Source organism: Streptomyces sp. PR69 (genome assembly GCF_026420845.1).
Classification (GTDB): domain Bacteria; phylum Actinomycetota; class Actinomycetes; order Streptomycetales; family Streptomycetaceae; genus Streptomyces.
This window is the reverse complement of the sequence record NZ_JAOWCB010000003.1, coordinates 171,464-229,134: the sequence shown is the minus strand read 5'-3', so window position 1 is coordinate 229,134 and position 57,671 is coordinate 171,464. Positions and strand designations below refer to the sequence as shown.

35 protein-coding genes (2 of these 35 running past the window's edge) are annotated in these 57,671 nt (G+C 72.9%); 18 read left to right on the top strand and 17 right to left on the bottom strand.

From position 1 onward, the window contains the following. The 6 genes in view from OF819_RS04305 to OF819_RS04280 are tightly spaced (at most 14 nt apart) and all read left to right on the top strand, a layout consistent with a single transcriptional unit that may run on beyond the window. Positions 1-1,872, top strand: partial view of a type I polyketide synthase gene (locus tag OF819_RS04305; RefSeq protein WP_267241969.1) — the 3' portion only. It extends 1,245 nt beyond the left edge of the window; 1,872 of the gene's 3,117 nt are visible here — the last part of the coding sequence; the start codon falls outside the window, past its left edge; its stop codon occupies positions 1,870-1,872. Then, on the top strand, positions 1,869-2,891 hold the full coding sequence (locus OF819_RS04300) for a 3-oxoacyl-ACP synthase III family protein (RefSeq protein ID WP_267241968.1): 1,023 nt from the start codon (positions 1,869-1,871) through the stop codon (positions 2,889-2,891). Before OF819_RS04305 ends, OF819_RS04300 begins: the two co-directional genes overlap by 4 nt. A 14-nt stretch (positions 2,892-2,905) precedes the next feature. Beyond that, the gene (locus tag OF819_RS04295; RefSeq protein ID WP_267241967.1) at positions 2,906-4,909 is read left to right on the top strand and encodes an HAD-IIIC family phosphatase; all 2,004 of its coding nucleotides are present in this window, start codon (positions 2,906-2,908) and stop codon (positions 4,907-4,909) included. Next, positions 4,906-5,160, top strand: a complete 255-nt coding sequence (locus OF819_RS04290; protein ID WP_267241966.1) for an acyl carrier protein — start codon at positions 4,906-4,908, stop codon at positions 5,158-5,160. Before OF819_RS04295 ends, OF819_RS04290 begins: the two co-directional genes overlap by 4 nt. Then, complete coding sequence (locus OF819_RS04285) at positions 5,157-5,339, top strand: hypothetical protein (protein WP_267241965.1); 183 nt, start codon at positions 5,157-5,159, stop codon at positions 5,337-5,339. Before OF819_RS04290 ends, OF819_RS04285 begins: the two co-directional genes overlap by 4 nt. Then, complete coding sequence (locus OF819_RS04280; protein WP_267241964.1) at positions 5,336-6,223, top strand: thioesterase II family protein; 888 nt, start codon at positions 5,336-5,338, stop codon at positions 6,221-6,223. The genes OF819_RS04285 and OF819_RS04280 overlap by 4 nt, the downstream gene beginning before the upstream one ends. On the opposite strand, the gene OF819_RS04275 is transcribed toward OF819_RS04280, so the two are convergent. The 4 genes from OF819_RS04275 to OF819_RS04260 form a co-directional block, all read right to left on the bottom strand. Beyond that, complete coding sequence (locus tag OF819_RS04275) at positions 6,183-7,043, bottom strand: MBL fold metallo-hydrolase (protein WP_267241963.1); 861 nt, start codon at positions 7,041-7,043, stop codon at positions 6,183-6,185. The genes OF819_RS04280 and OF819_RS04275 overlap by 41 nt on opposite strands. Before the next feature lie 107 nt (positions 7,044-7,150). Continuing rightward, on the bottom strand, positions 7,151-9,151 hold the full coding sequence (locus tag OF819_RS04270) for an AMP-binding protein (protein WP_267241962.1): 2,001 nt from the start codon (positions 9,149-9,151) through the stop codon (positions 7,151-7,153). Continuing rightward, positions 9,148-10,323, bottom strand: a complete 1,176-nt coding sequence (locus tag OF819_RS04265; RefSeq protein WP_267241961.1) for a thiolase family protein — start codon at positions 10,321-10,323, stop codon at positions 9,148-9,150. The genes OF819_RS04270 and OF819_RS04265 overlap by 4 nt, the downstream gene beginning before the upstream one ends. A 6-nt stretch (positions 10,324-10,329) precedes the next feature. Continuing rightward, positions 10,330-11,748 carry an MFS transporter gene (locus tag OF819_RS04260; protein WP_267241960.1) on the bottom strand — a complete coding sequence of 473 codons (1,419 nt, stop codon included), beginning with the start codon at positions 11,746-11,748 and terminating at the stop codon, positions 10,330-10,332. Between the two features lie 133 nt (positions 11,749-11,881). Here OF819_RS04260 and OF819_RS04255 point away from each other — a divergent pair, with 133 nt between their 5' ends. Further along, the gene (locus OF819_RS04255) at positions 11,882-12,499 is read left to right on the top strand and encodes a TetR/AcrR family transcriptional regulator (protein ID WP_267241959.1); all 618 of its coding nucleotides are present in this window, start codon (positions 11,882-11,884) and stop codon (positions 12,497-12,499) included. 48 nt (positions 12,500-12,547) lie between these two features. On the opposite strand, the gene OF819_RS04250 is transcribed toward OF819_RS04255, so the two are convergent. From OF819_RS04250 to OF819_RS04240, 3 genes are all read right to left on the bottom strand, one after another. After that, positions 12,548-14,584: a phosphocholine-specific phospholipase C gene (locus OF819_RS04250; protein ID WP_267241958.1), complete on the bottom strand. Its 2,037-nt coding sequence runs from the start codon at positions 14,582-14,584 to the stop codon at positions 12,548-12,550. Positions 14,585-14,701: 117 nt separating this feature from the next. Continuing rightward, positions 14,702-17,896 (bottom strand): helix-turn-helix transcriptional regulator, encoded by a 3,195-nt coding sequence (locus OF819_RS04245; RefSeq protein ID WP_267241957.1) that lies wholly within the window; start codon positions 17,894-17,896, stop codon positions 14,702-14,704. Between the two features lie 184 nt (positions 17,897-18,080). Next, entirely contained in the window at positions 18,081-19,895 is a 1,815-nt protein-coding gene (locus tag OF819_RS04240) for a S8 family peptidase (protein WP_267241956.1), read from the bottom strand. 487 nt (positions 19,896-20,382) lie between these two features. Here OF819_RS04240 and OF819_RS04235 point away from each other — a divergent pair, with 487 nt between their 5' ends. Beyond that, positions 20,383-21,171, top strand: a complete 789-nt coding sequence (locus OF819_RS04235) for a VOC family protein (RefSeq protein ID WP_267241955.1) — start codon at positions 20,383-20,385, stop codon at positions 21,169-21,171. 67 nt (positions 21,172-21,238) lie between these two features. On the opposite strand, the gene OF819_RS04230 is transcribed toward OF819_RS04235, so the two are convergent. From OF819_RS04230 to OF819_RS04195, 8 genes are all read right to left on the bottom strand, one after another. Next, positions 21,239-23,278: an ABC transporter ATP-binding protein gene (locus OF819_RS04230; protein WP_267241954.1), complete on the bottom strand. Its 2,040-nt coding sequence runs from the start codon at positions 23,276-23,278 to the stop codon at positions 21,239-21,241. Positions 23,279-23,950: 672 nt separating this feature from the next. Further along, positions 23,951-24,868 carry a hypothetical protein gene (locus OF819_RS04225; protein ID WP_267241953.1) on the bottom strand — a complete coding sequence of 306 codons (918 nt, stop codon included), beginning with the start codon at positions 24,866-24,868 and terminating at the stop codon, positions 23,951-23,953. 19 nt (positions 24,869-24,887) lie between these two features. Beyond that, positions 24,888-25,766 carry a carbohydrate ABC transporter permease gene (locus OF819_RS04220; protein ID WP_267241952.1) on the bottom strand — a complete coding sequence of 293 codons (879 nt, stop codon included), beginning with the start codon at positions 25,764-25,766 and terminating at the stop codon, positions 24,888-24,890. Continuing rightward, the gene (locus tag OF819_RS04215) at positions 25,763-26,719 is read right to left on the bottom strand and encodes a carbohydrate ABC transporter permease (RefSeq protein ID WP_267241951.1); all 957 of its coding nucleotides are present in this window, start codon (positions 26,717-26,719) and stop codon (positions 25,763-25,765) included. The genes OF819_RS04220 and OF819_RS04215 overlap by 4 nt, the downstream gene beginning before the upstream one ends. Positions 26,720-26,747: 28 nt before the next feature. Continuing rightward, entirely contained in the window at positions 26,748-28,127 is a 1,380-nt protein-coding gene (locus tag OF819_RS04210; protein WP_267241950.1) for an ABC transporter substrate-binding protein, read from the bottom strand. After that, positions 28,124-29,047: a sugar-binding domain-containing protein gene (locus OF819_RS04205; RefSeq protein ID WP_267242074.1), complete on the bottom strand. Its 924-nt coding sequence runs from the start codon at positions 29,045-29,047 to the stop codon at positions 28,124-28,126. Before OF819_RS04205 ends, OF819_RS04210 begins: the two co-directional genes overlap by 4 nt. An 88-nt stretch (positions 29,048-29,135) precedes the next feature. Then, positions 29,136-29,615: an ATP-binding protein gene (locus tag OF819_RS04200; protein WP_267241949.1), complete on the bottom strand. Its 480-nt coding sequence runs from the start codon at positions 29,613-29,615 to the stop codon at positions 29,136-29,138. A gap of 314 nt (positions 29,616-29,929) precedes the next feature. After that, positions 29,930-30,877, bottom strand: a complete 948-nt coding sequence (locus tag OF819_RS04195; protein WP_267241948.1) for a methionyl-tRNA formyltransferase — start codon at positions 30,875-30,877, stop codon at positions 29,930-29,932. 246 nt (positions 30,878-31,123) lie between these two features. On the opposite strand from OF819_RS04195, the gene OF819_RS04190 reads away from it, so the two are divergent. The 7 genes from OF819_RS04190 to OF819_RS29105 all read left to right on the top strand — a co-directional run bounded on the left by OF819_RS04190 (position 31,124) and on the right by OF819_RS29105 (position 50,608). Continuing rightward, positions 31,124-32,476, top strand: a complete 1,353-nt coding sequence (locus tag OF819_RS04190) for a lysine N(6)-hydroxylase/L-ornithine N(5)-oxygenase family protein (protein ID WP_267241947.1) — start codon at positions 31,124-31,126, stop codon at positions 32,474-32,476. A gap of 111 nt (positions 32,477-32,587) precedes the next feature. Further along, positions 32,588-33,640: an iron-siderophore ABC transporter substrate-binding protein gene (locus OF819_RS04185; RefSeq protein ID WP_267241946.1), complete on the top strand. Its 1,053-nt coding sequence runs from the start codon at positions 32,588-32,590 to the stop codon at positions 33,638-33,640. A 146-nt stretch (positions 33,641-33,786) separates the two neighbouring features. Beyond that, positions 33,787-48,249 carry a non-ribosomal peptide synthetase gene (locus OF819_RS04180; RefSeq protein WP_267241945.1) on the top strand — a complete coding sequence of 4,821 codons (14,463 nt, stop codon included), beginning with the start codon at positions 33,787-33,789 and terminating at the stop codon, positions 48,247-48,249. After that, entirely contained in the window at positions 48,246-48,458 is a 213-nt protein-coding gene (locus OF819_RS04175; protein WP_267241944.1) for an MbtH family protein, read from the top strand. Before OF819_RS04180 ends, OF819_RS04175 begins: the two co-directional genes overlap by 4 nt. A 568-nt stretch (positions 48,459-49,026) precedes the next feature. After that, on the top strand, positions 49,027-49,569 hold the full coding sequence (locus OF819_RS04170) for an MOSC domain-containing protein (protein ID WP_267241943.1): 543 nt from the start codon (positions 49,027-49,029) through the stop codon (positions 49,567-49,569). Positions 49,570-49,622: 53 nt separating this feature from the next. Continuing rightward, the gene (locus tag OF819_RS04165) at positions 49,623-50,369 is read left to right on the top strand and encodes a transposase family protein (RefSeq protein ID WP_323748893.1); all 747 of its coding nucleotides are present in this window, start codon (positions 49,623-49,625) and stop codon (positions 50,367-50,369) included. A 23-nt stretch (positions 50,370-50,392) separates the two neighbouring features. Beyond that, the gene (locus tag OF819_RS29105; protein ID WP_323748892.1) at positions 50,393-50,608 is read left to right on the top strand and encodes a hypothetical protein; all 216 of its coding nucleotides are present in this window, start codon (positions 50,393-50,395) and stop codon (positions 50,606-50,608) included. A 358-nt stretch (positions 50,609-50,966) separates the two neighbouring features. Here OF819_RS29105 and OF819_RS04160 read toward each other — a convergent pair whose 3' ends face one another. Together OF819_RS04160 and OF819_RS04155 are read right to left on the bottom strand one after the other, a co-directional pair. Beyond that, positions 50,967-52,751: an ABC transporter ATP-binding protein gene (locus tag OF819_RS04160; RefSeq protein ID WP_323748891.1), complete on the bottom strand. Its 1,785-nt coding sequence runs from the start codon at positions 52,749-52,751 to the stop codon at positions 50,967-50,969. A 35-nt stretch (positions 52,752-52,786) separates the two neighbouring features. Beyond that, entirely contained in the window at positions 52,787-54,529 is a 1,743-nt protein-coding gene (locus tag OF819_RS04155; protein ID WP_267241941.1) for an ABC transporter ATP-binding protein, read from the bottom strand. A 248-nt stretch (positions 54,530-54,777) separates the two neighbouring features. Here OF819_RS04155 and OF819_RS04150 point away from each other — a divergent pair, with 248 nt between their 5' ends. The 3 genes from OF819_RS04150 to OF819_RS04140 all read left to right on the top strand — a co-directional run. After that, positions 54,778-55,839, top strand: coding sequence for a FecCD family ABC transporter permease (locus OF819_RS04150; protein WP_416370467.1), 1,062 nt, complete (start codon positions 54,778-54,780; stop codon positions 55,837-55,839). An 86-nt stretch (positions 55,840-55,925) separates the two neighbouring features. Further along, the gene (locus tag OF819_RS04145; RefSeq protein WP_267241939.1) at positions 55,926-57,014 is read left to right on the top strand and encodes a FecCD family ABC transporter permease; all 1,089 of its coding nucleotides are present in this window, start codon (positions 55,926-55,928) and stop codon (positions 57,012-57,014) included. Then, positions 57,011-57,671, top strand: partial view of an ABC transporter ATP-binding protein gene (locus OF819_RS04140; protein WP_267241938.1) — the 5' portion only. The gene runs 278 nt beyond the window's last position; 661 of the gene's 939 nt are visible here — the first part of the coding sequence; the start codon lies at positions 57,011-57,013; its stop codon lies off the right edge, out of view. Before OF819_RS04145 ends, OF819_RS04140 begins: the two co-directional genes overlap by 4 nt.

Sequence of the window (57,671 nt, the reverse complement as noted above, 5' to 3'; positions counted from 1 at the left end):
GGCATGGGCGGCACCAACGCCCACGCCGTCCTGTCCTCTCCGCCCCGCGCCCCGCACCGGTCGTCCGGCCGCGCCCCCGGAGTCTTCACCCTCTCCGCCCGCACCCCCGAGCGGCTGCGGCCCAATCTGCTGGCGCAGGCCGATGCCCTGGCCCGCCAGCCCGCCGACCGGCTCGCACAGCTGTGCTGGACCAGCAACCGGGTCAAGTCCCGCTTCCCGCACCGCGTCGCCGTCGCCGCCCACGACCTGCCCGGACTCGTCAGAGAGCTGCGTGCCGAAGCGGAACGCCACCGCCGGACGGAGACGGAGAGCGGGCACCCGAACCGGGGCACGGCAGCCGCGCCCGCCGTCGCCTTCGCCTTCACCGGGCAGGGCGCCCAGCACGCCGCCATGGCCGCCTGCTGGTACACCGCCTCACCCGTGTACGCACGGCTGCTCGACGAGATCGACGCACTGCTCCAGCCCCATGTCGGGCGCTCGCTGCGGGACGCGATCCTCGAAGGCGACGAGGACTTCCGCCGCACCGGACTGGCCCAGCCGGCCCTCTTCGCCGTCGAGTACGCCATGGCGGGCGCCCTGGCCGACGCCGGGATCACCCCCTCCTGCGTGATCGGGCACAGCATCGGCGAGTTCGCGGCCGCCTGTACGGCTGGAGCGCTGGACGCGGCCGACGCCGCACGGCTCGTCGCCCGCCGCGGAGCGCTCATGGACGCCCTGCCCGACGGCGGCGGCATGCTCGCCCTGCCCCTGGACGCCGCCGAGGCCGGCCGGCTGCTCCACGGACGGCCCCGCCTCGGACTGGCCGCCGTCAACGGCCCCGACCGCACCGTCGTCGCCGGAGACCTCACCGAACTCGCCGCACTGCGCGCCGCACTGGCCGAGCGGGGCGTCACCGCCCGCCCCCTGGACGTCTCGCACGCCTTCCACTCCCCGCTGATGCTGCCCGTCGTCGACGCCTTCCGGCGCGAGAGCGCGCACGTCGCCCCCCGTACGCCGGGACTGCCCTTCTACTCGACCGTCCACGGCAGGCTCAGCGCCGCGGACGAGCCGCTCGACGCGGACTACTGGGCGCAGCAGATCACCTCACCGGTGCGGTTCGCCGATGCGGCGGCCGAACTGCTGGCCGCGGGCCCCACCCACATCGTGGAGATCGGGCCGCGCGCGGTCCTCACCCCGCTGCTGGCCCGGCTGCGCCACGACGCCGACGAGGCCGACGAGGCCGACAGCGCCCCGGTGAGCTGCCACGCCGCCCACCCGGGTGAGCACGCCGCCCGCTGCCGGCCGCACCAGCTTCTGGGCGAGCTGTGGAGCGCCGGGCTCAGCCCCCGCTGGGACACGCTGTACGCGGCGGAGGACCGGGTGCCCCGCCGGCTCCCCCCGTACCTCTTCGACGACACCTTCCGTGCCTGGCGCTCCGCCGCGCAGCCGCGCACCGCCCCCGAACCGACCGCGTCCGCGCCCGTCATCCCGCAGGACGCGGCAGCCGCGGCCCCGCCCGGCCGGGACCACGGAGAGTCGTGCCCGCCGGCGACGGCCGACGACCTCCCCCGGACAGCCGGCGAACTGACGCACCGGCTGGTGTGCCGCGTCGGCGGGCACGAACCGGCCGCCGTGCACCTCGGCTCCCGGCTGCACGAGGACCTCGGGTTTGACTCCATCCAGGTCATGGAGCTCAAGGCGCGCATCGAGAAGGAGCTGCCGCAGCTCGGCAGCCTGCCCGTCGAGGAACTGCTCGCCAGCCTCAGCACGCTCGGCGACCTCGTCGACTACCTCAGCGAACGCCTCCTCATGGACCCCGACGCCTCAGACGACGCCCCGGACCGCCCCGCGGAACGGCTCAGGGGCTCCCTCCCGGAAGGAACCCCCTTATGACCGCACCCGCCGTGCACCTCGCCTCGGTCGGCACCTGCCTGCCGGGGGACCCGGTCGACAACGCGACCCTCGCCAAGCTGGTCGGCATCGACGAGCAGTGGGCCGAGATGTTCATCGGGAACACCGCCCGCCACTTCGCCGTCGATCTGGCCACCGGCCAAGTCCGCGAGACCCTCGCCGACATCGCCGCCGCGGCCGCCGACCGGGCCCTGGCGCAGGCCGGACTCGAGGCCGCCGACATCGACTGCGTCGTCATGGGCACCGCCACCCCCGACCAGCTCATGCCCGCCACCGTGAACCTGGTCGCCGACCGGCTCGCCATCGACAACGTGCCCACCTACCAGCTCCAGTCCGGCTGCGCCGGCGCTTTCCAGGCCCTTGACGTCGCCCGCACCCTGCTCCTCGCGGGACGCTGCGCCACCGCGCTCGTCATCGGCGGCGACGTCTGCGCCAAACACCTTGAGACCGACTACGACCCCGCCTCCCGCAGCTCCGCGGAACTGGTCAACTATGTGCTGTTCGGCGACGGCGCCGGGGCCGCGGTGCTCAGCACCGAGCCGCTCGGCGAGTCCCTCGCCGTCCGCCAGGTCCTCAACCGGCTGGTGGGACTGGGCAGAGAGCCCGGGCAGGTCATCGACTGGTTCGGCCTCGGCGACCGGCACAGCGACCGCACCGCCGTCTTTGAGGACTACAAGGCGATCGAGACCGCCGTGCCCCTGCTGGCCCGGCAGATGTTCTGGGAGCTCCTCGACGACGTCGGCTGGCGCGCCGAACAGCTGGACTATCTGCTGCCCCCGCAGCTGTCCGCCCGGATGAGCGAGCGGATCTCCGCCGCCATGCCCGCCCCCGACGCCGTACGCGTCAATGTCGTCGGCACGGTCGGCAACAACGGCAACGCCCTGCCGTTCCTCCAGCTCGCCGAACTCCTCCAGCAGTGGCGGGGGCCCGGCCGCGTCGCCGCCGTCGCCGTGGAGTCCAGCAAATGGATCAAGTCAGGTCTTGCCCTGGAGCGCATATGACCCCTGGAGCGCATATGACGACGACCGAGCACAGCCATCCGCCGCCCGCGTCCGCTGCCGAACCCACCGCCGCCGGGCCCCCGCGTCCCACCGCAGACGGCGACAGCGAGAGCGGCAGGGGGCACGGGGACGCCCTCGCCGCGCTGCGCGCCGCCTACGCCGCGGGACGGCTGGAAGCCGAGTACGACACCGTCCGCACCCTCCTCGCCCGACTGCCCGATCGCCAACTGACCGCTGCCGGACAGCTGCTGGCCCGCCTCGACCGCAGCCAGGTCCTGCGGCACCACCCCGCCACTGTGCGGATCGCCGTCCGCATCACCGGCCAGTCGACCGTCGCACCCCTCGTCGCCCCGCTCACCGCACAGCTCGCCCGCCACGGCATCCTCCTCGACCCCGCCGTCTCCCCGTACGGCTCCTGTCTGCACGATCTGCTCAGCCCACGGCAGACCGGTCCGGACGCCGACCGCGACATCCCCGGGCTCACGCTCTGCCTCCTCGACTCCCACACGGTGTTCGAGGAAGTCCCCTCGCCCTGGCGCATCGCCGATGTCGAATCCGCCGTCCGCTCCCGGCTCGAACTGCTCGGCAGAGCCGTGCGCACCCACCAGGAAGACGGCGGCGGACCGCTGGTCCTGAACACCGTGCCGCTGCTCCGCGACCACACCCACCAACTCGTCGACCTGCGGTCCAGGGCCGCCCTCGGCGCGCTGTGGCGCGAGTTCAACGCCGGTCTGCTCGCCCTCGCCCAGCGCCATCCCGGCCTGGTCACCCTCGACCTCGACCCGCTGATCAGCCAGGGCATCCCCGCGTACGAGCCGCGCACCGCCGTTTACGCCAAAGCACGGCTCGGCGAGCAGCTGCTCGCCGCCTACGCCCGCGAAGCCGCGCATCTGGTCCGGGCCCGGCTGGGCAGAACCCGCAAATGCCTGGTGCTGGACCTCGACGGCACACTGTGGGGCGGCGTCCTCGGCGACGACGGACCCGACGGCATCGAGCTCGGCTCCGGGCTGCGCGGCGAGGCGTACGCGGAGTTCCAGCGGACGCTCAAACAGCTCTCCTCACAAGGGGTGCTCCTCGCCGTCAGCAGCAAGAACGACACGGACAACGTGCTCAGAGCACTGCGCGAGCACCCCGCGATGCCGCTGCGCGAGAGCGACTTCATCCAGATCAACGCCAACTGGCGGCCCAAACACGACAATCTGCGGGACATCGCCGACAGCGCCAACCTCGGACTCGACAGCTTCGTCTTCGTCGACGACAGCTCCTTCGAACGCGGTCTGGTCCAGGAGCGGCTGCCCGAGGTCGCCGTCGTCGCGGTCGACGGGGAACCCGCCCTGCACACCGCCGCGCTCCTGGCCGAAGGCTGGTTCGACGTCACCGATCTCACCGAGGAGGACCGGGAGCGCACCGCCCGCTACCGCACCGAGGCCAAGCGGCGCGAACTGCGCGAGGACACCGCCTCCTACCAGGAGTATCTGGACGGACTCGGCATCGAGGTCACCCTCCGCCCGCCCACTCCGGCGGAGTTCAGCCGGGTCTCCCAGCTCACCCTGCGCACCAACCAGTTCCATCTGGCCACCGAGCGGCTGCGGACAGAGGACATCCAGCGCCTGTGCGCCCGGCCCGGCTGCCGGGTGCTCGCGGTACGGGCCCGCGACCGCTTCGGCGACCACGGTCTCGTCGGCGTCATATTCCTGTGCCGGGACGGCGACATCCTGCGGATCGACAACTATGTGCTGAGCTGCCGGGTGTTCTCACGCGGCATCGAGAGCGCCTGTCTGACCGCGGTCCTCGAACACGCACGCGCCACCGGCGCCCGCAGTGTCCTCGCCCGCTATCTGCCCTCCCCGCGCAACGCGGCCTTCGCCGGCTTCTACGCCGACCACGGCTTCACCCCCGAGGACGCCGGTCACGGCGACGGCGACGCCGGTCTCCTCCGGCACGGCCTGCACACCCTCCCGCCCGCCCCCGCGCACATCCGCCTCCACGCCGACCTCGAACAGGAGCGACAGACATGAATCCGAACGCGCACACCGTCAGCGTGGCCGATGCCGCCGAGTTCTGCGCCCTGGTCACGGAGGAGCTCGGAGTGGCCCTCACACCGCAGGACCTGGACCGGCCCCTGGACGACTTCCCCGAATGGGACTCCGTCTATCTGCTGCGCCTGGTCACCGTCATGGAGAGCGTCACCGGCCGGCGCGTCCCGGTGGCCGAGCTGATCGAGGCCGCCACCTTCCGCCAGATGCACGAAGCGGTGGTGCGCGCATGACCGCCGTCGACCGGCGGCTCATCGAGCGCCGCACCGGTGCGCCCGGCCGCTGTCTGCACCTCAGGGCGCTCTTCCTCGACACCCCGCTGGTCCTGGTCTGGGACCCCGAGCTGGTACGGCGGGCGGCCGGGGCCGTGGGGCGGCTGGTGCGCAGGGCCGGCCCCAAGGGGGGCCGATGACCGCCCCGGCTTCGTCCTCCGCCGCTTCGTCCTCCGCCCCGGCGCCCGGCGCCCGCCGGACGCCCGCCTGCCTGGTCCGCACGCCACGCGAGAACCCCCCGCTGCGCCTGTTCTGCTTCCACCACGCGGGCGGCGGAGCGTCGTTCTTCGCCCCATGGCCCGGCTGGGTCGTCCCGTCCGTCGAGGTGCTGCCCGTGCAGCTCCCGGGGCGGGAGGCCCGCTACCGGGAGCCGCGGTTCGACGACGTCGGGCGGCTCGCCGAGGTCCTGGTCCGCGAGCTGGAGCCCTGGCTCCAGGGACCGTACGCCTTCTACGGGCACAGCATGGGCGCCCTGGTGGCGTTCGCGGTGGCGGCGGCCAGGGAACGCACGGGCGGCCGAGCCCCGTCGGCCCTCTTCGTCGGCGCGTACGCGGCGCCGCACCGCACGCCGCCGCTGCCGCCCGCCGACCGCTGCGGGGACGCGGAACTCGCACGCTTCCTCGTCGGCGTCGGCGGGCTGAGCCCCGAGTTCCTGGGCCGCGACGAGTGGCTGAGCGCCCTGCTGCCCGTCGTCCGCGACGACCTGCGCATCTGCGCCAGCCACCGCAAGGCTTGGCTCCGCACCCCCGCGGGCGACGGCTCCGGCGGCGGCTCCGGCGGCGGCGCGGCACTCGGGACGCGGCCGTCGCTCGACATCCACGCCTTCACCGGTGCGGACGACACACTGGTCGACCCCGACGCCGTACGCGCCTGGGAGCGGTACGCCCGCACCTTCCGCCTCGCCCGCGTCCCCGGCGGGCACTTCTTCCCCCGCGAAGCCCCGGCCCCCTTCTTCCGGGAGCTCAACGCCGCGCTCGTACGGCTTATGCCGGGGAGGGCGGAGGCAGCCGCGGAACCCGGCTGATCCGCCGCGCGCTCTCCTGGGCGTTCTTCTCGTACAGCGCCGCCTGGTCCCCGATGCCCGGCATGATCCACTCGGCCCCCTGTTCCGAGCGGTCGGCGAAGGTCAGCCCCCGGGCGTCGGGGCGCAGCCCGGTCACGGTGAGGCAGAACGGCTCCACATACTCGATCTCCCTCCGGGAGGTCAGCCGGAACGGCCGGTCATGGCCCGGGTAGATGACGTCGGCCAGATCCACCACTCGGTCGATGCTGCGCACGGCCTGCTCCGCATCCCAGAACACCAGCGGGTTGCGCCGGACCCTGGCGACCTGGGCGAAGTGCAGCGCGTCGCCCGTGATCACGCTCCGGCCCGCGTCGGTCTCCACGACGACGCCGACGCTGCCCGGCGAATGGCCGGGGAGGGCGAGGATGTGCACGCCCGGCATCACCTCGTGCCCGTCCCGCACCTCGCGGATGGGCAACTGCTCCAGGAGCAGCCCGGTCCAGGAGGGCGTGGCCCAGTCGTTGGCGTGGGGCGTGTGGGCGTAGCGGCGTTCGTCCGCGTGGATCAGCAGTGTCGCCTGCGGGAACAGGTCGATGTTCTGCACATGGTCCCAGTGGGCGTGGGTGAGCACCACGGTGTCGACGTCCGCGGCGGCGAGCCCGTGCGAGGCGAGCGCCTCCCACAGGAAGGGCCGCCGCCCGACGTGGGCGGCGTCGACGAGGATGTTCCGGCTCTCACCCGCGCTGTCCCGTCCCCGGACCAGGAACACGCCGCAGAAGGCGGGATAGCCCTGGTCGGTGTCGATGGCGTAGCCCGGCAGCAGGATGTCAACGGTCGGCATGCTCTCTCCCTTACTTGTGTGGCTCGGTTCTCCCCCGACTCCGTCCCAGGGCGCCCCCACGGGACGCTTCAGCGTCTGTCGCGCGTACTCGCCCACGAGCTGAACGGTCATGGGGCGTCCGCTGGACGGACCGCGGCGAGGATCGCCTCCATGGCGCGGGGGTTGACAAGCGTCGACAGGTCACCGGGCGGGTCCCCGGCAACCAGGTCCCGGATCAGACGGCGCATCACCTTGCCGTTGCGCGTCCTGGGCAGGCCCGGGATGCCCACCACCCTGCTCGGCCGGAACGCGGGGCCCAGCGCCGCCGCCACCCGCTCGCGGATGCACGCCGACTCCGCCTCGGCGAGCGTCCCGTCCGGGGTGACGGCGAAGCACCAGAGGGACTCGCCCTTGACGGGGTGCGGCACGCCCACGGCGGCGGCCTCGACGACCCGCGGGTGGCCGAGCACCGCCTGTTCCACCTCGGCGGGGCCCAGGCGTTTGCCCGCGACCTTGATGACGTCGTCCATGCGGCCGTGTACGAACCACTCGTCGCCGACGCGCGAGGCGAGGTCCCCGTGGGACCACAGGCCGGGCCGCCGCCGGAAGTAGGCGTGGGCGAACCGCCCCGGCGCGCGCCACAGCCCGCGGGTCATGCCGGGCCAGGACTGCTTGACGACCAGCTCGCCCTTCTCGCCATCGGCGGCCGGCGCGCCCGCGCCGTCCACGATCGCGGCGTCGATGCCCAGGCAGGGCCCGGCGAAGCTGCACGGGGACTGCGGCACGGTGGGCGCGGACCCCAGCAGGGACCCGCCGACTTCGGTGCCGCCGCTGATGTTGATGACGGGGCAGCGTTTGCCGCCGAACTCCGCGGAGTACCAGTGCCAGGCGTCCTCGGTCCACGGCTCGCCGGTCGAGCCGAGGATGCGTACGCGGCGGGGCGCGGCCGCGCCGGGCAGCGGGCGGCTCATCAAGGAGCGCGACAGGCTGGGGGAGCTGCCGAAGACGGTGACGCCGTGGTCCTCCAGCAGCTGCCACAGCCGGGTGGGCTCCGGATGGTCGATCGCGCCGTCGTATGCGAGGACGCTCGCGCCCGCCAGCGTGGCGCCGACGGCGATGAGCGGGAACATCACCCAGCCCGGGTCGGTGACCCAGAACACCACGTCGCCCGGTCTGACGTCGAGGTTGTAGCGGACCTCGGAGCCGACCTGCACGGGGAACCCGCCATGCGTGTGGACGGTCCCCTTGGGCCGGCCGGCGGTGCCGGAGGTGTGCAGCAGCAGGAACGGCGCGCCGGCGGGCATCGACACCCGCGGACAGGGCGGCGAGGCGGTCAGCTCCTCCCAGCGCACGGTCTCCGGCCGGGGTGCGGCCCGGCCGGGGACCGGCTTCCCTCCGCCGGTGCTTTTCCCGCCTTCCGCGCTGTGCGGGGGGCTTTCCGCGCCGTCGCGGGTGACGACGACGAGATGCCTGACCGTGGTCGCCTGGGCGGCGGCCTGTCGGGCGATCGCCGCCATGTCGTGCCGTGCTCCGCGCCGGGTCGTGGCGTCGGCGGTGACCAGCACTTTGGCCTGGGCGTCGGAGAGCCGTGCCGCCAGCGCGTCGGCGCCGAAGCCGGAGAACACCGGGACCAGCACGGCCCCCATGTGCGCGCAGGCGAAGAGCAGCTCGAACGCCTCGCGCCCCGGCGGCAGACAGCACCCGACCCGGTCGCCCACGCCGATGTGCAGCCTCCGCAGCCCCGAGGCGATCCTGGCGCAGCGCTCCGCCAGCTGCCGGTAGTCGAGAAGCCCGCCGGTCCCGTCCTCGGTCTCCCAGCGGAAGGCGATCGAGTCGCCGCGGCCCTCGCGGACATGGCGTTCCAGACAGGAGTCGACCAGATTGGTGCGGCCGCCGGGGAACCAGCGGGTCGTCGCGATGCGCTGGTCCTCGCCGCGGATCCGCAGCGGCGGGATGTGCCAGACGATGCCGATGTCCCGCATGGCGTGGCCCCAGAACCAGTCGGGGTCGGCGACGGAGCGCCGCTGGAGTTCGCGGTAGCCGTCGACGCCGAGTTTCCGGCACAGCACGGCGACGTTGCTGTGCTCCAGCAGCTCCTGTGCCGGGCGCCAGGCGTAGTCGGGGGTCATCGGCGGCCGCCCGGGTTCTCGATCAGGGCGGCGATGCCCTGGCCGCCGCCGATGCACATGGCGACCACACCGAACCGGCCGCCGCGGCGGTGCAGTTCATACGCGGCCTTGAGCAGCAGGATCACGCCGGTCGCCCCGATGGGGTGGCCCAGCGCGATGGCGCCGCCGTTGGGGTTGACCACGGCGGGGTCGAGCTTGAGATCGTCCATGACGGCCAGGACCTGGGCCGCGAACGCCTCATTGAGTTCGATCACATCGATGTCGCCGGCGTTCAGACCGCTGCGGCGCAGCAGGGTCCGGATCGCCCCGGCGGGCGCGAACCCCATGATCTCCGGGTCCAGGGCGGTCACCGCCGCGTCGCGCAGCCAGCACAGGGGAGCGACGCCCGGACTCAGCGCCGTACCGCGCTGGAGCACGACGGCGGCCGCGCCGTCGTTGACGCCCGAGGAGTTGCCCGCGGTGATCGTGCCGTCCGCGGCGAAGGCCGGCTTGAGCCTGGCGAGGATCTCTACGGTCGTTCCGGGGCGGGGGTGTTCATCGTGCTCCACCACGCCGTCCGGGGTGCTCACGGGCACGGTCTGGCCGGTGAATCTGCCCTGCTCCAGGGCCGCGGCGGCGCGCCGCTGGCTCTCGGCGGCCCAGGTGTCCTGGCGGATGCGCGAGACGCCGAACCGGTCGGCCACGATCTGGCCGGTCGTCCCCATGGGGTAGCAGCCGAACGGGTCCCAGGTCAGCGAGGCGGTGCCGTCGATCTGCGAGGCCCCCTTCAGTTCGTCGGGCGCGCGTTCGCCGTAGTCGAGCAGCGGCTGACGGGTCATCGACTCATTGCCGCCCGCCACCGCGGTCCCGGTCCCGCCCAGGGCCAGGCTCTGCGCGGCCGACCACACGGCCTGCAGTCCGGAGCCGCACAGCCGGTTGACGTTGTACGCGGGCACCTGGACCGGCAGTCCCGCGGCCAGCGCCGCGCGCCGGGCGTTGAACGCCTCCGGGCCGACCTGGCCGACACAGCCCATGACGACTTCGCCGACCTCGTGTGGATTGACGCGGGCGCGGATGAGCGCTTCCTGGACGGCGAGCGCGCCCAGCCGGTGGGCGGGCATCGAGCGCAGCGCGCCGTTGTAGCGGCCGATGGGGGTGCGGGCCCCCTGGACGACGGCGATGTCGGAGAGCATCGGCACTCACTCCTTCACGGAGGGGAAGGCGGGACGGGCCGCGGCCGCCCGCCGGAGTGCGGCGGCGTCGCGGTCCGGACGGATCAGCAGCGCGGAGACGACCGCGCCCGCGACCAGCAGCCAGGCCGCGACATCGAAGGCATGGGCGTATCCGGCGGCCTCGTGCGGCGCGGCGTCGATGATCCGGCCGGTCACATAGGGGGCGAGCAGGCTGGAGAGGGCGGCGACGGCATACGAGAGCCCCAGGGCCGCGCTGCGCCGGGCGGGCGGGCAGACGTCCGCGATGGCCGCCTGGGTCAGCGGGGTCTGCCCGTTGCCCGCGGAGAACGCGATGACGACCAGCGGCAGCAGCAGCGCGGCGACTGTGACACGGGTGCTGAGCAGCAGACACAGTCCGGCGGCGAGCGGCAGCAGCGCGCCGACGAGGCCCTGGGCGAGCCGTGCGGTCACGCCGCGCCGCAGCAGCCGCTGTGCCACCGCGCCCGCGGTCAGCACCAGGACGGCCATCGCCAGCGCGGGCAGCCCGATGATCCCGCCGATCGCCGCGTCGCTGAAGCCCGCCTGCTCCTCCAGGAAGAGCGGCAGCCAGGCGAAGCCGAGCGCCAGGGTCCACATCACGGCGAAGGCGGAGAAGGTGGCGCCCAGCCAGGTTCCGGTGGTGACGACCCGCCAGAGGCCGACGCCGGTCGTCGCCCGGCCGGTGTGCGCGCCGACGGCTGCGCCGACGCCTTCCGCACGGTGCTCGGCACGGTCCGCGCCACGGCCTTCTGCGGTGTCTTCGCCGGGTGCGGGGCCGGCCGGGTCGAGGGAGGCCGTATACGGTCCGCTGCCGCCGACCCTCAGCCAGACGAGCGTCCAGACGATGCCGACCGCGCCGAGCAGGCCGAACGCGGCCCGCCAGCCGAGGGTGTTGCTCACCAGGATCACCAGAGGGGCGGCCACCATCGTGCCGCCCGCGGCCCCGGCCATCACCACGGCGGAGGGCAAGGCCCGCTCCCGCTCCGGGAACCAGGTGAAGGCGGTGTAGTTGGCCAGCGGATAGCCTGGCCCCTCGCCCGCGCCGAGCACCACGCGGGTGGCGACGAGCGCCCCGAACCCCGCGGCCGGCAGCAGGATCGGCAGCTGGGCCGCGGCCCACACCAGCGCCAGCGCGGCCAGCAGCGGCCGCGCGCGGATCCGGTCGCCGAGGAAGCCGACCAGCACCGCGGAGGCGCTGAACAGCAGATAGAAGCTGCTGGCGATGGTGCCGAACTCGGTGGCGCTCAGCCCCAGATCGTCCCTGATCGGATCGGCGGTCAGCCCCAGCACGGCCTTGTCCGCGGCGTTGATCACGATGAACAGCGCCAGGACGACCAGAACGACTCGGGCGCGGTGCGGCGGCACGCTCGCGGTGTCCGGCCGAGCGGCGGCGGGCTCGATCCTCATGGCGTCACCGGCCCCTCGGTAGACCAGACCCCTGCTGCAAGAACGGAACGGTACCGTTCCGGCATCCCTGGCCGGGAACGTACACCCGAGGGAGGCGGAACGCAACGGTTCCGTTCCGTGTTAATCTCGGATCATGGCCATGAACAGCGAGACCTCGCCCAGCCGGCGGCCCGCGGGCTCCGCGGTCCTGCGGGAGTCCGTGACCGAGACCATCAGACACGCGGTCTTCGAGGAACTCGCCGAGTCCGGCTACGCCCGGATGTCCATGGAGGCGGTGACCCGCCGAGCCGGAGTCGGCAAGGCGGCCCTCTACCGCCGGTGGCCGTCGAAGGAGGGCATGGTGCTCGACCTGGTCTCCGAGGTGGCGGAGGAGCATCTGCCTGCCACGGCGGACTCCGGATCGCTGCGCGGCGACATCGAGCGCTTCATCAGGGAGGCCATGAATGCCCTCCGGCATCCCCTCGTCGCCCGTATCGTCCCCGATCTGCTGGCCGAGTCGACGCGCAACGGCCGGCTGGGCAAGGCCCTGCACGAGTCGGTCATCGTGCCCCGCAGAGTGGCGGTGGCGACCGTGCTGCGCCGCGCCGTGGACCGCGGGGAACTGCCCGCCGACATCGATCTGAGCCTGGCCATCGATCTGTTTGGCGCGCCCCTGTACTTCCGGGTGTTCGCCGCGGGCGGGGCCACCGACGACGCCTATGTCACCCGCCTGGCCAACGCCGTCCTCGCCGGCGTGCACGCCAGCCGCTGACCGCTCGGGGCCGGCCGCCTGCCCGCGCCCGGCCCCGGAGCCCAGGCGTCAGCCCGTCACGCTCGGCGCACCGGTCTCGATATGACCGGTGAAGCGCTGCGACCAGGCCGCGTCGGCGTCGACGGTCACCGTCAGGTCGTACCAGCCGTTGTGGTACGCCACGGCGTTGAAGTAGTCGTCCACGCTCCCGCCCGCCGGGACCGTGTAGGTCCACGGCCCGTCCGAGCGGTAGTGGTTCGCCGTGATGGTGAAGGTGACCGGCGCGGTCGAGGAGTTCGTCATCGAGAACCAGATCGCCAGTCTGCCTGTGCCGCTGTGCACCGCGTAGTAGCTGCGTACGGACATGTCCTTGCCCGCCGTCGTGGCGTCGCCCCGGAAGCGGCGCATCAGCCGGTTGGGGCCGTACATGCTGATGTCGTACCGCCCGTCGCCCCAGCCCGAGCCGACGTTGAAGTAGTCCTCCGTACCGTCGCCCGCGTCCACCGTGTACTGCCAGGGGGTGCGGGAGCGGTGCGCGTTGGGGTGGATCGAGAAGTGGGCCGCGCTGCGGGCGGGAGCGCCCTCGTTGGCCATGGCGAACCAGGCGAGGATCTTCCCGCCGGAGCCGAACTCCAGCCGGTCCAGATAGCCGTTGGCCTGGTACGGCAGCGGTCTGGCGGGCCGCACCCCGGGCTCCTGGTCCGGCAGCCGGTTGTCCTGCGGCGCCGGATTGGGCACGCCGTTGCACGCCGAACCCAGAACGGACGTCGCGGGCAGCGCGGGCAGCCCGTAGACGGGGGAGGAGAAGTCGAACAGACCGGTCAGATCCCCGCACACCTTGCGGCGCCAGGCGCTGATGTTGGCGCAGGAGGCGGGCTTGCCGACCGCCGCCGTCCACTGCTCCAGGAACCGGATCACCGACGTATGGTCGAAGACCTCGGAGCTGACCCAGCCGCCGCGCGTCCACGGTGAGACCACGATCATCGGCACCCGGAAGCCGAGCCCGACCGGCTGGCCGCCGATCACCAGCTCGCCGTCCGCCCCCGCGTGCGGCACGGGCGGCGGGACATGGTCGAAGTAGCCGTCGTTCTCGTCATAGTTGAGGAACAGCGCGGTGGAGTCGAACACGTCCGGATCCGCGTTCAGCGCCTGCAGCACCATGTTCACGAAGTGGTGGCCGTCCCCGGGCGGACCGCCGGAGGGGTGCTCGGAGAACTCGGCGTCCGCCACGATCCATGACACCTCGGGCAGCGTCCCGGCCAGCACATCCGCCCGGATCGCGTCCGCGATGGCCTCGTGCGTCGGCTTGGAGCCCGGCACCGACGCCATCCCGCGGTCGTACAGCGGATCGCCCGGAGCGGCGTCGGCGAACCGCCGGAAGTACGCCAGGCCGTTGTCGCCGAAGTTGTCCGACGCGCGCTGGTAGACCTTCCAGCTCACCCCGGCGTCCTGGAGATCCTCCGCATACGTCCGCCAGGTGCAGCCGTGCAGCTCGCCCCCGTCGTAGTGGGTGCTGTCGATCTTCCCGCTCCACAGGTACGCGCGGTTCGCGCCCGTGCCGCTGAGCGCCGAGCAGAAGTAGGCGTCGCACAGCGTGTACGCGTCGGCCAGCGCATAGTGGAACGGTATGTCCGCGCGGTCCAGATACCCCATGGTGCGCACCCCGCCCACACCCGCCGACCAGTTGTCCAGCAGCCCCTTGTGCCAGGCCGCGTGCTGGGTGGACCAGGTATGGCCGAGACCGTCGCTGCACTGCGCCAGCAGCCGCGGATCGCCTCCCGCGCTCGCCCCCAGCGACCAGGGGTGCTGCCGTGACGCACCGTTCGGCTGATCGAACACGCTGCGGCCGCCCTCCAGCAGGACGGCGCTGCGGTCGGCGAAGCCGCGTACGCCCTTCATCCGGCCGAAGTAGTGGTCAAAGCTCCGGTTCTCCTGCATCAGCACCACGACATGCCTGACGTCTGCGAGCGTGCCCGTGCCCGTGCCCGTGCCCGTGGCCGACGGCGCGGCTTCGGCGTCCCGCGCCCCGGCGATCCCGGCCGCGGGCAGCCCCGCCGCCCCGATCGCCGCGGTGGCGGCCGCTCCCAGGAACTTCCGACGATCCACCGGTTGACCCCTCCATGAAGAAGACAGCACGTCAAAGGTCTTGGCGCGGACCAATGACGCATGGCGGGGACAGCCTGGTGGGGTGCGGGGGAGAGGTCAACGGCGATGGGGGAGTGTTCAGTGAACGGCCACCGGGCGTTGGCCCGGCCGGGCACTCAGCGCGGTCGCCAGCTGCGCCCGCGACCGCACATCCAGCTTCTGGTAGATCCGGGTGAGCCGCGCCTCCACCGTCTTCACGCTCAGATACAGCCGCGCCGCCGCCTCCTGGTTGCTCGCCCCCTGGCCCACCAGCTGTGCCAGCCGCAGCTCGGCCTCCGTCAGCAGTGACAGCGCACCGCCGTCCGCGGGCGTCGCGGCCTCGGCGCGGCCCGCGCGCGAAGGACGCGCCGGACCCTCCACGGCCAGCTCCAGCCACGGCGCCGCCCCCGCCCGCTCGAACACCGAGGCGGCCGCGTGCAGCGCGTGCTGCGCCGCCGACCGCCGCCGGCGACGGCGCTCCACCCGCGCCAGCGCAATCAGACAGCGCCCCTGCTCCAGCGGCAGACCGTGCGCGGCGAACTTCTCCGCCGTCTGTGCCAGCAGCCCGGCCGCCTCCTGAGGTTTGCCGCCCGCCGCCAGGCACAGTGCGTACACCCGGTCGAAGCCGAGCAGCACCGTCGTACGGCCCAGCCGCTCGGCCACCGGCCCCGCGTCCGCGAGCAGCTCCTGGGCCTCCTGCAGCGCGTCAGCCGCCAGCAGCGCCTCCGCCAGCTCCTCGTGCCAGCGCAGCATCGACGGGTCGACGGTGCCCTGGGCGTTCTCTTGCTCCTGCACCCGGCGCAGCGTCTCCAGCGCGCCCGTCACATCCCCCGTCGCCAACTGCACCCGGCCCAGGGCGTACAGACTGCGGGAGAGGAAGACATGGTCGCCCTCCTCCTCCGACGCCTGGGCGCTGCGCCGGGCGTAGCTCGCGGCGCGCGCGAAGCTGCCGCCCGCGGTCTCGGCCACCGCCAGCGCGAACCACGCGGGCCCCGGTGACAGACCGGCCTCCAGCGTCAGCGCCAGCGACCGGCCGGCGTGGGACAGCGCCGCCGCGCACTGGCCGCGCCGCGACTCCACCTCGGCCAGCGTGCGGAACAGCTCGATGGAGTCCTCGACCGGGCCGCGCCGCTCCACCAGCGGCAGCAGCGCGTGCAGCCGGTCGCGGGCCTCGTGCAGCCGGTCGTCGAAAAGGGCATGGCGGATCGTCAGTATCTGCGCGGTGTTGCGGATGCCGAGCGGCCGGTCCGTCATCTCCAGCGCACACGCCTCGGTGAGCGTCGCCTCGGCCTCCGGCGCGCCCAGCACCCGGTCCATCCTGGCCTGCTGCGTCAGCGCCTGCGCCGCGGTGTGCCGGTCGCCCGCCGAGGACGCGAGCCGGGCGGACTCCACGGCGGCGGTCCGCGAACGCACCGGATCCCCGTCGGCGAGCACGTATTTGATCGCGAGCCGCAGCAGCACCGCCGCACGCAGCCCGGGATCGCCCTCGGAGTCCTCCATCGCATGCACATACAGCTCGTCGAGATCGGTCAGCCCCTGCCCGGCCGTGTCCAGCACGGCGAGCCGGGCGCGCACCCGGTCGGCGGGCTCGGCGTCGCGGGCCAGCAGATCGCCCGCCGCGCGCAGCGCCAGGTCGGCGCGTGCGGCGCGTGCGGCCTCCTGCGCGGCGTCTGCCAGCCGGGTCAGCCGCCGGTCGGCCGGGATGCCCGGCGTCGACTCGGCCGCGAGGAGGGCCAGTTCGGCGGCGAGCGTGCTGTTGCCGAGTCTCCGCGCGGTCCGCGCTGCCTCGGCGACCTCGGCGGCGAGCTGCTCGTCGGGGGCGTCGGCGGCCAGCGCCCGGTGCCGTACGGCCTCCACCGGGTCGTCCGCCACGGTGGCCAGCGCGGCGTGGCCCTCGCTGCGCACCGTCCAGCTGGTGTCGTGGACGAGCGTCGAGGGCAGCAGACCGGCGGTGAACGCCACCGTCCCGTCCTCCGCCAGGGTGACCAGACCAGCCCGCTCCGCGGCGGCCAGCTCCGCCTCGGCGTCCGGGCGTCCGGCCCGCCGGATCAGCGACGCGGTCGGCCGCAGCGCAAGCGCTGCGAGCAGCAGCGAGGCCCGTACGGCGGGACAGGCGGCCGCCAGCATCCGGCGCGCCAGATCCCGGGCGCGCCCGGACAGCGGCAGCGCCTCCGCGTGGTGCACCGGCGTCGTGGCGTCCGCGAGGGACCGGCCCACGGCGAGCGCGAGCCGTGGATTGCCGCCGCTGGCGCGGTGGATGCGGCCCGCCATCCGGGAGGGCAGCCGGTGGTGGACGAGGAGTTCGGCGATCTCGTCGGCGTGCAGCGGCGGCACCAGCAGCACATCGGCCTCGGACGGCACCCACAGGGGGAGTCCCGCGGAGTCCGCGGCCGTCGACGCCGTGTGAGGCTCCGATCCCGCAGATGAGAAAGCGCCGTACGCCGCGAAGGCGCGGTCTGAGTCCCCTCCCGGACCGGGTGCGCCGCCCTCGGGGGCCTCCGGCCCGTCCGGCGTGCGGCACCCGTCCGGCGTGCCGAGCCGGGGCGGACCTGCGTCCGGGCCGCGGCCGCTGCCGTCGGGCGCACTGGGGAGGCTCTCTGCCGCGGCACGGCCCCCGGGGCCCTCCGGACGGCGCGGGCTCGGCGACGGCCCGGCGCCGTCGTCCGGCATGGCGTCCCGGCGTGGCGCGCCCTCGGGGCCGTACCTCTCCAGCGGCCTCAGCCGTTCCCCGCCGGCGGGCGGATCCGGGGCGTACGGCGCGGGGGTCTCGGCCGCGAGCACCCGCAGTTCGGGCGGGGCGAGATGGAGTGCGAAGCGCAGCAGGTCCGCGCTGTCCGCGTCGATGAGCTGCACGTCGTCGATGACGAGCAGCACGGGACCGTGAGCGGCGAGGGTGCGCAGGATGCGCGCGACGCCCAGCCGAAGCGCGATGGGGTCCCAGCCCGCGTCGGGGGCCTCGGCCTCCCGGCAGAGCACCGCGACCGCGGTCCGCTGCGGCTCCGGAAGCCCGTCCAGCGCGAAGGCGGGCACGGAGGCGACGAGCGCGGCGGCGGCCGCGCCGGGTATACAGCGGTCCGCGGGCTGCGGGGCGAGCCACAGCACGGTCTCACCCAGCGCCCCGGCACGCGCCGCGGCGGCCTGGGCGACCTCGGTCTTGCCGACGCCGGCGGCCCCGGTGAGCAGGGCGCGCCCCCGGCTGTACAGCACACCTGCCAGGCGGTCGAGGAGGTCGGCCCGTCCGACGGGCGTGGCGCGCTCCGGTGTCGGCTTCACCTGGCCCACCCCCTCCGGCATGCGCGGACCCCCTGCCCCCGCGCGTTGTGCAGAGGATACGAACTCGGCCAGCGGAATCCAGGCCCCTTGTCCGCCATGTGGACTCAAGGGGCTTTCCCGGCCGGGGCAGCCGGACGGGGCGCGCCCGCGGCGAACTGCCGTAGACACGCCCCTGACCAGCACAGTTATCGGTTTTCCCGGTGGGTCAGAAGGTGAGGCTCCAGGAGTCGATGTAGCCGGTGTCACCCCGGTACACATCGCGGACCCGCAGCTTCCAGACGCCGGCCGCGAGCTCCGAAGAGGCGTCGACCGTGTACGTGGCGTGCACGTCGTCGGCCGAGTCGCCGCCGCTGGAGTTCTTCAGCCGGTACGCGCTGCCGTCCGGTGCGATCAGGTCGATGACCAGGTCGCCGCGGTACGTGTGCACGATGTCCACCCCGACCTTCAGGTCGGACGGCGCGTTGCCGGTCACACCGCTCACCGAGATCGAAGACTCCGAGGTGGAGTGGTCCGAGATGGCGACGTCCGAGGTGTTGGTGAAGGTGCCGCCCTCACCGCCGCCGGTCTCCCCGCCGGTGACCGCGGCGACGGTCTTCGCGGCGTCGGCGATGCCCGCGCCGCAGCCGCCGGAGCAGGTGCCGGGCACCGGGCGGGCGTTGTCCTTGAGGGCGGTCTCGATCGCGGACGGGGTCAGTGAGGAGTCGGCCGACTTCAGCAGCGCGGCGAGGCCGGCGATGTGCGGGGCGGCCATCGAGGTGCCCATGTACGGCTCGTAGTTCTCCGCGGACTGGGTGGTCGCGCCGGAGTTCAGCGTGGAGAGGATGCCGTTCTCGGGGGTGGTGACGGTGCCCGGGGTGTCGGTGGCGCGCCGGGTCTCGCCGCCCGGGGCGGAGATGTCGATGCCGCTGCCGTAGTTCGAGTAGAAGGCACGGTTGCCCTCACGGCTGGTGGCCGCCACATTGATGACGTTCTCGCAGTTGGCGGGCGTGAAGCCGGAGACGTCGGCGTTGCTGTTGCCGGCCGCGACGACGACCGTCGCACCGCGCGAGACCGCGCCGTTGATGGCGTTGCGGTAGACGCTCGGGCAGGTCGAGCTGGCGCCGCCGAGGCTCAGGTTGAGCACCTGGGACGGGTTGGGGTTGGCCGGGACGCCCGGCACGGAGCCGCCCGACGCCCAGGTGATGGCGTCGGCGATGTCCGAGGAGGAGCCGCCGCACTTGCCGAGCACCCGCACATGCTGGACCTTCGCCCCGTAGGCGACGCCGGCCACGCCCTTGTCGTTGTTCGCGGTCGCGGCGACGGTGCCCGCGACATGCGTGCCGTGCCAGGACGAGTCGCTCGCCCGGGAGCCGAGGTAGCACTCGTTGTCGGTGGCGTTCCAGTCGCCCTCGTCCGTCGGGTCGCTGTCCCGGCCGTTGCCGTCGCGGGCGTCGGCGGAGTCGCTGATGAAGTCATAGCCGGACACGGTGTTCGCGCTCAGATCGCTGTGCGCGGCATAGCCGGTGTCGATGACGGCGACGGTGACGCCGCTGCCCGTGGTGGTGTCCCACGCGCCGGGCACGTTCATGCCGCCGGTGGGCTCGAAGAAGTCCCACTGCTTGGCGTAGTCCGTGTCGTTCGGGGTCACGGCCATGGGGAAGGCGCGGATGTCGGGCTCGACGGACGCGACGGCCGGGTCGTCGCGGAAGGCCTCCATGACCTCCGTGACGTCCTTGGCGTCGGTGCCGCCGCCGAGGTCGACCAGCGCGGCGCCGCCGGCAAGCCGGCGTTCAAAGGACAGCTTCTCGCCGGTCTTCCTGCCCTTCTCGGCGGCGTCGCCCTTCGCCGCGGAGTTCGAGGTGGCCTCGGCCGTGCGTGACTTGTAGGTCACGATGACCTTCTCCACGGGCGCGCTCGCCGGCGTGTCCTGGGCCATGGACTGGGCGGCGGGGGCGATGGGGCGGTCGGAGGGGCCCGCCTGTGCGGCGAGTGCTGCGGATGAGGTGGCGGTCACGCCGAGGATCGTGGCGCTGGCGGCCACGACGGATATGAGTCTCCGCCTGGAACCGTTCAAGGTGATCCCTTTCAGGGCGGCTCCGGCGACTCCCGGAGCAGCTGACGGTGCGGAGCGCGAGCGGGCGGCGCGGGGACTGCGGTGCTTCGTGGGGGTCGCAGTCCGCAGTCCCCTGGGGCCGGGTACGCCCGTGCGCCGCCGCCGGCGCGACGGCCCCCCGTACGGAGCCGTCACCGGCCGGAAACCCGTGCATTACATGCACCTGACAGTCAGGAGTCAGCAAGGGGAACCGCCGGTGCGGGAGACAGTAGGGAAACCCCTGATGAAGCCGATACGGGGAAAACCCTTGTCACGGCTCAGGGGTGGAAGGGTCGGCGCGGGGGGAGGGGTCTGTCCGGGGGAGGGGCGGCGGGTTCGGACCGGCCGTTGTCAGTGGCGGGTGCCATGCTGAACACGACCGATCAACCACGTCGTCACCCCCGTGTGCGGGGGAGGCGAGGAAGGCAGGTTTGCGATGCTGACGACTTCCTTCGTCGCGAGCGCGCCCAATTGGATCGACCTCGGCACGCCCGACGTCGAGGCCGCCGCGGGCTTCTACCGGGACCTGTTCGGCTGGGAGTTCGAGTCCGCGGGCCCGGAGGCCGGAGGGTACGGCTTCTTCAAGCTCGACGGGAAGACCGTCGCGGCCATCGGCCCGCTCACCGAGCAGGGCGCGGGCTCCGCCTGGACGCCGTACTACCAGACCGCCGACGCCGAAGCCACGACCAAGGCGGTCGAGCAGGCCGGCGGCCGGGTCCGGGTGCCGCCCGTCGATGTCTTCACGGCCGGCCGCATGGCCGCGTACACGGACCCGGCCGGCGCGGAGTTCGCCGTCTGGCAGCCGCGCGACACCGCGGGCCTGGAGGCGGTCAGCGATGTGAACACCCTGTGCTGGCTGGAGCTCTACACCACGGACGCCCCCGCCGCCAAGGACTTCTACCGCTCCGTCTTCTCCTGGGACTTCCAGGACATGGACTTCGGCGACACGGGCTACACCCTCGCCTCCCCGCCCGGCGGCGGCCAGGACGCCTCGCACAGCGGCATCATGCAGCTCGCCCAGGAGAATCTGGACGCGGGCTCCCGCCCCGAGTGGCACCCCTACTTCGAGGTGGCCGACTGCGACGCCGTGTACGCCAAGGCCGTCGAGCGGGGCGCGACCACCCTCTTCCCGCCGATGGACGCGCCCGGCGTCGGCCGGATGGCGATGTTCCTCGATCCGCACGGAGCGGTGGCCGGCATCATCAAGAGCGACACGGGCGCCTGAGGTCCGGGCGCTGCTTCAGGTCCGGAGCCCGCTGAGCGCCGGAGCGGCCTTCATCCGAGCTGCCGGGTCACACCCCGCCCCCCGCCTCCCCCCGCCCGTTCTGCTGCGCCGGCACCGCCGCCTTCTCCTCGTGCCCGCACTGCCCGCACTGGCCGTACTGCCCGCTCTGCCCGTACTGCCGGGACTGCGTCAGATACATCCCGCGGAATGTGCCCGGCCCATGAGGCCGCATCAGCTCCTCGAAGGTGCCGTGCTCGATGACCCGGCCGCGTTCCAGCACATAGATGTCGTCGGCGTGCCGGACGCTGTGCAGACGGTGGGTGATGAGGACGACCGTCTGGCCCTCGGCCGCGAGATCGCGGATCTGGTCGAAGACGCGCTGCTCGGCCTCCGCGTCCAGCGCGCTGGTCGGCTCGTCCACGACCAGGACGGGTGCGTCGCGGTGGCGGGCGCGGGCGATGCCCAGCCGTTGCCACTGGCCGCCGGAGATCTGATGGCCGCCCTTGTAGCCGCGGGCCAGCAGGGTGTCCCAGCCGAGGGGGAGCGCGGCGACCGTCTCGTCCGCGCCGGCGTAGCGGGCGGCGGCGTCGAGGAGCGCCTCGTCGCTGGGGGCGTCCGGGCGGCCGATGGCCACATTGACCCGGGCGGTGAAGGGCCAGCGGAAGAAGTCCTGCGCGACGACGGCGACCCGGTCGAACAGAGCGGTGCGGTCGGCCTCGGCCGTGTCGACGTCGTCCCACAGGACCCGCCCGGAGTCCGGCGCGTACAGCCCGCAGAGCAGTTTCGCCAGGGTGGACTTGCCGCTGCCGTTGTTGCCCACGAGCGCGACGATCCGTCCCGTGCGGATGGTGACGTCCACACCGCTCAGGGCGGGCTCGCCGCCCGCCGCGCCGGGGTAGGCGAAGGAGACGTTCTCGAAGCGGATCGCGCGCACCTTCTCCGGCAGCGGCCGGCCCGCCGAGGGGATGAGCCGGCGGTCGGCCTCCCGGCAGAGCCGGTCGAGGTCGGCGACGAACAGGCTCTCCTCGTAGAGCAGATTGAGCTGGATGACCAGCCCCTCAAGACTGGCGGAGCCGGTGCGGACGGCGATCACGGCCGTGCCCGCGACGGCCAGGTCCATGCTGCCCGACCACAGCAGCAGCCCCAGTGTCAGATAGGTGGCCGCGGCGGCGAGGCCGGTCCAGCCGGAGGCGATCAGCCCCGTGCGGGCAGCGAGCCGGGCCAGCCGGGTCTGCTCCCGCTCCCCGGTCTCGGCCATGGTGCGGAAGTGCCGCAGCAGGAACGGGCCGATGTTGTGGACCCGCACCTCCGGGGCCGCCTGGGTGTCGATCAGCAGCCGGCCCAGCAGCTGACCGGCCCGGGCGTGCTGCACCCAGGTGTGGAACGAGACATAGCGGCGACGGGCGATCGTCAGCGAACTCCACGCACTGGGCAGCGTCATGGCGACCAGCAGCGGCAGCAGCGCGGGGTGGAGCACGGTCAGCACTCCCGCGGCGGCGATCAGCGAGATGGCCGCCGTCATCACCGACGTACAGAACCTGATCATCCGGCGGGCCGACTCCGCGCCCCACTGGGCGGAGTCCAGCAGCTTGTGGAACTCCTCGTCCTCCACCGCCGCCAGCTCGACCCGCGCCACCCGTTCCAGATACTTCTCGGTGGCGACGCGGAACACCTTGGGTTCCAGCCGCCCCGTCCCCGCGGTGGAGGCGGACTTGAACAGCGCGCCGACCGCGGCGGCCGCGGCGACGGCGCACAGCGCGGGGGCGGCGGCGGTCAGCCGCTCACCGGTCGCTCCGCCGGCGAGCAGTCCGGCCAGCGCCTGATTGACCGCGACCAGCCCCACGGCCTTGGCGAGGCCGCCGCCCAGCTCGGCGCCCGCCACCCAGCGCAGGGCGCGGGCGTCGGCGCGGTGGGCCAGCCGGACCGTGGCGGCGATCAGCCGGGGCATCCGGGCGAGCATCGCCCGCAGGCTCAGTTCGAGGAACGAGCCGTCGTGATGGTTCCAGCCCCCTTCGTAGCGGAGCGGCCCGCCGAACAGCAGCCGCTCCGACTCGGACACTTCCTGTGGGCCCGCCTCATGGGCGCGGGCGGATTTCCTCCGCCTCATGCCGGGGTCCGATCGGACCCCGGGTGAACGCGGGTGACAGTGAGCGCTGGCATCCAGTCTCCTTCAGCCGAAGATGAACGGGTCATATGCCAGGCCAACGCCGCGGGCCCCGGCGCGATAACGGCGCGGGGCCGAAGGTCGGGCGGTGATTACGTCAGGCGATGGAGGCGGCGACGACGGCGGACACCGCGAGATTGCGCGAGGCGGCCGTCGGTCTCCGCATCGGAACCAGATGTCGCAGGTCAAGAGCGCGCAAAACCCAGCGCACAGTGCGCCTGGCCCTGACGGCGCCACCCGGCCCCGGCCGCAGGCGTTTGCCCTGCGGACCCCAGAGATCACCGCAGCACTCTCCGCAGTCCGTTGTGGCGTCGGCCCCGGGCGTCCTTGACTGCTGCTCGCGCCGGTCCGGACCCGCTGCCGGCGAACCATCGATGAATAGCTGAATAGCTGAATCGACGAATAGAGGAGAAGAGACCTGGTGTCCGCGCTCCCTTTCCCCGCCGCCTCCTGCGCCGCGCCGTTCCCGCCGGCCGGCCCCGGAAGCGAGGAGGCCGTGCCCTGCGCGGACCTGCCCGATACGGCGGTCGTACACCGGCTGCGCACCGCGCAGGGCGTCCGCGGACGCCAGGCCGAGGCCGAACTGCGGCTGCGTCATGTGCCCGCCCTGTGCCGCTACGCGCACCTGTTCTGCCAGGACGACGCGGCGGCCGAGCAGCCCGCGCGCTGCCCTCTGCTGCTCGCCGTGGCGGCCACCGCGGCGGAGTGGGCCGCGAGCGCCCAGCGCCCCCGGCTCGCACCCGGATTCCTGGCGTCGCTCGACCGGCCCGCACCCGGCGTCGCCGACGGGGCGCGGCCTGACGTCGCGGGCCTTCCGCCGACTCCCCGAGCGCACCAGGGCCGTGCTGTGGCACGCCGTCGTCGAACACGACAGCCCCGCGCAGACCGCACGGGCCGCGGGCGTGGACCCCAGGAGCGTGCCGCACCTGGCACGCGGCGCAGATAGGCCGCGGCGGCGCCCGGCACGCCCCGGTCCAGGGCCTGCTGCGCCGCTGTGCACAGCATCCCGGTCCGCCGTACGTCCCCCTCCGGTTCGGTGACGAGCAGCAGGTCGGCCGCTTCCGCGGCGGCCCCGTCCAGATCGGCCAGGGTGCGCACCGCACGCGAGCGCGGCTCGGCCGCGGCCGCCGTCCCGGAGTGGGCCAGCAGCGCCTCCCGTACCGGGGGATGGCACAGCTGCCAGGGCGGCCCCGGCCGGAGCAGACCGGTCTGCTCCAGTACGGTGACCGCCCCGGCGACGGCGGCATCGTCGAGGCCGGTGAGTTCGCGCAGGAGCAGCGGGCGTGTGGTGCGTTCCAGGGCGGCGAGCGCGGTGGCCACGGCCAGCACCGGGGACGAGTGCCGGCCCAGCAGCGCAGGCACATGGTGGATCAGACAGCGGGCGGTGAACTCCGTGACCCGCTCCGGTGAGCCGCACCGGGCCAGATCGCCCCGGGCGGCCCGCTCCGCCAGCGTTATGACCGCCGTACGGGCACGGTGACGGCGGCCGCCCGCAGCCGGACCGCGGTCATATGACCAGCCGTCAAGTGGCATGACGTCATGTGACAAGCCGTCATTTGACCGCTCCCAGGGACAGGCCCTGGACCAGTCTGTCCTGGGCGGCGAATCCCGCCACGAGAACCGGAAGCGACACGGCGAAGGCGGCCGCGCACAGCTGTGCGAGGAAGAGCCCTTGGCTGGTCACGAATCCGGTCAGGAAGACCGGCGCGGTGGCGGCCCGCACACCGGTGAGCACACGGGCGAACAGCATCTCGTTCCAGCTGAAGATAAAGCAGATCAGCGAGGTGGCGGCGATGCCGGGCGCGGCGAGCGGGATGATGACGGCGCGGAACACGGTGAACAGCCCCGCCCCGTCGATCGCGGCGGCCTCCAGGACCGACACCGGGATCTCCGCGAGAAACGAACGCATCATCCACACGGCGATCGGCAGGTTCATCGCGGTGTAGAGGGCGGCCAGCAGCCAGATGTTGTCCAGCAGCCCGAAGTGTCTGGCCGCCAGATAGACCGGCAGCAGCCCCGCGACGACCGGCAGCATCTTGGTGGACAGGAAGAAGAACAGCACATCGGACCAGCGGCGCACCGGTCTGACCGAGAGCGCGTAGGCGGCCGGGATCGCCAGTGCGAGCACGAGCACGGTCGACGCGACGCCCGCGATCGCGGAGTTGGCCAGCGTCGCCCAGGGGCCGGTCCCCGTGGAGGCGCCGAAGAACTCCCGGTAGCCGTCGACCGTCAGCTCCGCGGCGACCGCCGGGGGATTGGCCGCGGCGTCGGTCTCGCTGTGGAAGGAGGTCAGGACCATCCAGGCGGCCGGAAGCAGGAAGAACAGCCCCATGGCCCAGGCGGCCAGTCCCCACAGGGCGTTTGAGTGACGTCTCAGGAATCCGGGCCGTTCGGCCGTGCGGCGGGACCGGCCCGCCGTGCTGGTCTTCATCGCTGTTCCTCCCGCAGGAGTGTGGAGACCAGGCGCAGCGCGAGCGTCGCGATGACGACGGCGCCGAGGACGACCACGACTCCGGCCGCGGACGCCAGGCCGTAGTCATGCGCCTGGAAGAAGGTCCGGTAGATGCTGTAGGGCAGATTCGCGGTGCCCAGGCCGCCCGAGGTGATGGTGAAGACCGCGTCGAAGTGCTGCACGATGTAGATCGAGCCCAGCAGGGCGGCCAGCTCCAGATAGGGGCGCAGATGAGGCAGGGTCAGATAGCGGAAGATCTGCCAGGCGTTCGCGCCGTCCACCCGTGCGGCCTCCGCGGCCTCGGTGTCGCGGCTCTGCAGACCGGCGAGCAGGATCAGCATCATAAAAGGCGTCCACTGCCAGATCAGACAGACCGCCACGGAGGCCAGCGGCCACTGGGTGATCCAGTCCGGCTGCGGTGGACTGTCCGAGCCGAACAGGGACCACAGCCAGGTCAGCGTGCCGTTGAGGAGCCCGTACTCGGGGTTGTAGAGCGCATGCTTCCACAGCAGCGCGGCCGCGACCGGCACGATCAGGAACGGTGTGATGAAGAAGGTCCGCACCAGCGCGCGGCCGGGGAACCTGCGGTCGAGCAGCAGTGCCGCGACCAGCCCGAGCGCCAGGCTGACCAGGACCGCTCCGGCCGTGAGCCAGATCGTGGTGAGCACGGAGGCGCGCAGGTCGGGGTCGCCGAACACCTCCCGGTAGTTGTCGAACCCGGTGAATCCGCCCTGCCCCGGCCGCAGCGCGTTCCAGTCCCAGAAGGAGATCACCAGGGTGGCGGCGAACGGCAGCTGGGTGACGATCACCAGAAACACCACGGCGGGCAGCAGGGGCCCGCGCCGTGCCCAGGCGTCGCGGCGTTCCCGGGCGCGCCGCGCCCGCCCGGGGTCCACGGGCGGCTCCGGTCTGGACGTGGGGACGGTGCTCATGGCTGCGCTCTCTCACGGTCTCGCTCAGTCAGCTGCGGTAATCGGCGGCAACCCGCTCCGCGAGCTCCTGGCCCCTTTCCAGGGCCGCGGCCACCGAGGTGCGGCCCGCGATGGCCGAGGCGATCTCCTGGGAGACCCTGGTCGCCAGATCGGGGAATTCGGGGATGTTCACGAACTGGATGCCGACGGTCGGGCGCGGCTGCAGGCCGGGATCGCGTGGGTCCGCGCTGACAATGGACTGCTCGGCGACCCGGTAGAAGGAGGCCGCCGCTGCCTGATACTCGGGGTTGGCGTAGGTGGAGGCGCGCTTTCCGGCCGGCGCCCTCGCCCAGCCCAGCTCCTCGCCGACGAGTTCCTCGTACTGTCTGCTGGAAGCCCAGGAGACGAACGCCGCCGCGGCCTCCTGCCGGTCGCTGGCCGCCTGGATGCCCCAGGCCCAGGAGTACAGCCAGCCGGACGCCTCGGTCCGGTGCACCGGCGCCATCGCATAGCCGACCTGGCCGGCCACCGGTGAGCCGTCGGCCTCCAGCAGTCCGGCGGCGGAGGTGGCGTCGTACCACATGGCCGTCCTGCCCTGCTGGAAGCTGCTGAGGCACTCGGCGAACCCCGACTGTGCGGCTCCCGGCTGACCGTGCGCGCGGATGAGGTCCACGTACGCCGTCACGGCCTCGGTGAAGCCCTCGCCGTTCACCCGCGCCTGCCAGTCCTCGGTGAACCAGGTGCCGCCGTAGGTGTTGACCACGGTGGTCAGCGGTGCGAAGACCTCGCCCCAGCCGGGCATGCCGCGCAGACAGATGCCCTTCATGCCGGGGCGTGCCCCGTCCGCCTCGGCCGCGAGGGCCGCGACCTGCTGCCAGGTGGGGCGTTCCGGCACGCTCAGCCCTTCGGCGGCGAACACGTCCTTCCGGTACATCAGAAAGGACGATTCGCCGTAGAACGGCTCGGCGTACAGCTTTCCGTCGTCCCCCCTCAGCCCTTCCTCGATCGGGTCGAGGATGTCGGACTGGCCGAAGGACGGATCAGCGGCGACGGTGTCGTCCAGCGGCGCCAGCCAGCCGTACTTTCCATAGAGGGGCGCCTCGAAATTGCTGATGGACGCCACGTCGTAGACGCCGGCCTGACTGGCGAACTCCTGGCTGATCTTGTCTCGTACGTCGTTCTCCGGCAGGACCGTGAAATGGACCTCGATGCCTGTCCGCGGGGTGAAGTGGCTTTTCGCCAGCCGCTGCAGATCGATCATCTGCGGGTTGTTCACCATCAGCACATTGACCGCGTTCCCGCCGCCGCCCGCCAGGCCGCCGCCGCCGGCTCCGGCGAAACACCCGGAGAGCAGCAGGGCGGCGCTCGCGGTGAACGCGGTGAGCGCGGCGGCGGTCCTCGGCCGCGCCGCCCGGGATCTCGTTCTCATGGGACGTCCCCCGCCTGGCCGAGCAGGCGCTCGGCGACGCCCGTGTCCGTGACCAGGCCGTTGAACAGCCCGGTCCGCAGCGCCGCGGCCGTGGCGTCGGCCCGGACGACTCCGTCGGCCAGCAGAATGACGTCGGGCGTCTTGCGCAGCTCGTCGAAGTTGATCGCGAGGATCCGCTCCGTCAGTTCCGGGGCGACGTCCTGTCCTTCCGCGTCGAGCAGATGGCCCGAGACCTCCGCGCACGCCCCGCGGAGCCGGTATTCCTCACGCTCCGCGACGCTCAGCGCGTCATAGACGGTGGACAGCCCCGGCCCCCACGCGCCGACCGTGATGACGGCCTTGGTGATCCGGTCGAAACGGCTGACCGCCTCGGCGATGCCCGGCTGGCGGCGCAGCATCCCGGCGGTCGCCGCGTCGGGCAGCAGCAGGGGCGCGTAGATGGGGTAGACGGGGCCCCTCGCCACCGACGCGGCCCGGCGCACCGCCTCCACGGCGTTCGCGTCCACCGGCCGCAGGGGCGTCACCCCGCAGAGCTGTACGACGGAGCACCGGGCCAGCGTGGTCAGCTCCGGGCCGAGCGCCTCGATCTCGGGGCCCCAGATGAGCCCGAGGACATCGTCGTCCATGACGATCTCGGCCAGCAGTCCGGCCGTGACGCTGCCGAGCCGCCGGGTCACCTGCGCCGGGTCGGCGGCGTCCTCGGGGCGGCAGTGGAACACGATGCTGTGGCTCAGGCCGTAGCGGGTGCGCAGGGCGTCGGAGAGTTCGTCGTCCAGTTCGGCGGGCAGCCGGATCTCCAGCCGCACCAGACCGTCGCGCACCGCGGATTCCAGCGTCCTGGCCACCTTGAAGCGGCTCATGCCGAACTCGTCCGCGATCTCGATCTTGGACTTGCCCTCCAGATAGAACCGGCGCGCCATGGCGGCCGTCTGCACCAGTTCCTCGGGTCCCGGGTGGTGGGCGCGGGCCCCGCGGTTCGGCTTGTCGCGAGCGTTCACGGCCCTCACCTCACAGCGCGGGTCCGGCGGGGGAGCGGGACAGGCTGGCCCGCACCCACTTGCCGCCGTCGGAGGCCCGGCCGCACGCCCAGGACTCGGCCAGCGCCTCGATGATCATCAGCCCGCGTCCGCAGTCGTCGTCCCGGCCGGGGGCGCGCGGCGTGGGCAGGACCGCGGACCCGTCCCGCACCTTGATGTCCAGTACAGCGGCCCGGAGGGTCAGCACCAGGGTGATCCGGGGAGCGGGCGTCCGCGCTCCCCGTCGCGCGGAGTCCCGGGCGCCGTGCCGGATCGCGTTCGTCGCCAGTTCACAGACGACGAGCACCGCCGAGTCGACGAGTTCGTCCTCGCCCCACCGGCGCAGCCATGCGCTGGTGAATGCCCGTGCCTTCCGGGCGGAGGGCTCGACGGCCCGCAGCTGGAGAGCGGCGGAGGAGCGCTGGGCGGCGACGGCGCCGGGGGTGACAGCGCATTCGATCGCTGTGGTCATTTTCTCGGCCCTTCGGAATGATCCGCCGCACGCTCCGCATCACGCATAAGACATAAGGCGAATTCTGCTCATATGAGCATTCATTTCTCATATGCTCACACCTCCATTAAAGATCGGCGCATACCAGAGTCAAGGCATGGAGGGCGGTGAATGAGGAATTCGTTAAAAGATGTGCGCTGAATGCTCAGATGTGCACGATCGGGGCCTGGCGGGCCTAGCGGGCTGGTCGGGGCTGAGCGGAAAACACCGATGCCCCGGGACCGTCCGGGGCATCGGGGTACTGGGGCTGCGCGGCCATGCGGCCCCGCGCAGGGTCAGGGGCGGCTGGTGAGGTAGCCGCCCATGGAGGTGAAGTACTCGGCCGCGGGCATCTCCCGGCCGTCCTCGGTCCGTACGCGGGTGACGGCGAGGCCGTGGTTGCGGCCGGTGCGGGCGTCGGCGCCGGCGACGATCACCACGCCGTCGCCCTCGCGGTAGAAGATGCGGCCCGGCGTGCCGCCGTAGCGGCCCTGCGACACCACGGCGGAGAGCACTTCGAGGCGCTTGCCCTTGTGGAAGGCATAGGCGCTCGGGTAGGGGGCGGACTGTGCGCGGACCAGCCGCTCAAGGTCTTCGGCCGGCCAGTCCCAATTGATGCGGATGTCCTCTTCGGACCGCTTGTGGAAGAAGGTTGCCTGCGAGCGGTCCTGCTTGGTGAACTCCGTCTGCCCGGAGGCGATCAGGTCGAGCGCCCCGATGGTGACCGGCGCGATCAGATCGACCGTCTTGTGGAACAGATCGGTGGCCGTGTCCGCGGGCCCGACGGCGACGGCGCGCTGCATCACGATGTCGCCCGCGTCGAGTTCCTCGTCCATCATGTGCGCGGTGACGCCGACTTCGGGCTCGCCGTTGATGAGGGCCCAGATCAGCGGGGAGAACCCGGCGTACTTGGGCAGCAGCGAGTCATGCACATTGAGCGTGCCGTGGCGCGGCATTCCGTAGATGCGGGGCGGGATCCAGGTGCGCCAGTTGTTGGCCACGATGATGTCTGGGTCGGCCTGCTTGAGGATCTCGAACAGCTCGTCGTCATCCGGCCGGTTGCGGATGACCACGGGGACCCCGTGCTCTTCGGCCAGGTCGGCGACCGAGTCGCTCCAGATCTTCTCGTAGGCGTGCTCGCTCTTGGGGTGCGTCACCACCGTCACCACGTCGTGCTCAGAGTCCAGGAGCGCTTGCAGGGTGCGGTGGCCCCAGGTCTGATAGCCGAACATGACGACCCGCATCGGGTTCCTCCTCTGAAGAGCGATTGACCGCGCCAAGTAAAGCAAGGCTTACCTAAGGCTGCAAATAGGCCGCGTTCTCAGGGAGTTTGACGGCGTGATGGGTGATATATCCGATTTGCCCACGTCGACAGCTTGGCCAGATCAGGTTAGCTTTACCTAAGTTCCGCTTGGCCGCCGTTCCGGTGTGTCCGGCGTCTTGTTCTCACCCACGCCTCACAGGCGGCTGTCCCGCACGATGGGAGTGACATGTCTCAGGTTCTTCCTGGCGACGCACCTCTGGTCCATGACCTCATAGGCATCGGCTTCGGCCCGTCGAACGTGGCCATGGCGATAGCGCTCAGCGAGCACAACGCACGCGTCGGGAGGCAGGAGGCGGTCACCGCCCACTTCTTCGAGCGGCAGCAGCGTTTCGGCTGGCACCGCGGCATGCTGATCGACGACGCGACCATGCAGGTGTCCTTCCTCAAGGACCTGGTGACGCTGCGGAATCCGGCCAGCGAATACAGCTTCCTGTGCTACCTGCAGGACAAGGGCCGCCTGATCGACTTCGTCAACCACAAGAACCTCTTCCCGCTGCGCGTGGAGTTCCACGACTACTTCGAGTGGGCCGCGGCGAAGGTCGACGACATGGTCTCCTACGGCCATGAGGTCATCGGCGTCGAGCCCGTCGAACGCGACGGCGTGGTCGAGTACCTGGAAGTGACCGCCCGTTCCGGCGGGGAGCTGGTGGTCCACCGGGCGCGCAACCTCGTCATCGGCACCGGACTGCGGCCGGTCATGCCGGAGGGCGTCGAGCGCTCGGACCGCGTCTGGCACAACTCCGAGCTGCTGGCCAAGGTCGACGGCCTCGAAGGCGCCGAGCCCGAGCGCTTCGTCGTCGTCGGCGCCGGCCAGAGCGCCGCCGAGAACGTGGCCTACCTGCACCGCCGCTTCCCCCGGGCAGAGGTCTGCGCCGTCTTCTCCCGCTACGGCTACAGCCCCGCCGACGACTCCAGCTTCGCCAACCGCATCTTCGACCCCCAGGCCGTCGACGAGTACTTCACCGCCCCCGACGACGTCAAGCGCAAGCTGATGGACTACCACGGCAACACCAACTACTCCGTGGTGGACATCGACCTGATCGACGATCTGTACCGGCAGGCGTACCAGGAGAAGGTCCTCGGCGCCGAGCGGCTGCGCTTCCTCAATGTGTCGCGGCTCACCGGCGTCGAGGACTCCGGCGACAAGGTACGGGCCACCGTCACCTCCCTCGTCACCGGCGAGGACACCACGCTGGACGCCGATGTGGTCGTCTACGCCACCGGCTACAGCCCGGCCGACCCCGTCGGCCTCCTCGGCCCGGTCGCCGACCTGTGCCGCCGCGACGAGCAGGGCCGCATCAGCGTCCAGCGGGACTACCGGATCGCCACCCGGCCCGAGCTGCGCTGCGGCATCTACCTCCAGGGCGGCACCGAGCACACCCACGGCATCACGTCATCCCTGCTGTCCAACACCGCGATCCGGGTCGGCGAGATCCTGGAATCGGTCCTCGGCCAGGGCCTTGCGCCCGTCCCCGCCGAGACCCGGCAGGTCGCCGACGGCATCGGCTCGGCCCGCTGAAGACCCCTCAGGTCTTCGCAGGCCAACCCCCCACACCGCCCGCACGCCGGCAGCGCCGTCATATCCGGCGGGCGCGGCACGCACTGTGAAACCCCCGTGAAAGGAACACCCGTGACCACTGGTCCACGCCCCGCGCTGGCGCGGCTCGTCAGAAACGTCCCCAAGGCAGCCGTCGCCGCAGCCGCCGCCCTCGCGCTGACCGCCTGTGGGGGCGGCGCCGAGAAGCCCGAGTCGAAGCCGTCGAACGACGCGTCCAACGCCGCCAAGTCCTCCTCCGCCTTCCCGGTGACGGTCGAGCACAAGTACGGCAGCACGACCATCGACAAGGAGCCCAAGAAGGTCGTCACCCTCGGTCTCTCGGACCAGGACGCGGTGCTGGCCCTCGGGGTCAAGCCGGTCGGCGCGGTCGACTGGTTCAAGGAGGACCCGTACGGCAAGTGGCCCTGGACCAAGGACAAGTGGGGCTCCGACAAGCCGCAGATCGTCGGTGAGCGCGACGAGTACAACATCGAGAAGATCGCGGCGCTCAAGCCGGACCTGGTCGTCGCCCAGTACTCCGGCATGAAGAAGGAGCAGTACGACACCCTCTCCAAGTTCACCAAGGTCGTCGCCCAGCCCAAGGACTTCCCCGACTACGGGGCCCCCTGGCAGGTCATGACCAAGCAGATCGGCAAGTCGCTCGGCAAGGAGACCGAGACCGAGAAGCTGATCTCCGACATCGACGCCCGCTTCAAGGCCGTCCGCGACAAGCACCCGGAGTGGGCGGACAAGACCATCGCCGTCGCCGACAGCTTCGAGGCCGGCAAGTACTCCGCCTTCACCAAGACCGACCCCAAGGCGATCTTCTTCTCCGAGCTCGGCTTCAAGCTCAAGCCCGAGATCGACACCATGGCCAAGCCGGGCTGGAACGTCGCCGAGCTGAGCGCCGAGAAGCTGAACGTCCTCGACGTCGACCGGCTCGTCTGGGTCACCTCCAGCACCGAGGCCAACGACCGCATCAAGGCCGAGCCGCTCTACAGCAAGCTGAAGGTCCACCAGGAGAAGCGCGACCTGTTCGTCCCGTACCAGGACCCGGACATCGGCGCGGCCTTCTCCTTCAACACCGTCCTGTCGATCCCCTACGCGATCGACGAGATCGAGCCGCTGCTGGCGGCTGTCAAGTGACGGCGCGCCGCTGACGCACGCCCCCGAGCCGGCCGGCGCGACCACGCCGGCCGGCTCGGTCGGCTCCGGCGCGCCCGGTCAGGGCCGCGCCGCCCCGGCAGGACCCCCACCACTCACGCACCACCAGGGAAAGGCCACTTCGTACGATGTTTGACGTCGAGTCGGACCGGACGTCCGCTTCCGGGATACCCCTCACCGGCGGGCAATCGGGCATCTGGCTTGCCCAGCAGATCGAGCCGGACAGCTCTGCCTACAACATCGTGTTTGCCCTGGACCTGCGTGGCGACATCGACCTCGGCCGCCTTGCCGCGGCCGTCCGGCAGGCCGTCGCGGAGGCGGAGTGCCTGCACATCACCGTCACGCCCGGCGAGAACGGGCCGCGCCAGACGCCCGCCGCCGTCCCCTCCCCCGCCGATGTTCCCGTCGTCGACCTCCGCGATGCCGCCGACCCCGGGGAAGCGGCCGCCGCATGGATGGAAGCCGACCGGGACCGGCCCGCCGACCTCGCCCGCGGACCGCTCTTCGCCCAGGCCGTCCTGCGTCTCGCGGACGACCGGGTCCTGTGGTATCAGCGCTATCACCACATCGTCGTCGACGGCATGGGCGTCGCGCTCATCACCCGCCGCGCCGGCGAGATCTATACCGCGGGCGACGACGCCTGTGCACCCCGCGACTGGTCCCTCGCCGGGCTGGTCGCCGCCGACCAGGAGTACCGCGCCTCCGAGCAGCACCAGCAGGACCGCGCCTGGTGGCGCGAGCACTTGGCCGGCCTGCCCGAGCCCGTACGCCTCGTCGAGCGCGGCCCCGCGCCGATGACCCGCCGGCTGCGGCGCACCGCCGAACTGCCCGACGCCGACCTGAGCCTGCTCCAGGCCGCCGCCCGGAGCGCCGGCGTACGGTCCTCCCGGCTGCTGATCGCCGCCGTGGCCGCCTATCTGCACCGGGTCAGCGGAGAGCAGGACCTCGTCCTCGGCCTGCCCGTCGCGGCCCGCCACGACGCCGTGTCGGCCGGCACGCCCGGCATGGTCTCCAATGTGCTGCCGCTGCGTCTGACCGTCCGCCCCGGCACCACCGGCGCCGAGCTGGCGGCCGACGTCCACCGCGCCGTCGGCGAGGCCGTCGCGCACAGCCGCTGCCGCGCCGAGGACCTGGCCAGGGACCTCGGCCTCGCCGACGGCGTGCAGCAGCTCGTCGGCCCCACCGTCAACATCCTGCCCCGCCCCGAGGACGTGCGCTTCGCGGACCTCGACGCCGAACTCGACCCGGTGTGGCTGGGCGCCGTCAGCGACCTCGCCGTCAGCTTCGCCGAAAGCGGCAGTGGCGGCAGTGGCGGCAGTGGCGGCAGTGGCGTCCGCGTTTATCTCGACGCCGACGCGGACGTCTGCGACGAGCAGACCCTCCGCGACCACGAGCGCCGCTTCCTCGCCGTCCTGCGCGCCCTGACCGAGGACCTCGCCCGGCCCGTCGGGCATATCGACCTGACCTCCGCGGACGAACGCACCCGTCTCCTGGACGACTTCGGCGTCTCCCCGCGCGTGACCCCCGACCTGACCTGGCCCGCGGCCTTCGAGGCACAGGTGCGCCGCTCGCCGGACGCCGTCGCCCTGGTGTACGAGGACCGCGAGATGACGTACGCGGAGCTCAACGCCGCCGCGAACCGGCTCGCCCGCCACCTCGCAGCCCGCGGCGTGCGCCCCGAGGACATCGTCGGCGTGGCCCTGCCGCGCTCCCCGGAACTGGTGGTGTCGCTGCTCGCGGTGATGAAGGCCGGGGCGGCCTATCTGCCGCTGGACGCCGACCACCCCCGCGACCGCATCGCCTATATGCTGAGCGACGCCGGGGCCCGGACCGTCGTGACGGCGGGCGCGCTCGCGGGCGAGCTTCCCGACACCGGCGACATCACGCTCGTGCGGCTCGACGACCCGGCCACGGCCGAGGACTGCGCCGCCCGCGAAGACAGCGACCCCGGCGTCCGGATCGCGCTGGACCAGGCCGCGTACGTCATCTACACCTCCGGCTCCACGGGCCGCCCCAAGGGCGTCGTCGTCACCCACGACGGCGTCGGCAGCCTGATCGCCACCGCCGCCGACCGCATCGGCGTCACCGCCGACAGCCGCGTGGTGCAGTTCGCCTCCGTCGGCTTCGATGTGACGGTCTGGGACCTGGTCATGTCGCTGTGCACCGGCGCCCGGATCATCGTCGTGCCCGCCGAACGCCGGGTCGCGGGACCCGCCCTGACCGACTACATCGCCGCACACGGCGCGACGCATATGATCCTGCCGCCGTCGCTGGTGTCGGCGCTGCCGCAGGAGTGCGAACTGCCCGAGGGCGCCGTCCTCGTCGTCGGCACCGAGGCCGTGCCGAGCGAGCTGATCGCCCGCTGGTCCGGCCGGCTCCAGGTCGTCGTCGCGTACGGCCTCACCGAGGCGAGCGTCAACTCGACCCTGTGGCTCGCCGAGCCCGGCCGGCCCGGCCCCGCGCCGATCGGCGAGCCCGACCCCAACACCCGCGCCTATGTGCTCGACGCGGCGCTCCGCCCGGTGCCCGTGGGCGCCGAGGGCGAGCTGTACATCGCGGGACGCGGCCTGGCGCGCGGCTATCTGGGACGGATGGCGCTGACCGCCGAGCGGTTCGTCGCGGACCCGTACGGAGCGCCCGGGACGCGGATGTACCGCACGGGCGACCGCGTCCGCTGGAGCGCCGACGGCAATCTGGAGTTCCTCGGCCGCGCCGACGGCCAGATCAAGATCCGCGGCCACCGGATCGAGCCCGGCGAGGTCGAGAGCGCCTTCATGGCCTGCCCCGGCATCGCCCAGGCCGCCGTCCTCGTCCGCGACGACCACCGGGGCGTCAAGCGGCTCGTCGCCTACCTCGTCCCGGAGGCAGACGCCGGGACGCCGGACACCGGCGCCGCCGCGGACGCCGCCGTGGCCGCCGCGCGGGCCCGGGTGGCCGGCACCCTGCCCGACTACATGACGCCCTCCGCCGTCGTCGTCCTCGACCGCCCGCTGCCGCTGACCCCCAACGGCAAGCTGGACGGCCGCGCCCTGCCCGAGCCGGACTGGACGGCCGTCAGCGGCGCCGACGCGCCCTCCACCCCCGCCGAGGCCACGCTCGCCGGACTCTTCGCCGACGTCCTCGGACTGCCCACGGCGGGCGTGCACGACAGCTTCTTCGAGCTGGGCGGCGACAGCATCGTCGCCATCCAGCTGGTGAACCGCGCCCGTGAGGCGGGCCTCGCTCTCACCCCGCGCGACGTCTTCCGGCAGCGGACCGTCGCGGCCCTCGCCCGGGTCGCCGGGGACGCCCGGAACGCGGCCGCCGAGAGCGGCCCGGCGGCCCTCGCCGAGCTCGACGAGGACGCCCTGCCGGTCTCCCCGCTCCAGGAAGGTTTCTTCTTCCACGCGGAGTACGACGCCGAGGCCGCCGACCTCTACATGGTGCAGGAACTCCTCGACCTCGGCGGGGAAGCCGACCCCGAGCGGCTGCGGCGCGCCCTGCAGCTGCTCCTCGACCGGCACCCGCTGCTGCGCGCCTCCTTCCGCCAGCTGCCCTCAGGCCAGGTCGTCCAGCGGATCGCCGACCGGGCGACCCTGCCCTGGCGGCAGGCCGACACCTCGGTCACGCCGCTTGAGGAGCTGCTGCGCGCCGACCGCGACGAGCCGTTCGACCTCGGCCGGCCGCCCCTGCTGCGCGCCGCCCTCATCCAGGACGGGCAGCGCTCCCGGCTGCTCCTCACCCTGCACCACATCGTCGCCGACGGCTGGTCCGTCTCCGTCCTGCTGCGCGAGCTGACCGCCGCCTACCGCGGCGAGCAGCTGCCCGAGCCGCCCGCCGTGCGCCCGTACCTCTCCTGGCTGGCAGGCCGGGACGCGGCCGCCGCCCGCGAGACATGGCAGCAGGCGCTGGCCGGACTGGACGGCCCCACCAAGCTGCTGCCCGCGCTGACGGGCGCCGGAGCCGACGCCGACACCGCCGCCGAGAGCGCCCCGGCCCGGCCGGAGCACATCGACAGCCGGCTGCCCGAGGACCTCGTGGCTGAGCTCACCGCCTACGCCCGCAGCCACGGCCTCACCCTCAGCACCGTCGTCAACGGCCTGTGGGGCCTGCTCCTCAGCGCCCTGACCGGCAGTCAGGACGTGGTCTTCGGCACCACCGTCTCCGGACGGACCACCGAGGTGCAGAACCTGGACGCGGCCGTGGGCCTGTTCATCAACACCGTCCCGGCCCGGGTGACCCCGCGCGCCGGCGAAACGCTCACCGACCTGCTGCGCCGCGTCCAGGACGAGCAGGCGGCGCTGCTGGACTGCCAGCACCTCGGCCTCGCCGAGATCCAGCGCCTCGCCGGCGGCGGGGAACTCTTCGACACCCTCGTGGTGTTCGAGAACTACCCCGCCGGGGACCGTTTTGCGGCCGGAGAGCCGGACGGGCTGCACATCACCGGCGCCCAGGTGCTGGACGCCGTGCACTACCCGCTCGCCCTCATCGTCGAGCCGTCCGAAGGATCGCTGCTGCTGCGGTTCAAGCACGACGCCGCCCGCCTTGACGGCGTCGCCACGGCCGTCCTCGCCCACCGGTTCACGGCGCTGCTGCGCACCCTGGTGACCGAGCCCGGCCGCACCGTCGCCGCCACCGGCCTGCTCACCCGGCGCGAGGAGGAGCACCTCGCCGCGCTGAACGCCACCGACACAGCCGTCCCCGAAGCCACCCTCGTCTCGCTGATCGAGGCCCAGGCGGCGCGTACGCCGGACGCCACGGCCGTCGTCTTCGACGGCGACACGCTCAGCTACGCGGAACTCGACCGGCGCGCGGAGGCCCTGGCCCGGCGGCTGCGGGCGCGCGGCGCGGGACCGGAGCAGTACGTCGCCGTCGCCGTGCCCCGCTCCGCCGAGCTGATGACGGCCCTGCTCGGCGTCCTCAAGGCCGGCGCCGCCTATCTGCCCGTCGACCTCGACTACCCGGCCGACCGGGTGGCGTTCATGCTCGCCGACTCCGGCGCGCGCACTGTCGTCACCACCGCCGAAGCCGCCGGCCGGCTGCCCGGCGTGCCCGGCCTGGAACACATGCTCGTGGACCACGCGCCGGCAGACCGCGACAAGGCCGCCGCCGGCGCTCCTGACGCGCCGGCCCGCCCGGCCGGGCCCGACAACCCCGCGTATCTGATCTACACCTCAGGCTCCACCGGGCGGCCCAAGGGCGTGGCCGTCACCCACCGGGCCATCGTCAACCGGCTGGCCTGGATGCAGGGCGAGTACGGCCTCGCAGCCGACGACCGGGTGCTGCAGAAGACCCCGTCCAGCTTCGACGTCTCGGTGTGGGAGTTCTTCTGGGCGCTGACCCGCGGCGCGGCCGTGGTCCTGGCCCGCCCCGACGGCCACCGCGACCCCGCCTACCTCGCCGAGCTGATCCGCGGCGAGCGGATCACCACCATGCACTTCGTGCCGTCGATGCTGGCCGCGTTCGTCCAGGTGATGGAGTCCGCCGCGGGCGCGGCCGGCTGGGCCGCGAGCCTGCGCCGGGTGTTCTGCAGCGGCGAGGCCCTCACCGGGCCCGACGCCCGCCGCTGGCACGAGCTGACCTCCCGCGACGGCCGCACCCCGGTGCCGCTGCACAACCTCTACGGCCCCACCGAGGCCGCCGTCGACGTCACCTACTTCCCCTACGAGGGCGGTGCGGAACTCGCCGTCCCGATCGGCCGGCCCGTGTGGAACACCCGGCTGCACATCCTCGACCCGCTGCTGCGCCCGGTGCCCGACGGGGCCCCCGGCGAGCTGTACCTCGCCGGAGTCCAGCTCGCCCGCGGCTACCACGACCGGCCGGGCCTGACCGCGGAGCGGTTCGTCGCCGACCCGTTCGGCGCTCCCGGTGAGCGCATGTACCGCACCGGGGACCTGGTCCGGCGGCGCGCCGACGGCGCGGTGGAGTACCTCGGCCGCACCGACCGACAGGTCAAGATCCGCGGCAATCGCGTCGAGCTGGGCGAGATCGAGGCCGCCCTCGCCGCCCTGCCGGGCGTGGCCCGCGCGGCCGTGATCGTCCGCGACGGGGCGCTCGTGGGCTATGCCGTGCCCGCGGCCGACGCCGCGCCGGACGCCGACGCCCTGCGTGAGGCGCTCGCCGGCGCGCTGCCCGCGGCCATGACGCTGTCCGCCGTCGTCACCCTGGCCGAACTGCCGCTGACGCCCAGCGGAAAGCTCGACCAGAACGCCCTGCCGTCGCCTGAGGTCGCACCGCGGGAAGCCGGCCGCGCCCCGCGCGACGAGCGCGAGAGCGCCCTGTGCGAGATCTTCGCCGACGTCCTCGGCATGCCCGGAATCGGCGTCGACGACGACTTCTTCGTCCTCGGCGGCGACAGCCTCACCTCGATCGCCGTCGCCACCCGCGCCCGGGAACAGGGCATGGCCCTCAGCCCGCGCGATGTGTTCGAGCGCCGCACCCCCGCCGGTCTCGCCGCCGCGGCCGCCGAGACGGCACGGGCGGAAGCCGCCGAGACCGCGGCCGCCGGGACCGTCCGGGCGGATGCCACCGGGACCGCGCCGTCCGACGCGGCCGCCCCCGACGGCGAGGTGACCGTCTCCGCCGCCGAGGCCGGACAGGCCGCCGCGGCCCTGAAGGCGGTACTGGCCCAGGCGCAGCAGTCCGGCGCGGCGGTCGACCCCGCCCTGCAGGCCCTGCTGGACCAGCTGACCGCCGCGGGCGCACCCCGGGAGCCCACGCCCCGGGAGCCCGAAGCCCCCGCCCCGCTGGGCGGACTGGAACTCTCCGCGGAGGAGACCGCGCGGATCGAGGCCGCCGCCGGGCTGCCCGTCGCGGACGTCTGGCCGCTCTCCCCGCTCCAGGAGGGCATGTACTTCCACGCCACCTACGACGCGGGCGACGCCCTCGACGTCTATCTCTCCCAGGAGACCCTGGACTTCGACCGCCGCCTCGACGCCGGCCGGCTGCGCGCCGCCTGCCGGGCGCTGCTGGAGCGCAATGCCAGTCTGCGCGCCGGCTTCGCCAGCGACGGCCTGTCCCGCCCCGTCCAGTTCATCGCGGACGGCGCGGAGATACCCCTCGCCGAGACCGATCTGTCCGGCCTGCCCGCCGACGAGCAGCGGGCCCGGATGGAGGAGCTGCTGTCGGCCGACCGCCGACAGCGCTTCGACCTGACCGCGCCGCCGCTGTGCCGGCTGCTGCTGATCCGCCTCGGCGACGGACGGGACCGGCTGGTGGTCACCCACCACCTCATCCTGTGGGACGGCTGGTCCGCCTGGCTGTTCCTTGAGGAGCTGTTCACCCTGTACGAGCGGGGCGGCGACACCGCGGGCCTGCCCGCCCCCGGCTCCTACCGCGACTATCTGGCGTGGCTGGACGAGCAGGACACCGCCCGGGCGACCGCCGCCTGGCGGCAGGCGCTCGCCGGATTCGACGAGCCGACCCTCGTCTCCCCGTCCGGGCGTGACGCGGGCCCCGTGATCCCCGCCGACTACGACCGCGTACTGAGCCAGGAGACCAGCGACCGGCTGCGCACCCTGGCCCGGCGGCACGGCCTCACCCTCAACACCGTCCTCAACGCCGCCTGGGGCCTGGTCCTCTCCGCCATGACCGGGCGCGGCGACGTCGCCTTCGGCACGGCGGTCGCCGGACGCCCCGCCGAGGTGCCGGACGTCGCGGGCATCATCGGCATGTTCCTCAACACCATCCCCGCGCGAGTCTCCTTCGCCCCGGACGAGCCGCTGCTGGACCTGCTGCGGCGGATGCAGTCCGAGCGGGCCGCGGTCATGCCGTACGAGTACGTCGGCCTCGGCGCCCTCCAGCAGGAGACCGGCCACCGCAGGCTGTTCGACACCCTGTTCGTGCTGCGCTCCGCCGACGGCGAGGACCGTGCCGCGGCGCTGCGGCAGCGGCACGGCATCACCGACGTGTCCAACGTGGACGGCACCCACTTCCCGCTCACGCTGATCGTCACACCGGAGACCCGGCTGCGGGTGACCCTCGCGGCCCGGCCCGACCTGTTCGACGCCGAGGACGCCACTGTGATCCTCGCCCGGTTCACGGCGGTCCTGGAGCGGATCGCCGAGGCGCTGGCCGCCCCGGACGCCGCCTCCGCCCGGACCGCCGGAGTGGACCTGCTGCTGCCGCCGGAGCGCGGCGCGCTGGCCGCCAACTGGGCGGCCAGCCGGGAGCCCGTGCCGGACGAGACCATCGCGGACATGCTCACCGCGCAGGTCGCCCGCACCCCCGACGCGGTGGCGCTGGTCTTCGGCGACCGCGCGCTGACCTACGCCGAACTGGACGCGCACATCAACCGGATCGCCCGGCTGCTGCTCGCCCGCGGCGCGGGCCCGGAGAAGGTCGTCGCGCTCGCCCTGCCCCGGTCCATCGACATGGTCGCCGCCCTGTTCGCCGTACTGCGCACCGGCGCCGCGTATCTGCCGCTCGACCTGGACCACCCGGCCGACCGGCTGCGGCTGATGGCCGAGGACACCGGCCCGCTGTGCCTGGTGTCCACCGCCGCCGTGGCCCCGACCCTGCGCGGCCCCGAGGGCGCGGTCGCCCCCGAGCTGCTCTTGGACGACCCGGCCGTGGCCGCCGAACTGGCTGCCCTGCCCGGCGAGGAGATCAGCGACGCCGAGCGGCCCGCGTTCGCCCGCGGTGTGCCCGGCCGCCTGGAGCACCCGGCCTATGTCATCTACACCTCCGGCTCGACCGGCCGCCCCAAGGGCGTCGTCACCCCCTACCGGGGTCTGACGAATATGCAGCTCAACCACCAGAAGGAGATCTTCGACCCGGCCATCGCCTCGGCCGGCGGACGGCGGCTGCGCATCGCGCACACCGTGTCCTTCGCCTTCGACATGTCCTGGGAGGAGCTGCTCTGGCTCGTCGAGGGCCATGAGGTCCATGTCTGCGACGAGGAGCTGCGCCGCGACGCCGAGGCGCTGGTCGCCTACTGCGACCGGAACCGCGTCGACGTGGTCAATGTGACGCCCACCTACGCCCAGCTGCTCATCGAGCAGGGCCTGCTCGACCAGGACGCGCCGGCCGACGCCGCCGCCCCGGCCGACGGCGTCTCCGGCGAGTCCGGCAGGCACCGCCCGGCGCTGGTCCTGCTCGGCGGTGAGGCCGTGTCCGACACGCTGTGGACGAGGCTGCGCCGCACCGAGGGCACCTACGGCTACAACCTGTACGGGCCGACCGAGTACACGATCAACACCCTCGGCGGCTCGACCGCCGACAGCGCGACCCCCACGGTGGGCCTGCCCATCCGCAACACCCGCGCCTATGTGCTGGACGCGATGCTGCGGCCGGTCCCGCCGGGCTGCCCCGGCGAGCTCTACATCGCGGGCACCGGGCTGGCCCGCGGCTACCACGACCGGCCCGGCCTGACCGCCGAGCGGTTCGTCGCCGACCCGTACGGCGAGCCCGGTGAGCGCATGTACCGCACGGGCGACCTGGTACGGCAGCGCCCGGACGGGCTGCTGGACTTCCTCGGCCGCACCGACGACCAGGTCAAGATCCGCGGTTACCGGATCGAACTGGGCGAGATCTCCACGGCCCTCGCCACACACCCGGAGGTCGCCCACGCCGCCGTCGTGGTCCATGAGAGCGCCGGCGCCAAGCGCCTGGTCGGCTACTTTGTGCCCGAAGCGGCCGGCTCGGGCGACCCGGCCGGCCCGGAGCGGGACGAGGAGCTGCCGCAGCGGCTGCGCGACCATCTCAAGGCGGGCCTGCCCGACTACATGGTCCCCTCCGCGCTTCTCGCCGTGGACACCCTGCCGCTGACCGTCAACGGCAAGCTCGACGTCAAGGCGCTGCCCGCGCCGGACTTCGGCGGCACGGGCCCCGGCCGCGCACCCCGCACCCCGCAGGAGGAGACGCTCTGCGCCCTGTTCGCGGAGGTCCTCGGACTGCCCGAGGGCAGCGTCGGCGCCGACGCCGACTTCTTCGAACTGGGCGGCCACTCGCTGCTGGCCACCCGGCTGGTCAGCCGGGCCCGCACCGCGCTCGACGCCGAACTCGCCATCCGCGATCTCTTCGAGGCGCCCACCGCCGCCGAACTCGCCGAGCGCGTGGCCGGCTCGCACGGCCCCGCCCGCCCTGCCCTGACGGCCGGCGAGCGGCCCGCCGAGCTGCCGCTGTCGCACGCCCAGCAGCGGCTGTGGGTCATCCAGCAGATCGAGTGCACCTCGGCCGCGTACAACTTCCCGCTGGTGATGCGGCTCCGCGGAGCCCTCGACCGGGAGGCGTGGGCCGCGGCGCTCGCCGATGTGACCGCCCGCCACGAGGCGCTGCGCACGGTCTTCGCCGAGCGTGACGGCCAGGCGTTCCAGCGGGTGCTGCCCGCCGAGCAGGCACGGCCCGCGGTGGAGCATGTGCGCGCCGCCGAGGACGAGGTGCCCGGCATCGTCGACGCCGCCGTCAACCGGCCCTTCGACCTCGCCGCGGAACTGCCGCTGCGCGCCACGGTCGTGGAGGTGGCCCCCGACGACCATGTCGTGGTCATCCTGCTGCACCACATCACCACCGACGAGTGGTCGGACCGGCCGTTCCTGCGGGACCTGGCCGCCGCCTACGCCGCCCGGCTGGACACCGGCGAGGCCCCCGCCTGGGAGCCGCTGCCCGTCCAGTACGCCGACTACGCGCTCTGGCAGCAGCGCCTCCTGGGCGACCCCGCCGACGAGGGCAGCCTGGCCGCCCGGCAGCTGGACTACTGGCGCACGACGCTGGACGGGGCCCCGGAGGAGCTGGAACTCCCGGCGGACCGGCCGCGCCCCGCGCGCCCCGCGTTCACCGGCTCCGAGCTGGACATCACCTTCGACGCCGAGGTCCACAAGGGGCTGAGGCGACTCGCCCGCGAGACCGGCGCGAGCATGTTCATGGTGGTGCACGCCGCCGTGGCCGCGCTGCTGCACCGCATGGGCGCCGGCACGGACATCCCCCTCGGCGCGCCCATCGCCGGGCGGAGCGACGAGGCCCTCGACGAGCTGGTCGGCTTCTTCGTCAACACGCTCGTGCTCCGCACCGACCTCAGCGGCGACCCCAGCTTCACCGAGCTGCTCGCCCGGGTGCGGGAGACGGACCTGGCCGCCTTCTCCCACTCCGACGTCCCCTTCGAGTCGGTGGTGGAGAAGCTCAACCCGACGCGTTCGCTGTCCCGGAATCCGCTGTTCCAGGTGATGGTCGGCTACCACGCCAGGACCGGCGACGAGCTTCGGCTGCCCGGACTGCGGGCGGAGTACGTGCCCTTCCGGATCGGCTCCGCCAAGTTCGACCTGGTGTTCAGCTTCACCGAGCGGCTCTCCGCCGACGGCTCCGACGCCGCCGACGGCGAGACGGGCGCACTGAGCTGTCGGCTGGAGTTCGCCACGGAGCTGTTCGACCAGGAGACCGCCCAGCGCATCGGCGAGCGGCTCAGCAGGCTGGCCGGGGCGTTCGCCGCGGCTCCCGGACAGCCCCTGTCCCAGGCGGAGATCCTGTCCGAGGAGGAACGGCGGCTGGTCCTGGAGGGCTTCAACGGCGCGCCCCGCGAAGTCGCCGAAGCCTCCCTGCCCGAACTGTTCGCCCGTCAGGTCGCCGAGCGCCCCGACGCGGTCGCCGTCGTCGACCGCTCCCGGCCCATGACGTACGCGCAGCTCGACGCCCGCGCCAACCGCATCGCCCGGCTGCTCGCCGCACGCGGCGTCGGAGCGGAGAGCGTCGTCGGGGTGGCCGTGCCGCGCTCCGCGGACATGGTCGCCACGGTGGTCGCCGTGCTGAAGCTGGGCGCCGCGTTCCTGCCGCTCGACCTGGTCCACCCGGGCGACCGGCTCAGCTATCTGATCGAGGACTCGGGGGCCGCGCTGGTCGTCGGCACCGAGCCGGTGGCGGGGAAGATCCCCGCGGTGGCGGGCGTGCCGGTGCTCCTGCTCGACGAGCCCTCCACCGCGGCCGAACTGGACCGTCTGCCGGAGTCCGCCGTCGACGGCGGACCCGCGGGCCTGGACCAGGCCGCGTACGTCATCTACACCTCCGGATCGACCGGCCGCCCCAAGGGCGTGATCGTCCCCCACGAGGGCATCGCCAGCCTCGTCGCCACCGCGGTCGACCGGATGGGCCTGGAACGCGACAGCCATGTGCTCCAGTTCGCGTCGATCGGCTTCGACGTCTTCGCCTTTGAACTGGCGATGGCGCTGTGCCACGGCGGACGGCTGGTGCTCATCACCGACGAGGCGCGGGTCGCCGGAGCGGCGCTCACCGACTTCCTCGCCGAGCAGCGGATCACCCATATGATCCTGCCGCCCTCGCTGGTGTCCGCGCTGCCGCCGGGCTGCGAACTGCCCGAAGGCGCAACCGTCCTGGTCGGCACCGAGACCGTGCCGCCGGACCTCTTCGAGAGGTTCGGCGCCACCGCCCATCTGATCTGCGCCTACGGCCTCACCGAGGCGACGGTCAACTCCACGCTGTGGCCCTCCCGCGAACACGGCGGCCGCCCGTCCGGCCGGGTGCCCATCGGCCGCCCCGACCCCAACACCCGCGCCTACGTCCTGGACGAGCGGCTGCGCCCCGTCCCGCCGGGCGTCGTGGGCGAGCTGTACATCGCGGGGCGCGGTCTGGCCCGCGGCTATCTCGGCAAGGCGGCGCTCACCTCGGAGCGGTTCGTCGCCGACCCGTTCGGCGCGCCGGGCAGCCGCATGTACCGCACCGGCGACCGCGCCCGCTGGCAGGCGGACGGGAACCTCGACTTCCTCGGCCGGGTCGACACCCAGGTGAAGATCCGCGGCTTCCGCATCGAGCTGGGCGAGATCGAGGCGGCGCTGGCGTCGCACCCGTCGGTGGCCCAGGCCGCCGTGCTGCCCGACCGCGCCGGGGACATCGTCCGCCTGGTCGCCTACGCGGTCCCCGAGTCCGGGGAGCCGGACCCGCAGGAGCTGCGCGCCCATGTCGCCGGGCTGCTGCCCGAATACATGGTCCCCGCGCTCGTCGTGGCGCTGGACGGCCCGCTGCCGCTGACGCCCAACGGCAAGCTGGACCACAAGGCGCTGCCCGCGCCCGACTGGTCCTCGATGACCGGCGACGCCCGCCCCGCCACCGGGACACAGGCGCGCCTGGCCGCTCTGTTCTGCGAGATCCTCAAGCTGGAAAGCGTCGGCGTGCACGACAACTTCTTCGCGCTCGGCGGCCACTCCATGGCCTCGATGCGGCTGCTCGGCCGCATCCGCGCCGAGTTCGGGGTCGAGCTGAGCATCCGGGACGTCTTCGACGCGCTGACCGTCGCCGGTCTGGCCGGCAAGCTGGACGGCGCGGCGGCGGCCCGCCCGGCGCTGCGTCCCGCCGAGGACCGGGCCGAGCCCGTCGCGGCCGCGCCCGTGCAGCGCTGGCAGTGGGAGTCGTACCGCCGCAGCCCCGGCTTCGACCACGCCCTGACGCTGCGCGCCCCGGCGGGCGGCCTCGACGCGGACGCGGTCTCGGTGGCACTCGCCGATCTGGCGGCCCGGCATGAGCCGCTGCGCACGGCCTTCGCCGAGCGCGACGGCCTGCTGCTCCAGCAGCCGGCCAAGGCCCCGGAGCTGACCGCCGAGCAGTGCGCCGACCTCGACGCGCGACTGGCGGAACTCGCCTCCCAGGCGCCCCGCCCGGAGCAGGAGGCCCCCCTGCGGGCGCATCTGCTCACCGATCCCGCAGGCGGCCAGGCCCTGCTGCTGACCATGCACTACCTCGCGGTGGACGAATGGTCCGTGGTGCCGCTGTTCCGCGATCTGACCACGGCGTACGCGGCCCGCGCCGAGGGCCGTACGCCCCACTGGGAGCCGCTGCCGGTCACATACGGAGACTATGCCCAGTGGGCCCGCGAGGTCCTGGGCGACCTCGACGACCCGGACAGCAGGGGCGGGCGTCAGCTCGCCTACTGGAAGGAGACGCTCCGGGACGCGCCGCAGCGGCTGGACCTCCCGGCCGACGGACCGCGCCGCGCGTCCTCGCGGGACGCCGGCCATGTGGGCTTCGTCCTGGACGAGGAACTCCACGCGGCCGTGGACGAGCTGGCCCGCGCGACCGGCACCAGCATGTTCATGGTGCTGCACTCCGCGCTCGCGGCGCTGCTCACCGCCCATGGCGCGGGCACCGATCTGCCCATCGGTACGATGGTCGCCGGCCGCACCGACGACCAGCTCGCCGATCTGGTCGGCTGCTTCTTCAACACGGTCGTGCTGCGCACGGACACCGCGGGCGACCCGACGTTCGCGGAGCTGCTGTCGAGGGTGCGGGAGACCACGCTGAGCGCCCTGGACCGCCAGGAGGCCCCGTTCGAAGAAGTCGTCAAGGCCGCCGGGCTCGCGCCCGAAGGCCCCCAGGTCATGGTGATCCACCATGAACAGGCCGATCTGGAGCAGCTTGAGGGCGGCATGGGCACGCTTGAGGCCGTGCCGACCGGCTCGGCACGGGCCGAACTGACCCTCAGCTTCTACGAGCCGCGCGGGGACGGCCCCGTGCACTGCGGGCTGATCCACGCCACCGGCCTCCTGGGAGCCGCCAAGGCGCGCCGGCTCGCCGACGAACTCCAGGCGCTGCTGCGCACCGTGGCAGCCGATCCAGGACAGCCGCTGTCGGAGCTGTTCAACCTCACGTCCACAAGGAGTGACAACGCATGAGCACCAACCCGTTCGAAGACCCGCAGGGCCGCTTCCTGGTCCTCGTCAACGACGAGAACCAGCACTCGCTGTGGCCGTCCTTCGCTCAGGTCCCCGCCGGGTGGCGGACCGTCTTCGGCGAGGACACCCGCGAGGCGTGCGTGGCCTATGTCGAGACCCACTGGACGGACCTGCGCCCGGCGACCCTGGCGGCCGCGCAGCAGGGCTGACGCCGACGCGCCAGCGACGACGCCGCCCGCGGGGAGCCTTCTCCCCGCGGGCGGCGCCGTACTGCGGGGCGGCTGCCCCTGGGCCGTGTCCGGCGGGTCCTTCTCCCACCCCTGCCGCCTGCGCCCTGGGGGCGTGGCGGGAACCCCCACTTCCCGTAACCGGGGCCGCGCCCCAGACCCGTTTTCCGGGGGCTCCGCCCCCGAACCCCCGCGCCTCAACCTCCCCCAGCTACCTCCCCCAGACTCCGTCCGGGGGCACCCCCACGGAGGCGCCCCCAGGCGGGGCTTGACTGTGCCGTCCCTGCGCCTCAATTTCCCCCGGACTCCTCCCTCAGCTACCGCTGGGAGGTACCCCCACGGAGGCGTCCCAGGCGGGGCCTGCCTTGTCCTCAAGCGCCGGACGGGCTGGATCTTCCGGCCCGTCCGGCGCTTGAGGACGCGGCCTTCAGGCCGCACGGGGGTCTGGGGGCTTAACGGGCTGACCCGCGATTGACGGCGGCTGCTGCGCCTGAAGGTTTGAGGGTAGGGTCGTGGCTGATCATTGATACTGAGCAGGGGGCTTCCAGGTATGAGCGGGATAGTGACGGCGGTCAGCAGCAACGGCGAGTACTCGTTCACCAAGCCGAACCAGGACAGCATCACGGTGCTCGCCGGGCTCGGTGTGGAGGGCGACGTGCACGCTGGTGTGACGGTCAAGCACCGCTCTCGCGTCGCGCAGGACCCCACCCAGCCGAACCTGCGCCAAGTCCACCTCATCCATGAGGAGCTCTTCGCCGAGGTCGGCGAAGAAGGCTTCAAGGTGGAGCCCGGTGAACTCGGCGAGAACGTCACCACCCGCGGCATTGATCTGCTCGGCCTGCCGGTCGGTGCCTTGCTGCGCATCGGTGACGATGCGGTGCTGGAGGTGACCGGCCTGCGCAATCCCTGCCTGCAGATCGACAACTTCCAGGACGGGCTGCTCAAGCAGGTCGTCGGCCGCGACGAGGCCGGGAACATTGTGCGCAAGGCCGGAATCATGAGCATCGTGAAGGAGAGCGGGGTGGTGCGCCCCGGCGACACGATCAAAGCGGAGCTTCCCAGCGGGCCGCACCGGCCTCTGGACCGGGTCTAACCTCCCTGCCTGGCGGGCCGTGACATGACACCGGGCGCGCAGGTTCTCGTGATGTGAACATCGAACAAGCCCGCGCGGCTATGTCGCATCCTGCCTTCTGCGGCCTCACCCACCAGCACCTCGGCGAGTTGATCGAAGAACTCGCGCCAGGCTGGGAAGCACGCTGCGAGTCCGGACGGTATGAACGGCGTCAGGGTGCTCGCCGACGCCAGACCGGGGGCGGACCGAAGTACGAACTGGTCTTCACTGACCGCGTCTTGGCGACCCTGGTCCACCTGCGAACCGGCCTGTCCCACCTGGCCCTGGCGGTCATCTGCGAGGTGGGCTCCTCCACCATCGGCCGCGCGATCAGCGAGATCCGCCCGCTGCTGGCCGAGCGAGGCTTCGCGGTGCCCGACCGGCCCGGCATCCGGTTGCGGACCCTGGCGGACGTGTTCGCCTACGCCGCGACCGAGAACATCACATTGCGGATCGACGGCACCGAGACCCAGGTCCGCCGCCCGAAGGCGCACTGTCCCGGGCGCCGGGCTTTCGTCTCCGGCAAGCGCAGGCAGAACACGATCAAGACCACCACAATCAGCGGCCAGCAGGGCCGCACCCTGTGGTCCGGCGCCGTCCGGCCCGGCCGGATGCACGACCAGACCGCCGTTCGTACGGAGGGCATCGCCGATCAACTCCGGCAGCACCCTACGGTGAAGGCCGAGGTCGACGAGGGCTGCCGGGGCCTGGCCAACGAGTTCCCCGACCAGTCGACAACGCGCCGCCCAGGAAGCCGGAGGACATCGACAACGCGCCGCTGACGGAACGATTCGGATGGCGCGAGATGCGCCGCCGCCAGTCCTCAACCCGGATCTGCGTCGAGCACGCCAACGCGGAGCACCGGCAGTGGCGCCCGCTCCAGCGGTACACCGGACGCAGGGAGGAGTACGGAGAGATCCACCTGGCCATCGCCGGCTTGGTCTCCGACCGTGCGGCCCAGCGGGCCACCCGACACCAGACGAGCACCGAACTCGTCCTCGTCCACACGACGGCCTGCTGAAGCATCCACCAGCCAAACCGCCGGGCCAGCACGGCCCTACATCAATGGCGGGTCAGTCAGCCCGTAAGCCCCCAGTTACGGGAAGTGGGGTCCCTCCACGCCCCCAGGGCGCAGGGGGAGGGGCAGGGGAGGAACCCACGGCTCCCCGGAAGCGCCGTGTCGGATCTGCGGACTGTGGGCGGCCGGTCACGCAGTTCCCCGCGCCCCTGCGGGGCGTTCCCGCGGGGGCGCTTCCCGGGAGTCGGGGCGGGGGCTCAGGCCCCACCGCTTGAAGGGCGGGTGCGCGGGAAAGGGCCCGCGCCCCGTGGTCGCGGAACCACGGGGCGCGGGCCCCTCGGGCGATGCCTCAAGACCGCGGTCACGCCACCACGGCCGGCTCCCGCCGACTGTCGGCCCACGCCGCCCACAGCGTGGCATAACGTCCCCCCGCGGCGACCAGCTCGTCATGCGTGCCCGTCTCGACGATCCGGCCCTGGTCGAGGACCACGATGCGGTCCGCGGCGGCGGCCTGCGGCAGCCGGTGGGCCACCATCAGCCCCGTACGGCCTTCGAGCGCCCGCACCGCCGCCGTCTCCAGGACGCGTGCGCCCGCGCTGCCCGCGTCGGCGGTGGCCTCGTCGAGGATCGCGATGGGCGGATCGGCGAGCACCAGCCGGGCCAGGGCCAGATGCTGGGCCTGAGTCACCGTCAGGGTGTGCCCGCCCTCGCCGACCACGGTGGCGAGGCCGTCGGGCAGCGCCTCGGCCCACTCCAGGGCCCCGACCCGGTCCAGCGCCGTGCGCAGTTGTTCGTCGGTGGCGTCCGGCCGGGCCAGCCGCAGGTCCTCGGTGAGCGGGCCGGCGAACACATGCACTTCCTGGCTGATCAGCGTCACGGCGGCGCGCACGCCCGCGGGCCCCAGCTCCCTGGCGTCGACCCCGCCCAGGGTGACCGAACCGCTCTGCGGCTCGTGGACGCCCGCGATGACCTTGGCCAGGGTGGTCTTGCCGGCTCCGCTCGCGCCCACCAGCGCCACCCGCTCGCCGCAGCGCACGTCCAGGCAGATGTCGCTCAGCACGGGACGGCCCGCGGTGTAGGCGTGGCTGAGCCCCGACACCTTGACGGAGCCGTCGACGGGGGCGGGCGGGTCCTCGGGCGTCCGCTCGGCCGGGAGCTTGGACACGCCGACGAGCCGGGCGAAGCTGGCGCCCGCCGACTGTGCGTCGTCGAGGAGGAACAGCGCGGCGTTCACGGGGTTGAAGAGGCTGTGGAAGTACAGCGCCGCCGCGGTGGCGGTGCCGATGCTGACCGATCCGCCGTCGACGAGCACAAAGCCGGTGGCGAGCATCGCGGCGAGGCCGATGAACTCCGCGAGGTTCAGCCGGGAGAAGAAGCCGGTGACGATGTGGATGCCGCGCAGGGCGAGATCGCGGGCGTCCGCCGACCGCGCCTGAAGCAGGGAGTGGTGCGTGCCGGTCAGCCGGAAGGCGCGCACGGTGCGCACCCCGCCGACGCTGTCGAGCAGCTGGTGCTGCAACGCGCCGGTGGCGAGGCGGTGTTCCGCGTACACGGGGGCGGCGCGGCGCAGATACCAGCGCACCGAGAACACCTGCACCGGCATCGCCAGCACCGCGGCGAGCAGGAAGCGCCAGTCGAGCACGGCGAGCCCGACGAGGGTCAGCACGATGGTGAGGGCGGAGCGGGAGAACTCCGGCAGCGCCTGCCGCACCGACTTGGCGATCATGGCGACGTCGCTGGTGACCCGGGAGACCAGGTCCCCGGAGCCGGCGGCCTCGACGCGTTCCAGCGGCATCCGCAGCGCCCGCTCGATGAACTGCTCACGCAGGGAGGTGAGGACGGTCTCGCCCAGCCGGGCGACGAGGGAGCTGCCGATCGCCGTGGCGACGCCGCGCGCCAGCGCGACAGCGACGAGCAGCACCAGCGGGACCGTCAGCGACCCCGCGCCGCGCTGCTGTGCCACCAGGTCGACGATGTGCCCGAGGAGGGGTGCGGTCAGCAGGCCGATCCCGGTGCCGGCGACGAGTACGGCGATCGCGGCGGCGGTGAGCCGGCCGTGGCCGCGCAGCATCGTGCGGAGCGCCGCCAGACTCTCGGCGCCGGTGGCTGTGGGCAGGACTGCGCGCTGGGGGCTGGTTCCGCTCATCGTGTCTTCTGTCTGTGAGGTGCCGGACGTGGACGTCATGCCAGGACCACCGCCCGGTAGGTCTCGTCGGCGGCGGCGAGTTCGTCGTGCCGCCCCTCCGCCGTGGCGACGCCCTGGTCGAGGACCACGACCCGGTCGGCCGTCGCGAGGAGGGCCGGGCTGGTGGTGACCAGTACGGTGGTGCGGCCCCGGCGGGCATGGCGCAGCCGTGCGGCGATCCGGGACTCGGTGACGGTGTCCACCGCGGTGGTGGGGTCGTGCAGCACCAGGACGCGCCGGTCGGCGGCCAGCGCACGGGCCAGTGCCACACGCTGGCGCTGGCCGCCGGAGAGGGAGCGGCCGCGTTCGGCGAGCACCGTGTCCGCCCCGTCGGGCAGCAGCAGGGCGACCTCGTCGGCGGCCGAGGCGTGCAGCGCGGCGTCGACGGCGGATGCCTCGCCGCCTGTCCCGTCGCCGCCCGTCCCCTTGCCGCCCGTCCCGTCCGCTCCGGCTCCTGCGCGTACGTTGTCGAGCAGGCTGCTCTCGAACAGATCGGCGTTGTGGTGGGCGACCAGCACATGGCGGCGCAGCTCGTCGGGGTCGATTCCGGTCAGCGGCACGCCGTCCAGTTCGATCACGCCGGCATCCGGGTCCTTCTCCCGGGACAGACAGCGCAGCAGATCGCCCGCGGCGGCCGGGTCCCGGGCGACGATTCCGGTGACGCTGCCGGGGTGGATGTCCAGGTCCACGGAGCGCAGCGCGCCCAGCGAGACTCCCCGCAGCCGGAGGCTTCCTGACGCGCCCTCGGCCGGAGCGGCGTCGCCGCCCGCGACGGCGGCGGGCGCGGCCAGCACCTCGGCGATCCTGCGGGCCGAGGCGCGGCCCTGGGCGAATTCCGCGTTGACGTAGGTGAGCAGCTGGAAGGGGCCGAGGAGGAACTGCGCCAGGCCCACTGCGGCCACCAGTTCCCCGATGCTGATGTCGCCGCGCATCGCCAGGTACGCGCCCACAAGTCCGATGACCGCGATGAAGACGCCGGTCAGCGCGAGGACGGCGCCCTCGTGGCCGGCCCGGCTGCGGGCGGCCCGCAGCGCCGCGGCGAGCGACTCGCGGCTGGTGGTGCGGTAGCGGGCCACGGCGGCGGACTCCGCGCCCATGCCCTTGAGCACACGCAGCCCGGACACCAGGTCGGCGGCGACGCCGGATGCGTGGGCGGCGCGCTCCTGCTCGGCCTCGCTGCGCCGTTCGAGCGGCTGGCTGATGCGGTGCCCGAGCCACAGCAGCGGCGGGATGCCGAGCAGCACCAGCAGTCCGAGCGGCACGGAGATCCGCAGCAGCGCCACCGCGCTGATGGTCAGCGCGGCGATCGCGGAGAGTCCGTACGACATGACGGTGGCCACGGAGCCCACGCGCCGGGCGTCGTTGGTGGCGATGCTGGAGAGCACGCCGGGCAGCCGGCCGTCGTCGGCGCCGCCGCGCGGGTCGAGCACCCGTGCGGCCAGCTCCAGACGCAGTTTGTGCGCGGCGTGTTCGCCGGCGCCCTCGGTGATCCGGGCGCTGGTGCGGTAGCACGTCGACAGCACCAGGAACAGCACGGCGAGCACCAGCAGCCAGCGCAGCAGGGTCCCGGAGGAGCCGGTGGCCACGGCCTCGTCGATGATGACGCCGATGACCACGGGCACCAGTGCCTCGCACGCCTGGTGGGTCATGCCGAGCAGGGAGGCCGCGGTCACTCTGCGGCGCTCTCCTCTGATCGCCTTGCGGAGGACGTGTCCCCCCGTAGGCCCTCCCGCTGGCATAGGCTCCTCCATGAACATGACCGGATAGTTAGGTAAGGCTACTCTAATCAAGCAGTGGGGCCCTGTCTGCGGCCGGGTCGGGCCGCTGGACGCGGGCCGCGTTCCCCGTGGTCGCGGCGGGTGCGGCAGCGCTGGCCTGCGCGTTGACCCTCGGTGTCCATTCGGTTAGGCTCACCTAAGTATCGATCTGTTGTCCGTGCGTCAGATTTCTAGCGGTGCGTCCGAGCTGCTGCCAGGGGGAGTTGTCGTTGTCGGTGGAAGCCCCGGCGGTGCCCGGACAGCAGCCCGCCGCCCTCCCGCGGGGCGGACGGGCGGCCACGGCGCTCAGAGGCGTGGGCCTGCTCGCGGTCTTCGCGGCGCTCGTCCTCGTGGGGCTGCTCAGCATCTGGGTCGGCACACGGGGCATCCCCTTCACCGCGACCTGGAGCGCGCTGTGGCATCCCGACGGGTCGGAGACCTCGGTCATCATCCATGACTACCGCATCCCCAGGACCCTCCTGGGGATGCTCGTCGGCATGGCCCTCGGCCTGTCCGGCGCGCTGATGCAGGCGCTGACGCGCAATCCGCTCGCCGACCCGGGACTGCTCGGCATCAGCCTGGGAGCCTCCGCCGGCGTGGTGGTGGCCATCGCCTTCCTCGGTGTGGGCGCGCTCCTCGGATATGTCTGGTTCGCGTTCCTCGGGGCGGCCCTGGCCTCGGCCGCGGTGTATCTGCTGGGCTCCTCGGGGCGCAAACTGGCCACGCCCGAGCGGCTGGTCGTCGCGGGCGCAGCGGTGACCGCCGTGCTGTACGCCTTCAACTCGGCGGTCCTGCTGCTCTACCCGCAGGCGTTCGACAAGTTCCGCTTCTGGACGGTGGGCTCGCTGGCGGGCCGGTACTTCGACGTCGTGTACGTCATCCTGCCGTTCGTCGCCGTGGGGCTGCTGATCGCCCTCGGGCTCGCTCCCTCGCTCAACGCCCTGGCGATGGGCGACCAGGTGGGCCGCGCCCTGGGGCTCAACGTCGGCCGGACCCGGGTGCTGGGCGCGGTCGCCGTCATGCTGCTGTGCGGCGCCGCCACCGCCGCCGCCGGGCCGATCGGCTTCGTCGGGCTCGCCGTCCCGCACGTCGCCCGGTTCGCCGTCGGTCCCGACCAGCGCTGGGTGCTGGCGTACTCGATGCTGCTCGCGCCGGTCCTGCTGCTCGGCGCGGACGTCCTGGGCCGGGTGCTGGGCGCGCCGGGCGAAATCCAGGTCGGCATCGTCACCGCGTTCCTGGGCGCCCCGCTGTTCATCGCACTGTGCCGCCGCCGAAAGCTGGTCATGCTGTGAGCGACGCGCGCGAGGCAGCCGGGCGGAGGTCGGCGGTGATGCCTGCAGTTTCGCCGAGCGGGCGGAGAAGCGAACAGGAGAATGCTGTGAGCGACGCGCGCGAGGCAGCCGGGGCGCCGGTGACCCGCTCCCGCGTGGTCACCGGAATGATCCTCCGCACCCGACGCGGCGGGCTCTCCATCCGGGTCCCGGGCCGCGCCCTGGCCGTGACCGCCGTGCTGCTCGCCGCCCTCGTCGTCGTCATGGGCATCACGCTCACCACCGGCGACTACGAGCTGTCCGTCGGCGAGGTCCTCAGGGCCGTGACGGGCAACGACGCGGGCGCCGCGGACTTCATCGTCAACACCCTGCGCATGCCCCGTCTGCTGACCGCGCTGTGCGTGGGCGCGGCGCTGGCGGTCAGCGGGGCGATCCTGCAGAGCCTCACCGCCAACGCCCTCGGCAGCCCGGACATCATCGGCTTCACCAACGGCTCTGCCGTCGGCGCGCTGGTGGTCATCATCGTGCTGCACGGCAGCATGACCCAGATCGCGGTGGGCGCGCTGATCGGCGGACTCGCCACCGCTCTCGTCGTGTATCTGCTGATGCTGGGCCGCGGGCTGCAGGGCTTCCGGCTGGTCGTCATCGGCATCGGCGTCAGCGCGCTGCTGCTGGCCGTCAACTCGTATCTGATCACCAGGGCCACCTTCCAGGAGGCCCTGGAGGCCCAGGCGTGGCTGATCGGCAGCCTGGGCAACAGGGGCTGGCAGCACGCCAACGCCATCCTCGTCGCCGTCGCCGTGCTCCTCCCGCTCGCCTTCGTCCTCTCCCGCCGTCTGACCATGGTGGAGATGGGCGACGCCACGGCCGTCGCCCTCGGCGTCCGCGTGACCGGCGCCCGTACCGCGCTGCTGCTGATCAGCGTCGCCCTCGCGTCCTTCGCCACCGCGGTGACCGGCCCCATCGCGTTCATCGCCCTCGCCGCGCCGCAGCTGGCCCGCAGGCTCACCGGCGCGCCGGGTCCCGCGCTGGCCTCGTCGGCGCTGACGGGCGCGCTGCTGCTGACCGCGAGCGACCTCGCCGCACAGCGTGTCTTCTCTCCCGCACTCCTTCCGGTGGGCACCGCGACCGGCACCATCGGCGGGCTGTATCTGATCTGGCTGCTGGTCACCGAGTCGCGAAAGAGCCGCGCATGACTGGAACGACGCCGCGTGTGAACGGCACTCCCGAGCAGGCAGGAGCGGCGGCCGGGGCGGGCCGCCCGCAGCCCCGGCTGCGGGCGGAGGACCTGACGCTCTCCTACGATCAGCGCACCGTGGCCGCCGGTCTCGGCGTCGACATACCGGACAACTCTTTCACGGTCATCATCGGACCGAACGCCTGCGGCAAGTCCACTCTGCTCAAGGCCCTGGCGCGGATGCTCAAACCGAGGGCGGGGCAGGTCTATCTGGACGGCGCGGCCATCGCGTCGTACCGCTCCCGCGAAGTCGCCCGCCGCCTCGGGCTGCTGCCTCAGTCGTCGACCGCGCCCGGCGGGATCACGGTCGGCGACCTCGTGGCCCGCGGCCGCTATCCGCATCAGCGGCTGCTGAAGCAGTGGTCCGCCGAGGATGAGGCGGCCGTGACCGAGGCGATGCGGCAGACCGGGGTGCTCGACCTCGCCGACCGGCCCGTGGACGATCTCTCCGGCGGCCAGCGCCAGCGCGTCTGGCTGTCCATGGTGCTCGCCCAGCAGACGCCCATCCTGCTCCTGGACGAGCCGACCACCTTCCTGGACATCGCCCACCAGGTGGAGGTGCTCGATCTGTGCGCGGAGCTGCACGCGCGCCGCAGGCACACCATCGTCGCGGTTC

Excerpts from the sequence above, each read along its gene's own strand:
- OF819_RS04300 (WP_267241968.1), top strand. The coding sequence starts at position 1,869 with ATGACCGCACCCGCCGTGCACCTCGCCTCGGTCGGCACCTGCCTGCCG.
- OF819_RS04295 (WP_267241967.1), top strand. The coding sequence starts at position 2,906 with ATGACGACGACCGAGCACAGCCATCCGCCGCCCGCGTCCGCTGCCGAA.
- OF819_RS04290 (WP_267241966.1), top strand. The coding sequence starts at position 4,906 with ATGAATCCGAACGCGCACACCGTCAGCGTGGCCGATGCCGCCGAGTTC.
- OF819_RS04285 (WP_267241965.1), top strand. The coding sequence starts at position 5,157 with ATGACCGCCGTCGACCGGCGGCTCATCGAGCGCCGCACCGGTGCGCCC.
- OF819_RS04280 (WP_267241964.1), top strand. The coding sequence starts at position 5,336 with ATGACCGCCCCGGCTTCGTCCTCCGCCGCTTCGTCCTCCGCCCCGGCG.
- OF819_RS04275 (WP_267241963.1), bottom strand. The coding sequence starts at position 7,043 with ATGCCGACCGTTGACATCCTGCTGCCGGGCTACGCCATCGACACCGAC.
- OF819_RS04270 (WP_267241962.1), bottom strand. The coding sequence starts at position 9,151 with ATGACCCCCGACTACGCCTGGCGCCCGGCACAGGAGCTGCTGGAGCAC.
- OF819_RS04265 (WP_267241961.1), bottom strand. The coding sequence starts at position 10,323 with ATGCTCTCCGACATCGCCGTCGTCCAGGGGGCCCGCACCCCCATCGGC.
- OF819_RS04260 (WP_267241960.1), bottom strand. The coding sequence starts at position 11,748 with ATGAGGATCGAGCCCGCCGCCGCTCGGCCGGACACCGCGAGCGTGCCG.
- OF819_RS04255 (WP_267241959.1), top strand. The coding sequence starts at position 11,882 with ATGGCCATGAACAGCGAGACCTCGCCCAGCCGGCGGCCCGCGGGCTCC.
- OF819_RS04245 (WP_267241957.1), bottom strand. The coding sequence starts at position 17,896 with ATGCCGGAGGGGGTGGGCCAGGTGAAGCCGACACCGGAGCGCGCCACG.
- OF819_RS04235 (WP_267241955.1), top strand. The coding sequence starts at position 20,383 with ATGCTGACGACTTCCTTCGTCGCGAGCGCGCCCAATTGGATCGACCTC.
- OF819_RS04230 (WP_267241954.1), bottom strand. The coding sequence starts at position 23,278 with ATGAGGCGGAGGAAATCCGCCCGCGCCCATGAGGCGGGCCCACAGGAA.
- OF819_RS04225 (WP_267241953.1), bottom strand. The coding sequence starts at position 24,868 with ATGCCACTTGACGGCTGGTCATATGACCGCGGTCCGGCTGCGGGCGGC.
- OF819_RS04220 (WP_267241952.1), bottom strand. The coding sequence starts at position 25,766 with ATGAAGACCAGCACGGCGGGCCGGTCCCGCCGCACGGCCGAACGGCCC.
- OF819_RS04215 (WP_267241951.1), bottom strand. The coding sequence starts at position 26,719 with ATGAGCACCGTCCCCACGTCCAGACCGGAGCCGCCCGTGGACCCCGGG.
- OF819_RS04210 (WP_267241950.1), bottom strand. The coding sequence starts at position 28,127 with ATGAGAACGAGATCCCGGGCGGCGCGGCCGAGGACCGCCGCCGCGCTC.
- OF819_RS04205 (WP_267242074.1), bottom strand. The coding sequence starts at position 29,047 with ATGGCGCGCCGGTTCTATCTGGAGGGCAAGTCCAAGATCGAGATCGCG.
- OF819_RS04200 (WP_267241949.1), bottom strand. The coding sequence starts at position 29,615 with ATGACCACAGCGATCGAATGCGCTGTCACCCCCGGCGCCGTCGCCGCC.
- OF819_RS04195 (WP_267241948.1), bottom strand. The coding sequence starts at position 30,877 with ATGCGGGTCGTCATGTTCGGCTATCAGACCTGGGGCCACCGCACCCTG.
- OF819_RS04190 (WP_267241947.1), top strand. The coding sequence starts at position 31,124 with ATGTCTCAGGTTCTTCCTGGCGACGCACCTCTGGTCCATGACCTCATA.
- OF819_RS04180 (WP_267241945.1), top strand. The coding sequence starts at position 33,787 with ATGTTTGACGTCGAGTCGGACCGGACGTCCGCTTCCGGGATACCCCTC.
- OF819_RS04175 (WP_267241944.1), top strand. The coding sequence starts at position 48,246 with ATGAGCACCAACCCGTTCGAAGACCCGCAGGGCCGCTTCCTGGTCCTC.
- OF819_RS04170 (WP_267241943.1), top strand. The coding sequence starts at position 49,027 with ATGAGCGGGATAGTGACGGCGGTCAGCAGCAACGGCGAGTACTCGTTC.
- OF819_RS29105 (WP_323748892.1), top strand. The coding sequence starts at position 50,393 with ATGCGCCGCCGCCAGTCCTCAACCCGGATCTGCGTCGAGCACGCCAAC.
- OF819_RS04160 (WP_323748891.1), bottom strand. The coding sequence starts at position 52,751 with ATGAGCGGAACCAGCCCCCAGCGCGCAGTCCTGCCCACAGCCACCGGC.
- OF819_RS04155 (WP_267241941.1), bottom strand. The coding sequence starts at position 54,529 with ATGCCAGCGGGAGGGCCTACGGGGGGACACGTCCTCCGCAAGGCGATC.